Source organism: Carboxylicivirga sp. M1479 (assembly GCF_007097485.1).
Lineage (GTDB): Bacteria > Bacteroidota > Bacteroidia > Bacteroidales > Marinilabiliaceae > Carboxylicivirga.
Genome location: NZ_VKDE01000011.1, coordinates 57672 through 115342 on the forward strand (window position 1 = coordinate 57672; position 57671 = coordinate 115342).

47 protein-coding genes and 1 tRNA gene (2 of these 48 cut by a window edge) are annotated in these 57671 nt (G+C 38.5%); 15 read left to right on the plus strand and 33 right to left on the minus strand.

Features of this window, described 5'->3' with window-relative positions; translation table 11 throughout:
- From rplU to ruvC, 5 genes are all read left to right on the plus strand, one after another.
- Nucleotides 1-64, plus strand: the end of a protein-coding gene (gene rplU / locus FNN09_RS08495; protein WP_143301469.1) for a 50S ribosomal protein L21. 248 nt of this gene lie to the left of the window's left edge; 64 of the gene's 312 nt are visible here — the last part of the coding sequence; the start codon falls outside the window, past its left edge; the stop codon is at nt 62-64.
- A gap of 21 nt (nt 65-85) precedes the next feature.
- On the plus strand, nt 86-349 hold the full coding sequence (gene rpmA / locus FNN09_RS08500) for a 50S ribosomal protein L27 (RefSeq protein WP_143301471.1): 264 nt from the start codon (nt 86-88) through the stop codon (nt 347-349).
- Nucleotides 350-438: 89 nt separating this feature from the next.
- Nucleotides 439-1710: a serine--tRNA ligase gene (serS, locus tag FNN09_RS08505; RefSeq protein ID WP_143301473.1), complete on the plus strand. Its 1272-nt coding sequence runs from the start codon at nt 439-441 to the stop codon at nt 1708-1710.
- A gap of 79 nt (nt 1711-1789) precedes the next feature.
- Nucleotides 1790-2098, plus strand: coding sequence for a DUF4286 family protein (locus tag FNN09_RS08510; protein WP_143301475.1), 309 nt, complete (start codon nt 1790-1792; stop codon nt 2096-2098).
- The gene (gene ruvC, locus FNN09_RS08515) at nt 2091-2645 is read left to right on the plus strand and encodes a crossover junction endodeoxyribonuclease RuvC (RefSeq protein ID WP_143301477.1); all 555 of its coding nucleotides are present in this window, start codon (nt 2091-2093) and stop codon (nt 2643-2645) included. Before FNN09_RS08510 ends, ruvC begins: the two co-directional genes overlap by 8 nt.
- A 94-nt stretch (nt 2646-2739) precedes the next feature.
- On the opposite strand, the gene FNN09_RS08520 is transcribed toward ruvC, so the two are convergent.
- From FNN09_RS08520 to FNN09_RS08540, 5 genes are all read right to left on the minus strand, one after another.
- Nucleotides 2740-4197, minus strand: coding sequence for a TlpA disulfide reductase family protein (locus tag FNN09_RS08520; RefSeq protein ID WP_143301479.1), 1458 nt, complete (start codon nt 4195-4197; stop codon nt 2740-2742).
- A complete protein-coding gene (coaD, locus tag FNN09_RS08525; protein WP_143301481.1) occupies nt 4197-4667 on the minus strand; it encodes a pantetheine-phosphate adenylyltransferase in 471 nt (156 codons plus the stop codon). The genes FNN09_RS08520 and coaD overlap by 1 nt, the downstream gene beginning before the upstream one ends.
- A 148-nt stretch (nt 4668-4815) precedes the next feature.
- Nucleotides 4816-6243 carry a glycosyltransferase gene (locus FNN09_RS08530; RefSeq protein WP_143301483.1) on the minus strand — a complete coding sequence of 476 codons (1428 nt, stop codon included), beginning with the start codon at nt 6241-6243 and terminating at the stop codon, nt 4816-4818.
- Nucleotides 6244-6270: 27 nt separating this feature from the next.
- Entirely contained in the window at nt 6271-7887 is a 1617-nt protein-coding gene (locus FNN09_RS08535; protein WP_143301485.1) for a glycosyltransferase family 39 protein, read from the minus strand.
- A 6-nt stretch (nt 7888-7893) separates the two neighbouring features.
- On the minus strand, nt 7894-10113 hold the full coding sequence (locus FNN09_RS08540) for an amino acid permease (RefSeq protein WP_143301487.1): 2220 nt from the start codon (nt 10111-10113) through the stop codon (nt 7894-7896).
- Nucleotides 10114-10279: 166 nt separating this feature from the next.
- On the opposite strand from FNN09_RS08540, the gene FNN09_RS08545 reads away from it, so the two are divergent.
- On the plus strand, nt 10280-11497 hold the full coding sequence (locus FNN09_RS08545) for a uracil-xanthine permease family protein (RefSeq protein ID WP_143301489.1): 1218 nt from the start codon (nt 10280-10282) through the stop codon (nt 11495-11497).
- Between the two features lie 70 nt (nt 11498-11567).
- On the opposite strand, the gene FNN09_RS08550 is transcribed toward FNN09_RS08545, so the two are convergent.
- From FNN09_RS08550 to rsfS, 6 genes are all read right to left on the minus strand, one after another.
- Complete coding sequence (locus FNN09_RS08550) at nt 11568-11834, minus strand: hypothetical protein (RefSeq protein ID WP_143301491.1); 267 nt, start codon at nt 11832-11834, stop codon at nt 11568-11570.
- A gap of 26 nt (nt 11835-11860) precedes the next feature.
- Complete coding sequence (locus tag FNN09_RS08555; RefSeq protein ID WP_143301493.1) at nt 11861-12478, minus strand: cytochrome c oxidase subunit 3; 618 nt, start codon at nt 12476-12478, stop codon at nt 11861-11863.
- A 225-nt stretch (nt 12479-12703) separates the two neighbouring features.
- A complete protein-coding gene (locus FNN09_RS08560) occupies nt 12704-13357 on the minus strand; it encodes a phosphatidylserine decarboxylase family protein (RefSeq protein ID WP_143301495.1) in 654 nt (217 codons plus the stop codon).
- Nucleotides 13358-13379: 22 nt separating this feature from the next.
- The gene (locus FNN09_RS08565) at nt 13380-14189 is read right to left on the minus strand and encodes a phosphatidate cytidylyltransferase (protein ID WP_143301497.1); all 810 of its coding nucleotides are present in this window, start codon (nt 14187-14189) and stop codon (nt 13380-13382) included.
- A gap of 232 nt (nt 14190-14421) precedes the next feature.
- Entirely contained in the window at nt 14422-16488 is a 2067-nt protein-coding gene (gene ftsH / locus FNN09_RS08570) for an ATP-dependent zinc metalloprotease FtsH (RefSeq protein WP_143301499.1), read from the minus strand.
- Between the two features lie 14 nt (nt 16489-16502).
- Entirely contained in the window at nt 16503-16874 is a 372-nt protein-coding gene (gene rsfS / locus FNN09_RS08575) for a ribosome silencing factor (RefSeq protein WP_143301501.1), read from the minus strand.
- 206 nt (nt 16875-17080) lie between these two features.
- Between rsfS and FNN09_RS08580 the strand changes: the two genes are divergently transcribed.
- Complete coding sequence (locus FNN09_RS08580; RefSeq protein ID WP_143301503.1) at nt 17081-17824, plus strand: biotin--[acetyl-CoA-carboxylase] ligase; 744 nt, start codon at nt 17081-17083, stop codon at nt 17822-17824.
- Between the two features lie 234 nt (nt 17825-18058).
- On the opposite strand, the gene FNN09_RS08585 is transcribed toward FNN09_RS08580, so the two are convergent.
- A complete protein-coding gene (locus FNN09_RS08585; RefSeq protein ID WP_143301505.1) occupies nt 18059-18463 on the minus strand; it encodes an SRPBCC family protein in 405 nt (134 codons plus the stop codon).
- A gap of 193 nt (nt 18464-18656) precedes the next feature.
- Complete coding sequence (pyrE, locus tag FNN09_RS08590) at nt 18657-19289, minus strand: orotate phosphoribosyltransferase (protein WP_143301507.1); 633 nt, start codon at nt 19287-19289, stop codon at nt 18657-18659.
- A 43-nt stretch (nt 19290-19332) separates the two neighbouring features.
- On the opposite strand from pyrE, the gene FNN09_RS08595 reads away from it, so the two are divergent.
- Nucleotides 19333-19920, plus strand: coding sequence for an NUDIX hydrolase (locus FNN09_RS08595; protein WP_185968940.1), 588 nt, complete (start codon nt 19333-19335; stop codon nt 19918-19920).
- A gap of 96 nt (nt 19921-20016) precedes the next feature.
- Nucleotides 20017-20685, plus strand: coding sequence for a hypothetical protein (locus FNN09_RS08600; protein ID WP_143301511.1), 669 nt, complete (start codon nt 20017-20019; stop codon nt 20683-20685).
- A gap of 51 nt (nt 20686-20736) precedes the next feature.
- Here the strand turns inward: FNN09_RS08600 and FNN09_RS08605 are convergent, their stop codons facing one another.
- The 7 genes from FNN09_RS08605 to FNN09_RS08635 all read right to left on the minus strand — a co-directional run bounded on the left by FNN09_RS08605 (nt 20737) and on the right by FNN09_RS08635 (nt 30051).
- Nucleotides 20737-21399 (minus strand): c-type cytochrome, encoded by a 663-nt coding sequence (locus FNN09_RS08605; protein ID WP_143301513.1) that lies wholly within the window; start codon nt 21397-21399, stop codon nt 20737-20739.
- Nucleotides 21383-22549, minus strand: a complete 1167-nt coding sequence (locus tag FNN09_RS08610) for a quinol:cytochrome C oxidoreductase (protein WP_143301515.1) — start codon at nt 22547-22549, stop codon at nt 21383-21385. Before FNN09_RS08610 ends, FNN09_RS08605 begins: the two co-directional genes overlap by 17 nt.
- A gap of 41 nt (nt 22550-22590) precedes the next feature.
- Complete coding sequence (locus FNN09_RS08615) at nt 22591-23106, minus strand: DUF3341 domain-containing protein (RefSeq protein WP_143301517.1); 516 nt, start codon at nt 23104-23106, stop codon at nt 22591-22593.
- A gap of 2 nt (nt 23107-23108) precedes the next feature.
- Nucleotides 23109-24476, minus strand: a complete 1368-nt coding sequence (gene nrfD, locus FNN09_RS08620; protein WP_143301519.1) for an NrfD/PsrC family molybdoenzyme membrane anchor subunit — start codon at nt 24474-24476, stop codon at nt 23109-23111.
- Nucleotides 24476-27442, minus strand: coding sequence for a Fe-S-cluster-containing hydrogenase (locus FNN09_RS08625; protein WP_143301521.1), 2967 nt, complete (start codon nt 27440-27442; stop codon nt 24476-24478). The genes nrfD and FNN09_RS08625 overlap by 1 nt, the downstream gene beginning before the upstream one ends.
- 182 nt (nt 27443-27624) lie before the next feature.
- Nucleotides 27625-28770 carry a cytochrome c3 family protein gene (locus FNN09_RS08630; RefSeq protein WP_143301523.1) on the minus strand — a complete coding sequence of 382 codons (1146 nt, stop codon included), beginning with the start codon at nt 28768-28770 and terminating at the stop codon, nt 27625-27627.
- Between the two features lie 171 nt (nt 28771-28941).
- Entirely contained in the window at nt 28942-30051 is a 1110-nt protein-coding gene (locus FNN09_RS08635) for an AI-2E family transporter (RefSeq protein ID WP_143301525.1), read from the minus strand.
- A 210-nt stretch (nt 30052-30261) separates the two neighbouring features.
- On the opposite strand from FNN09_RS08635, the gene FNN09_RS08640 reads away from it, so the two are divergent.
- The gene (locus tag FNN09_RS08640; protein WP_143301527.1) at nt 30262-31077 is read left to right on the plus strand and encodes an ADP-ribosylglycohydrolase family protein; all 816 of its coding nucleotides are present in this window, start codon (nt 30262-30264) and stop codon (nt 31075-31077) included.
- Nucleotides 31078-31110: 33 nt separating this feature from the next.
- Here the strand turns inward: FNN09_RS08640 and lon are convergent, their stop codons facing one another.
- The 6 genes from lon to FNN09_RS08670 all read right to left on the minus strand — a co-directional run bounded on the left by lon (nt 31111) and on the right by FNN09_RS08670 (nt 39038).
- The gene (gene lon / locus FNN09_RS08645) at nt 31111-33561 is read right to left on the minus strand and encodes an endopeptidase La (protein WP_143301529.1); all 2451 of its coding nucleotides are present in this window, start codon (nt 33559-33561) and stop codon (nt 31111-31113) included.
- Nucleotides 33562-33656: 95 nt separating this feature from the next.
- Complete coding sequence (locus FNN09_RS08650; RefSeq protein WP_143301531.1) at nt 33657-34871, minus strand: putative sugar nucleotidyl transferase; 1215 nt, start codon at nt 34869-34871, stop codon at nt 33657-33659.
- Nucleotides 34872-34955: 84 nt separating this feature from the next.
- Nucleotides 34956-35216, minus strand: a complete 261-nt coding sequence (locus FNN09_RS08655; RefSeq protein WP_143301533.1) for a type B 50S ribosomal protein L31 — start codon at nt 35214-35216, stop codon at nt 34956-34958.
- A gap of 103 nt (nt 35217-35319) precedes the next feature.
- Complete coding sequence (locus tag FNN09_RS08660) at nt 35320-36519, minus strand: GNAT family N-acetyltransferase (RefSeq protein WP_143301534.1); 1200 nt, start codon at nt 36517-36519, stop codon at nt 35320-35322.
- A 216-nt stretch (nt 36520-36735) separates the two neighbouring features.
- Nucleotides 36736-38205 (minus strand): aminotransferase class V-fold PLP-dependent enzyme, encoded by a 1470-nt coding sequence (locus FNN09_RS08665; RefSeq protein ID WP_143301536.1) that lies wholly within the window; start codon nt 38203-38205, stop codon nt 36736-36738.
- Between the two features lie 155 nt (nt 38206-38360).
- Nucleotides 38361-39038: a DNA alkylation repair protein gene (locus tag FNN09_RS08670; RefSeq protein WP_143301538.1), complete on the minus strand. Its 678-nt coding sequence runs from the start codon at nt 39036-39038 to the stop codon at nt 38361-38363.
- Nucleotides 39039-39148: 110 nt separating this feature from the next.
- On the opposite strand from FNN09_RS08670, the gene FNN09_RS08675 reads away from it, so the two are divergent.
- The 3 genes from FNN09_RS08675 (at nt 39149) to FNN09_RS08685 (ending at nt 41896) form a co-directional block, all read left to right on the plus strand.
- Nucleotides 39149-39224 (plus strand) — tRNA-His (locus tag FNN09_RS08675).
- A gap of 183 nt (nt 39225-39407) precedes the next feature.
- On the plus strand, nt 39408-40325 hold the full coding sequence (locus tag FNN09_RS08680; protein ID WP_143301540.1) for a DUF362 domain-containing protein: 918 nt from the start codon (nt 39408-39410) through the stop codon (nt 40323-40325).
- 17 nt (nt 40326-40342) lie between these two features.
- On the plus strand, nt 40343-41896 hold the full coding sequence (locus FNN09_RS08685; RefSeq protein ID WP_143301542.1) for a 4Fe-4S binding protein: 1554 nt from the start codon (nt 40343-40345) through the stop codon (nt 41894-41896).
- Nucleotides 41897-41974: 78 nt separating this feature from the next.
- Here the strand turns inward: FNN09_RS08685 and FNN09_RS08690 are convergent, their stop codons facing one another.
- Together FNN09_RS08690 and FNN09_RS08695 are read right to left on the minus strand one after the other, a co-directional pair.
- Nucleotides 41975-45094, minus strand: a complete 3120-nt coding sequence (locus tag FNN09_RS08690) for an ATP-binding cassette domain-containing protein (RefSeq protein ID WP_143301544.1) — start codon at nt 45092-45094, stop codon at nt 41975-41977.
- A gap of 105 nt (nt 45095-45199) precedes the next feature.
- A complete protein-coding gene (locus tag FNN09_RS08695; protein ID WP_143301546.1) occupies nt 45200-46012 on the minus strand; it encodes a hypothetical protein in 813 nt (270 codons plus the stop codon).
- Between the two features lie 496 nt (nt 46013-46508).
- Between FNN09_RS08695 and FNN09_RS08700 the strand changes: the two genes are divergently transcribed.
- Nucleotides 46509-47408, plus strand: a complete 900-nt coding sequence (locus FNN09_RS08700; RefSeq protein WP_143301548.1) for a DMT family transporter — start codon at nt 46509-46511, stop codon at nt 47406-47408.
- 92 nt (nt 47409-47500) lie between these two features.
- Here the strand turns inward: FNN09_RS08700 and FNN09_RS08705 are convergent, their stop codons facing one another.
- Nucleotides 47501-47914, minus strand: a complete 414-nt coding sequence (locus FNN09_RS08705; protein WP_143301550.1) for a DUF6146 family protein — start codon at nt 47912-47914, stop codon at nt 47501-47503.
- A gap of 312 nt (nt 47915-48226) precedes the next feature.
- Between FNN09_RS08705 and FNN09_RS08710 the strand changes: the two genes are divergently transcribed.
- On the plus strand, nt 48227-49534 hold the full coding sequence (locus FNN09_RS08710; RefSeq protein WP_143301552.1) for an acetyl-CoA hydrolase/transferase family protein: 1308 nt from the start codon (nt 48227-48229) through the stop codon (nt 49532-49534).
- A 437-nt stretch (nt 49535-49971) separates the two neighbouring features.
- On the opposite strand, the gene FNN09_RS08715 is transcribed toward FNN09_RS08710, so the two are convergent.
- From FNN09_RS08715 to FNN09_RS08730, 4 genes are all read right to left on the minus strand, one after another.
- Nucleotides 49972-52824: a glycosyl hydrolase 115 family protein gene (locus FNN09_RS08715; protein WP_143301554.1), complete on the minus strand. Its 2853-nt coding sequence runs from the start codon at nt 52822-52824 to the stop codon at nt 49972-49974.
- Between the two features lie 205 nt (nt 52825-53029).
- A complete protein-coding gene (locus tag FNN09_RS08720) occupies nt 53030-54046 on the minus strand; it encodes a PEGA domain-containing protein (protein WP_143301556.1) in 1017 nt (338 codons plus the stop codon).
- A 696-nt stretch (nt 54047-54742) separates the two neighbouring features.
- Complete coding sequence (locus FNN09_RS08725) at nt 54743-56719, minus strand: glycoside hydrolase family 97 protein (RefSeq protein ID WP_221932460.1); 1977 nt, start codon at nt 56717-56719, stop codon at nt 54743-54745.
- Nucleotides 56720-56738: 19 nt separating this feature from the next.
- A protein-coding gene (locus tag FNN09_RS08730) for a hypothetical protein (RefSeq protein WP_143301560.1) crosses the window boundary here: on the minus strand, nt 56739-57671 show its final stretch. The gene runs 1086 nt beyond the window's last position; 933 of the gene's 2019 nt are visible here — the last part of the coding sequence; its start codon lies off the right edge, out of view; the stop codon is at nt 56739-56741.

A 57671-nucleotide genomic window follows, 5' to 3' on the forward strand; every position in this document is an offset into this window, starting at 1 on the left:
CAAAAAGAAGAACGGACATCGTCAGTGCTTCACCCAAATTCAAATTGAAGAAATCGTAGGTTAATACTCAAAAAATTAGAATAAGATGGCACATAAGAAAGGCGTCGGTAGTTCGAAGAACGGTAGAGAGTCGGAAAGTAAACGACTTGGCGTAAAAATTTATGGCGGTCAAGCTGCCAAAGCAGGAAACATCCTTGTTAGACAACGAGGAACACAGCACCATCCAGGTGAAAACGTAGGTATGGGAAAAGACCACACCTTGTTTGCCTTAATTAATGGTAAAGTTGCTTTCCGCAAGAAAAAAGACAACAGATCTTATGTTTCAGTAGAACCATTTACTGCTGAATAAGACTCTTGAAAACATTATTAAATCTCCTGTTTTTATTACTTTCGTAATAATTTCAGGAGATTTTTTTTACACGCTAACAATATGACATCATGTTGACGCTTAAATTCATTCAGGATAATAAAGAATTAGTCGTTGAACGACTGAAAATAAAGAACTTCGACGCAGCTAGCATTGTCGAAACTATTATTGAACTTGACAACCGCCGCAAGGCAACTCAGGTAGAAGCCGAATCGTTTCAAAAAGAAATGAATGGCCTATCCAAAGAGATTGGTCAATTATTTAAGGCTGGTAAAGCGCAAGAAGCAAACGAAGCTAAAGCACGCACTGGCGAGCTAAAAGATAAAATCAAAGAGCTTAATACTTCCCTGGATGAAATTACTGCTCAATTGAACGAAGAGTTGGTGTCTTTGCCAAATATTCCTAATGAAATAGTTCCTCCAGGAAAGGGTGAAGATGAAAATGTTGAGGTGGAGAGCGGTGGCAGTATGCCTCAATTGGAAGAAAAAGTACCGCACTGGGATCTAATCAAGAAGTACGACCTAATTGATTTTGAGTTAGGTACAAAAATCACAGGAGCAGGGTTTCCGGTTTACAAAGGCAAAGGTGCTCGTTTACAACGTGCCTTAATCAACTTCTTTTTAGATGAAGCTGACAAGGCTGGATATAACGAAGTAATTCCACCATTATTGGTTAACGAAGACTCGGGCTTTGGCACTGGTCAGTTACCTGATAAGGAAGGTCAGATGTATCACGCTACAGCCGATAATTTGTACCTTATTCCTACAGCTGAAGTACCTGTTACTAATATATTCCGCGATGTGATTTTAAAGGCTTCAGAAATGCCGGTTAAGCACTGTGCATACTCAGCTTGCTTCCGTCGCGAGGCTGGATCTTGGGGATCTCACGTACGCGGACTAAACCGTTTACACCAGTTCGACAAGGTTGAGATCGTACAAGTGGCCCATCCAGATGAATCATACAAAATATTAAAATCAATGGTTCAGCACGTACAGTCGATTATTGAGAAACTGGAGTTACCATGGCGCTTGCTACGTCTTTGTGGTGGCGACTTAAGCTTCACATCGGCATTAACATACGATTTTGAAGTATACTCAGCTGCTCAAGAGCGTTGGTTAGAGGTTAGTTCGGTATCTAATTTCGAAAGTTATCAGGCCAACCGTTTAAAGTTACGCTACAAAGAAGATGGTGAGAAAAAAGCACAATTAGCACACACCTTAAACGGAAGTGCATTGGCCTTGCCACGTATTGTTGCTGCTATTCTTGAAAACAATCAAACACCTGAGGGCATTAAGGTACCTGCTGCTTTAGTTCCTTATACAGGCTTCGATATTATTAAATAATATTTCAATTAAGCATCAAGGTAAACACAGAGTGTAACTATCTTGATGCTTTTTTTACACTCATCTCAATACGATTACCATGTATATATTCAACACCACCTTCATGATTGACAATTCCATTACTGACGATTGGAAGCAATGGATGAACCGTAATTACATTCCTACCATGAAAGATTTGGTAAAAGAGCTAAGGGTTGAGTTATACGAAGTGATGGCAGTGGTTCAAGAGGGTAACACCAATTACTCGTGTCAAATGCAATGTACTAAACCTGAAGACATAGACACTGTTAATAAATACAATGCCATATTGGTGGATAACATCAAAGGTAAATTTGGCGATAAATGCCTTACATTTAGTTCTATCCTAAATGAACTAAAACTTGGCTAAAGAACGGATTATATTAGGCATCGATCCTGGCACCACCGTAATGGGCTATGGTATTATTCGTGCAGTTGGAAATAAAGCCGAGATGATGACCATGGGCGTGTTAGAATTGCACAAGTACGGCGATCATTACACCAAACTTAAGAAAATATTTGAGCGCGTAGTTCAGCTGGTAGACACCTATCACCCTGATGAATTATCAATTGAAGCACCTTTTTTTGGTAAGAACGTACAATCGATGTTAAAACTAGGGCGTGCACAAGGTGTTGCCATGGCAGCAGGCCTGTCACGATCGGTACCAATTTTCGAATATGCCCCTTTAAAAATAAAACAAGCCATAACAGGCAATGGACGTGCCTCAAAAGAACAAGTAGCTTTGCTACTGCAAAACCTACTTAAGATAGGCGAAATGCCAAAATACCTGGATGCAACAGATGGACTGGCAGCCGCCTATTGTCACTTTTTGCAAAACCAACGCATCAACATTAGTGGTGGCGCCAAAAGCTGGAAAGAATTCATGAGTAAGAATCCTGGCAGAGTAAAAAAATAACTATGCACAATTGGGCATAGCTACTTCCCTATCAGTGATTTTCCCGTATACAGGAAAATACAAATAGCTACAATACTTTACGCTCGAATAACTATTATAAATCGTAAATACTTTTTGTTTTTGGTCGCTCTTTACGCAATTGTTCGTAATTGAATTGACGCTGCGACTCAATAAAAATAGGGGTAAAATTCTCCTTGGGCGATGGTGATGGAGACAGCCTTAATTTTTGAGTGGGATCAATAACAAAATACGCCGGTAAAGCTTTGATTCGGTAATCAATTGCCACAGTAGGCATGGCGCCATAATGCAGAAAGTCCCAGCGGTATTTATTATCTTTAATCAGCTTCTTGGCATTTGTAGGATCTTCATCCATAATAACCGTTACAATGGTCAGTTCCCTTCGCAGTTGCTTGGATAGCACATTGAGCAGCATTAGCTCCTCTTTACAAGTATGATTACTGGTGTGCATAAAGTTTAAGTACACAAACTTTCCTTTATAATCACTTAAGGATTTCTCTCTGCCATCGAGGCGAAACAGAGTGAATTGGGGTGCAGCACTCCCCTCTCGCAACCAGATTACTTGTCGGTACAAACCTTTTGCAACATCTTTGATTGTTAGGCTTGCTCCATACTCACTGGCTTGTTCTATCAGATCTATAATTTGACCTTGCTCGTATCGGCCTGAATAAAAGGCATCGTACAGGCCTTTAAGCAAAACCAATTGTGCCAAATCTTTATTCCAATACAAGGTATCGGTTTGCAACACGGTGGTAAGGCTATCAAAAGAGGCTATTTGTACGTAAGCATCTTTTAAATTTTCACCACGCTTTGATGAAAAGTAATTGGTGAAGAAATTATTAAATAAGGTATTAAATGACTGTTGAAAAGAGGGCAGTGCCACATTTATAGTATCAGCTCCAAAGGTTTGTTCTATCGCCTTTCGTTTATTTCGTTTATAGCCCAGGGTTAGTAACTCACCATAAGCATATTGCTTATAGGTATTAAAATAAGCGATATCACTTTGAAAAGCACTATCCAATTGAGCTATTATGCTTTTAGCTTTAACAATATCACCCGATGAAAAAATTTGAACCGCATTGGAATTATACATTCTTTTTAGCTCAGAATCGAACTGCATAAATAACATATTCAGAGACTGAGCATCGTCATTGGCAATACCTAATTCTATAAGCTCCGGCTTATAATATGGATTAAAACGTTCTGCATCGGTACGAGGCTGAAAAGGCGGCAGTATTAATTCATAAGTCTGACCAGGCTCTAAAAAAATATAGCCCTCGTATTTACCCATATCAATGCTCACATGCGTAATCTGGCTGATTTCAATACTTTGTTCAAATTCACCATTTTCTTCTACGCGGATAACCATCACATCGGTCTCTTCAAAAGAAATGGGGTTAACTACTTTACGAACCACCAGATTGTAACCCGCATATTCGGGTGCAAGGCCCTTTACCGTCGTCCATTGTGGTAACGATTGTGCTTGCAATAGCAAAGCACCGAACAAATAAACAACGAGGAAGCCTAAGCGCATTATAAGTACTTTTGAATATTAATTTTAATGGCATCGGGTAGGAATTGCCCTGCATCGCCACCGTGCTTTACAATATCGCGCACAATAGAACTGTTAACTGGCGTATGCTCAGGTGTGGTTAATAAAAACACAGAGTCAATACCACTCATGGCTTTATTTACCTGCGCAATAGCACGCTCGTATTCAAAATCGGCAGCAGTGCGTATGCCTCGTAAAATATGCGTACACTCAACTTCTTTGGCGAATTCTACGGTTAAGCCTTCGTATTTTTCTACACTTACTCTATCGTCATCAACAAAAACATCGCGAATCCATTGCATGCGATCTTCCAAAGGGAAAAAATCTCTTTTGTTGGAATTAAAGCCTACGGCTATGATTATTTTATCGAACAAGCTTAAACCTCGTCGTACAACATCTTCGTGACCAACAGTAAACGGATCAAATGATCCTGGGAATATGGCTGTATTCATGCTAACATAGGTTATCAACCCTTATTGTTTCACAGGATTGTATTAATGATTTTGATTGGCAGAGATAATTTAATAAACACCTCCATCTATCAATAAAAATGTAAAATTTGGAAAAATTAGCCGCTCAAACAAGTTATCGACTGTTTATCTACCAAAACTTAATTTTTGCCGCTGCAAAAGCAGACATACGCAAAAGAATTAAACCATGGCTAAAGCGTGAAATATTGGTATCGCCATACTTGCGCTCGCGATAACGAATAGGTAAATCCACAATTTTTAAGTTTAGTTTGTATGCACCAAACAGCAAATCGAAATCACCAAAGGGATCGAAATCACCAAAGAATGAACGATTCTTAGCCAACTTCACATAGTCGTTTTTAAACATCACTTTGGTTCCACACAGGGTATCTTTAATTGGACGTTCCAATATCCAGCTAAACAGGCGTGAGAAAAAATGATTCCCAATGGTATTAAGCGAGCGCATGGCATTTTTCTCCATGGGATAAACCAAACGAACACCATTAATAAATTCGCCTTTACCCCTTGATATAGCATTATAAAATTTAGGTAAATCTTCTGGAGGTACTGTTAGGTCGGCATCTAATATCATTAGAATATCTCCCTCGGCTGCTGCATAACCTTTGCGCACGGCATCGCCTTTACCTTTACCATCTTGCTGCATAATTTTAATGCGATGCGTGTCTTTGTACTTATCAGCCATCTCCTGGATTTTATCCCAGGTATCATCGCTTGAATTACCTTCAACAAAAATCAACTCGGTAAATTTACCCATAGCTGGCGTTCGCATTATGGCCTCTTCGATATTACCGCTTTCATTACGTGCCGGCACAACAACAGATACCGAATACCGCTTATCGACTTCTGCCTGAGGCAAGCGCGGTGGAAAAGGGCGTGCAAACACAAACTGGTTCAATCCGAATAACTGAAAAAACGGTAGGCGCGCAACAAAACGATTCATCAAACCCGAAAGCAAAGGTATGCGATAGGGCATTAGCATGCTTCGATTTGTCTTATAGGCATCGAAATCTGAGAGATAAAGCAAATTAGCAATGTCGCCATTCGACAACCAATTTTGCTCAGGCGTACGTTTTTTGATTCTTAAAAATTCGGCCATCCGGATAATAGGCTCCCACAACCTGTTGTAATAGGTTACAATGATTCGCGTCTGCTCGTGGCACACTTTCTTCAGCTCATTAAAAACGTGTTCAATATCATCTGTTACACCAATCAGGTTGGATAAAATAACCACATCAAACTTCTCTGTAAGCTGAATGTCTTCAGCAGCCATCAATTCAAAGCGAATATCAGGATATTGTTGTTTGGCCTGATTAAGGATTGGTTCGCAAAAATCAATACCTAACTTATTTTTGCCCTTAATAGCAGATAAGAGCTCACCTGAACCACAACCTATTTCGAGCACAGAATTTTCTTCCTGTATATAGTAGTTGCAATAACGTGTTATTGAGTCCCAATAATAGGCTCTTCTTTTTCGGTACTTAATCCAATTCGATGCTCTGGATTCAAAATAAGCACGTCGTTCTTGGTTCACTTTCATCACCCTTAATTATGCTGATTGATTGTTTTATTTGGCTGCCTCGTAATCGATTCGAAACAAATAGGCCGGCTCTATTTTACCAATTTGATGTTCCATTTTAATGGCTCGAGGATATTTTTTTGATATTACGTACAAGTAACGTTGCAAGGTATTTATTGTTTGGCCGTTGTTTATCCGTGGATTCTTGCGTAAGCTGGCCATTATCACATGGCTTACATTACGGTCTTTTAACCTTTTTAATAAGGCATCGGCATCATTCGACTCAAAACGGTAAATACCATAAAACTTTTTACCATTACCATAAATACGAGCCATATTTGGTTTCCGAACCGCCACATAGCTTTCCTTGGGCAATTCTTTACCTACATACTCGGCCATGGATAAATAATGACGCCAATCATCGGTATATCCCTCGTATAAATCTCCGTTTAGATTTTTTCGCAAGGTTAGTAAGTCAATTTTATCAAATGATTGTAGAGCAGATCCTGATAAACTCACGAACACTAAAGCCAACAAAACATATTGTGACCATTTGCCCGTTAATAGTTTAGTCAGTTGCCTCAAACCATAGATTAACACCATAATCATAAATGGCATGTAAGGTGTGATTAGGCGATATTGATCCCATATTTTTTGCAACACCACAAAGGTTGTTCCCAACATTACAGCTGAGTACACACCCACAAAAAACAAGTATTTATTTTTAGTAAAAGATTTATAAACACCAAATAAAAAGATGCCATACAAAAGTAAAGTAAGGCCAGATGAAAGACTTAAAACAGTAGCAGATCGTAAACCTACCATGCGCAAAAAGTGCTTTGACAAATAGAGTTTTGAATTATCAATAAAACGCATAAAAAAACCACCCAGCGTTTCTTTGCCTTGATCCATTTGATAAGGGTGCTTATACATTAAAGTGCTTGCCTGCCCATCATCGAAGAAACCATTTTGCCAAATAGCTACCTTAACCAGCAACACTACTGCCAAAAGGACAAAAAAGCCACCCAATATCCATAGCGTTTCTTTATACCGTTTATTAAGTATAAAAAACAACAACACCGACACCAATACACCAACACCAATGGTACGTGTCATTACCGTTAATAAAACTGCAGCACTAAGTAATAATAATTGCTTATAGTTAGTCCCTTTATCGTAAATGCGAAAAGTTAAAGCGAACACTGGCAATTGTAATAAAATAAATAGCCCCTCGCTGTAGGTTTGACTAGTGAAATAAACGTAGTAACTACTAACGGAAGCTAATAATAAAGTAGCAAACAAAAGGCTATAACGGATACGTTGTTTAAATACTTTGTAAAAGCCCCACATACTTGCCAGCATTACCACAAAGGACGACAACTTAAGGATGCCCAAATTAACACCAAAAACACCGATGACGAGCGATAAAAACATGGGATAAACTGGCCCTTGAAAAGATGGATAACGTCCCTCTTTTATGAAATTAACAGCCCGTATAATGTAGGTACTGTCGTCTCCACCCTCGCTCACACGCATGTTAAATAATAAAGCCGAGAACAATGTAAACACAAGTAATATGCCCATCATTATCTGAAGCTGATATAACGAACACCAGGCTTCTAGCTTATCCAGGAGGTTTGGCGCAATAGTCTTTTCCTTTTTCATAGGCTATTAAAGATCCTTTTTGTGCGATGTATTAACAAATAGAACATTACTCATATCGCCATATTCAATTAATAAATCTGGATTATCCTTAACCTGTTCTGGTTTAAAGCCAACTACCACTAAGTCAGCATCTGAGCTGTGCTCCATCATAACCTCTTGGGCTGTTTGGCTATTTGTCATGGGCAAGAACACAACATTGGACGGAGAGATTGGCAAACGCCCTTCATGAATCAACTCCAATAATCGCTTTCGTTGGTTTTCAATCTGGCTTTCTGGGAATGTTGCAAATATTTTAATCAGCGGGCTACGCCATTCAGGATGACCAGAAATAATATAAGCCAATAGAATCATCAGGTTGGCATTTCTAAAATCATGCGCACTAATCCATACATGAATCTCATGTTTATAGCCAAACCCCTTATACGAACTATTCAGTACGCACACATCAAAACCAGTGGCCTCAAAAAGCTGATAATTATCCAAAGCATGTGTTAAGGCCTCGGGATTGCTACGCGAAAATTCAAATAAAATCAAGTTATTACCCTTACCGCTAATACCCGATAATTGAATAACCTGCGCAATAGCCGACGTATAAGACGGACTAATAATTGTATCGAGGTATACGCGACTCTGACTTCCCTCTGCCTGATGAATTAAACGCTTAAGCACATTTTGAGATTCATCGTGCGTATCCTTATTTAAAAAGCCTTTAATAAAGTGTATATAGGTACCAAAGCCATGTTTATAACATACCCAACGCAACAGATCAAATGCCGCCTGTCGCTTAAAGGAATCTTCAGACACACAAATAGCAAATGGGCGCCAATGTGTTTCATTTTCATCTTTATTGGCACGCTGAACAAATATCTGAATCTGTCGACTGATCTGGAACATAACACCCTTAAACAATTTTTCTAATCCTTGACGCTCTGGATTACTTACCGTAATGAAATAATAAGTAACAGCCATTAATAGGGATGCCAAGGCCGCATAAGTCCATTTCATTTGAAACATTAACCAAAACGAAAGGATGGCACCAATCAAAGAAAAATACCACTTGTTGTATTTAAACGTTGGTCGATAAGATGGGTCAGCAGCAAAATGCTCCAAAAATGAGATGAGACAAATAAATCCATAGGTAATCATGAAAAACATGGAAATAATCTCAGCAACAAAATTAACATCTCCAATTATGATGAAGAAATAAGCAATCACGATGGTAATAATACTGCCATTAATGGGCTCATTATCTTGTTGTCGCCCTTTGGCTATCCAATTATTAAAATTATCGAATGGCATGATGCAGTCGAAACCGATTGCTTGTAACGTTCGTGGTGCCACTAATAACGAGCCAATGGCCGATGATAAACAGGCAGCTCCCAAACCGATAGGAATGATAGGGCCCCAAATAGCAATTTTTGACATAATCAGTTGGTCACTCTGCATATCTTCGGGCGTGGCAGATGCCGCCAATTTAAATGCTACAATTATGTAGATGACCATACCAACAACTGTTGCTAACAAGGTTCCTTTAGGAATCGCTTTTTTAGGATCTTTTAAATCACCAGACAAACCTAAACCAGCAGCAATTCCCGTAAAAGCAGGAAAAATTATTGTGAACACAACAAAAAAGCCATTTCCGTTTGCAATGGTATTATTTAAAGAAACTTCAATACCTGGTTCAATAGGCTTACCCATTAAAAAGAAAATGATTGATACAAATAATAGTGCAACAACGCCATACAAGGCTTGCATGCCAATATTAGCACCACGTAGAATAACCACCACCGACAAGATGGTCATCAGGAATAAGGTTACTATCTTTTTAAATATTACTGGATCAAGCTCAAATGGTAAATAGGGAATTAAAGGATCAAAGGCCTCTCCAAAAGCAATGATATAAAATGCAACACTAACTGCTTGTGATAAAAATAAAGCTAAACCAATGGCTCCACCAATATTTAATCCGAATGAACGAGATATAATATAATAAGCACCACCTCCTTGAACACGCTGATTGGTGGCTATCTCGGCTACAGCTAAAGCTGTTGGAACCGTAACAACATGACCAATTACAATAATGGCCAACAAACCACCTAAACCAACATTGGCTAAAGCATAACCAAAACGTAAAAATAAAATTGCACCCAAAATGGTTGAGATAGCTGTCATAAAAACAGCCATGGCACCAAAGCCTGCATTCGGATTTGTTAATGATTTTTGCATAAGTTATTTATCAACTAAAACAAACCTAGTATTTTTAATTGTGACACCCAAATATCTATTTTAAGTGACAATCTTATTGAGAAAGCTCCTAAATAACTTACCAATTGTTACAATTACATTGATATGCTTATTTTTACGCAGTTAAACACATAACGTTATCGTCATTATGAAGCAATCAAAACCATCGATGCACCTGAGTAAGCAGGTAGTTATCGGCGTTCAGTTTTTATTTGTGGCCTTTGGTGCCACTGTTTTAGTTCCGCTATTAGTGGGTATCGATCCCTCTATTGCCTTGTTTTCGGCTGGTGTGGGAACTTTAATTTTTCACTTAATTACCAAAGGTAAAGTACCTGTTTTCTTAGGCAGTAGTTTCGCATTTATTGCGCCAATTGTTGAAGCCACCAAATTATTTGGCTTGGCAGGAACTCTTTCGGGACTAATCGCGGTAGGTATCGTTTACATTGGTATGTCGGCACTTATAAAAGCACAAGGATTAAGGTTTATCGAGCGCTTATTCCCATCAGTGGTTGTTGGACCAGTAATTATGGTTATTGGATTATCGTTAGCATCAGTAGGTGTAGACATGGCTAAAACTGATTGGATAATAGCAGTTGTATCACTGTTAACAGCTATCATCGTTGTAATCTATACCAAAGGTTTAATTAAGCTCATCCCAATCTTTCTGGGAATTGTTGCTGGTTATAGCCTTTCATTAATTTTGGGCAAGGTTGATTTTACACCAATTCAAGAAGCAGCATGGTTTTCATTACCACCATTTGTTATGCCTGAGTGGAGTTGGAAAGCCATTGTTTATATGATTCCTGTAGCTATTGCTCCGTTAATTGAACATGTTGGAGATATGTACGCAATAGGAGCTGTTGCTGATAAGAACTATGTGAAAGATCCTGGTTTACACAGAACCATGCTTGGTGATGGTATTGCAACGTCTTTTGCTGCCTTAATTGGTAGTGTTCCTAACACCACTTATTCTGAGGTTACAGGAGCTATTTCACTTACGAAAATTACGGATCCGAAAATACTTCGTATCTCAGCCATAACAGCCATTTGCTTTTCATTAATTGGTAAAGTTAGTGGATTATTAAAATCCATTCCTCAAGCTGTACTGGGTGGCATTATGCTGCTTTTATTTGGTATGATTGCCAGCGTTGGTATTCGCACTTTAGTTGAGTCAAAAGCTGATATCACTAAAACTCGTAACCAAGTTATCATTTCCATCATTTTAACAGTTGGTATTGGAGGTGCTGTTATTGATTTTGGTAACTTCTCATTGGCTGGTATAGGTTTGGCATCCTTGGTTGGAGTTGTTCTCAACCTCGTTTTACCTGATACATCGAAACCAGTTCATATGGATGATGAACATTAAGAAACTACTTATATATAAACACAAGGGGCGATGCATTAATGCATCGCCCCTTGTGTTTATATAAATAGCATTAACCTACAAATGCAATAAAGAAAACTAATAATGCAAGAGCAAGTAATCCAGCGATTAAAAGTCTGGCAAAACTACCATCTAGCTTCATTCGCATAAATGATGTAAATACGATTGCTCCACTAACAACTGCCAAGCCAACGGTAAATACAACATTCAAATACCCTAGATTCAACTGGCTTAAACCTGTTGAAATAACTGTAAGTAGCACTAAAGCTAAAAATATTAAAGTGTAAAACTTTGAAGTACCTATATTCTGATTATCCATAATTGTATTGTTTGAAATTCAAAAAGCTATAATAAATAAAACAAAGGAAACAGTAATACCCATATTAAAGTAGCCAAGTGCCAATAGCTTGATGTTTTAGTAAGTAAGGTGTAATTATTAGCATTCAGCTCATTGTTATTAACTTTTACAGTAGCATATGTCAACATCACATAACCAGCTAATAAATGCAGTGCATGCAAGCCTGTCATAAAAAAGTACAAGCCATAGAATAACACATCACCATGCCCCAATCTAGCCAACTCTTCACTACCAGGGAACAGGCCGAAATCTATGCGTCCTTTCCATTCGAAATAGCGATTCACCAAAAACATAAAACCAATAAACAATGTTATTAGAAGCCAAAAGATGGCTGCCATCTTATTTCCTTTTCTAACAGCTATGCCTGAGTAGGCCATTGTAAGGCTTGCCCCAAGTATTATTATGGTATTTAAAACGCCAGATGTGATACTTAACTCGGAAGCGGCTAAATCAAATGCAACTGCATTGTTATAGCGATAAACAGCATAAAGCAAGAATAACCCAACAAATAATAACAGCTCAATAAAGATAAACAAGGTCACGCCACTTAGGACTGAATCTTTAGGCTTTGATATATTACCTGTCATAGAAAATGATTGACTCATAAGATGATAATTTAGTAAACGACTTTTTTCTACTATGTTAAAACGATAAAAATATATAAAAGTATTTAATTACTTCTTTTATTGATTGAATTCTTTCATTTTATATAATATGACCGTTTGAATGGTAATAACAAACTAAAGCATCCAAAGTTTTAAAGCATGAGCACAAAAAAAAGAGTCACCCAACAATTGGATGACTCTTTCTATATTTTCAAAACGTATTTCTTATTTTAACCAACCAAGAATGGTTTGACGTCCTGTTACTTTCTGATCCAGTTCAACATCAATGCGTGTATCAAGAGGTAAGTATAAATCTACACGTGAACCAAACTTAATAAAACCAGTTTGTTGCCCTTGTGTTACCGTTGTTTCTTCTTTGGCATAACAAACGATTCTGCGTGCCATTGCTCCAGCTACTTGGCGGAATAGTATTTGAGTCCCTTTATCATTTTCTACTACAACCGTTGTTCTTTCATTTTCGGTAGATGACTTTGGTAGATAAGCAGCCATAAAACGTCCATTATGATGACGAAAATACTTAACAACACCTTTAATTGGAAACCAGTTAATGTGTACATTAAATACAGACATGAAAATAGAAACTTGAATACATTTGGTTTTTAAATATTCGGTTTCTTCCACTTCTTCAATCGTTACAATCTTTCCATCGGCGGGAGCAACAATAGCACCATCTTGGATAATTGCTTCACGTTTAGGATTACGAAAGAAATTCAAAACCAAAGCAAATACTGCAAACGATGCTAATGCTGCGAAATTAGTTACTTCGATACCTGCTAAAAAATAAATTCCTGTATTAATAGCCAGTAAAACTATCAGCACTAAAAAAATTGTTCCGTATCCTTCCTTGTGAATCGTCATCTTCCTTTAATCTTTTTTTCAATTATGTAAATAAAACAAATAGCGCAAATACCATTGGTGCAGCAAATAAAACAGCATCAAAACGATCTAATATACCACCATGACCAGGTAATATGGATCCAGAATCTTTAATATCAACGTTGCGCTTTAACATTGACTCAACTAAATCCCCTATTGTTCCAAAAGTAGACACTAATATGGCCGCACCTATCCATACGCCTAATGATGCAATATCAGTAAGCCTGAAAATAAATACAGCAGCTACTATTGTAAAAAGAACGCCACCAATAAAACCTTCCCATGTTTTTTTGGGCGAAATACGTTCGTATAATTTATGCTTTCCAATGCTTACTCCAACGAGATAAGCCCCACTATCGTTACACCAAACAAGTATAAAAAATCCTAAAATTATCGAAGCCTCAAAACTACCTAAAACAAAGCCTGTTAAGTACAAGAACGACAAAGGCAATGAAATATAAATAGGTACCAATAAGGTTAATGCAATACGTTGAAACGGATGTTCTCCACCTTTAAATAACTCATAGATAAAAGGTAACCAAACAAGTGGCATCAGAACTACGAACCAACTTCGTTCAATCATGCCCTCCGAATCTAAAAAAACCAATATCTGAAAAGATAATCCCAGCAGAATGGATGCAAATATATTTAACGATCCATATTTACGTTCCAACAAGCTTCCCAACTCGATCATACCAAGTACAGCAACCAATAGGCAAACCAAAAAGAAAGCAATATGATGAAAGAAAATAGACCCGGCTACCGCTGCTACAAAAAGGGTACCCGTTAAAGTGCGCTGTATGAAATTATTCATTGATTATTTTTAGTGCTGCAAAGTTAATATATCCTATCAAAAAAGAAAATTGCACTTTTTTGTATTCTACTCATACTTACACCTACGCACAGTACGTTTTTTGAAATCTTTTTAGCAATTGGTCATCGATAAAAAGATTGGTACAAAAAAAACGGATCAACTTCTTTCAAAGTTGATCCGTGTATATCTATAAGGCACTTGAACGTATTTGTGCTTTATCTAAAATTTTAATTTACTGTTCAGGGGCATCCGAAGTCGGGCCTTTTTCAGCTGAGGCGTCCTTATCATTTGCCTCATCTTCTATAGTCACATCTTTTGCTTCTTCAGTTTCAACCTCATCTTCATCGTCCTCTTCAATCACATGCTCCGAAAGTTTTCTCTTTCCAAAAATCTTTTCAAGATCTTCACTGAAGATAACTTCCTTTTCAAGTAATAGCTCAGCTAATTTGGTATGTTTATCGTGATTCTGAACCAAAATTTCTTTGGCACGCTTGTACTGCACATCCACAATATCGCCTACTTCAGAATCCATCAATTCAGCTGTTTTTTCACTATATGGCTTACCAAAAGAGTACTCAGACTGGCCTGATGAATCGTAGTAACTAAGGTTACCCACTTTATCACTCATGCCGTAGTACGAAACCATGGCATAAGCCTGTTTTGTTACTTTTTCAAGATCGTTTAAGGCGCCGGTACTAATTTTTCCAAACATAATTTCTTCGGCAGCTCTTCCTCCTAATGTAGAACACATCTCATCTAGAATCTGCTCTGTTGTGGTTAATTGACGCTCTTCGGGCAAGTACCAAGCTGCACCCAATGCCTTTCCTCGAGGTACGATAGTTACTTTTACTAATGGATGAGCATGCTCCAATAACCAACTAATGGTGGCATGTCCAGCTTCGTGATAGGCAATCGCCGTTTTCTCACTCTTCGAAATAATCTTATTTTTCTTCTCAAGACCACCTACAATACGATCGACAGCACTTAAAAAGTCTTCTTTTTCAACAATCTTTTTATCGTTACGAGCAGCTATCAGAGCAGCCTCATTACACACATTGGCAATATCGGCACCCGAGAAACCAGGTGTTTGCTTGGCTAAAAATTTGCTTTCCACATCGTCGCTTAAACGCAAAGGACGAAGATGCACTTCAAAAATGGCTTTACGCTCTTTCAAGTCTGGTAACTCAACATGTATTTGCCTATCAAAACGACCAGCACGCATCAAGGCTCTATCTAAAATATCGGCACGGTTGGTAGCAGCCAAAATAATAACACCACTATTGGTTCCAAAACCATCCATTTCGGTTAGTAATTGGTTCAATGTGTTCTCGCGCTCATCATTGGCTCCCATATTAGGACTTTTACCACGGGCACGACCAATAGCATCAATCTCATCGATAAATACGATACACGGAGATTTCTCTTTTGCTTTCTTAAAAAGATCACGTACACGACTGGCTCCAACTCCAACAAACATTTCAACAAAGTCAGAACCTGACATACTGAAAAATGGCACGTTTGCTTCTCCTGCTACAGCTTTAGCTAGCAATGTTTTTCCGGTTCCCGGAGGTCCTACCAAAAGGGCACCTTTTGGAATTTTACCACCTAACTCGGTATATTTTTCGGGCTTTTTTAGGAACTGAACAATCTCTTCGAGCTCCGTTTTGGCTTCAACTAAGCCAGCCACATCTTTAAAATTCACATTGATGGACGATTCTTTGTCGAACATTTTAGCTTTTGACTTGCCCACATTGAAAATATTACCAGCTCCGCCAGCTCCTCCGGCACCTCCACCCATTCGGCGAAAAATAAATACCCAGATGGCTACCAATAATAACAATGGCCACATAAATGTGAAGAATTCTCCTAAAAAGTCGGTGCGCGATTCATAATCAACCGGAATACTTTCTCCCAATTCAACCTCAGCAACTGCTAAAGCCTCATCAAACTTATCAATGGTTGACAAATTAAAAGTAAAGTGAGGTCCAGCGGCTGGTGGTCCAGAGTTTGTTAAGTTCTCACTAAAAAGATGCTTATACTTATCAAGCATGTCCTCGGCAATGGTTACCTCTGCAACACCTTCGTTACGTATAACGATGATCTTGTCAATATCTCCACCAACTAGAATCTCTTTCTTAAAATCGCTGTAAGTAATCTTATGTGGTCCTTGTCCAAAATCCATCCTACTAACCATTAGCAGTGCGATGGCAATTAAACCATAGGCCCAATAAAGATTGAACTTAGGAAACTTCGATTTTTCCTTGTCGTTTCCTTGTGTATTTGGTTTTCCGTCTGACATTTTTTACGTTCTAGTTAAAATAGGTTTTCTATATTGGTTCGCACAGCATCAGCCCAAAGTCCTTCAAGGTTATAAAAATCACGCTGATCTTTATGAAAGACATGTACTACAACATCAAAATAATCCAATAAAATCCAAAGTGCATTTTCACGTCCCTCAACATGTATTGGTCTATCGTTCAGTTGTTGACGCACATAATCGCTTACTCCTTCGGCTATTGCATCAACCTGCGTGGTACTATCGCCTTCGCAGATAATAAAATACTGACAAATTGTGTTATCCAATTTAGACAGATCCAAGATAGCAATATTTGTGCCCTTCTTTTCCTGAATCCCTTCAACAATGGTATCCGCTAATTGTTTAGCAGATTCATTCACTTTATTCATTGGCAATATAATCTTAGCTTTTGCTATAATAGCAAGTTCAAATATAGAGTTTACATACGCTATAGAAGACACGCATGTAGTTTATAAGTTAACAACAGATGTCTACTTTTGCTCAAAGATACTACTTTTAAAAATTTATAAACTTATTTTTGCCAAATAGCTAAGCAGGTTAAAAGCCTGTCAGTTTTTCACAACAATCTGCAATAATGACACATTCAGCACCAGAGTTTATTGTTTACCCTCAACTTGAGTCCAGTAATTTAGAAATGAAACGCTTGGCATCAAAACAGCAACTGGCCGAATACAGTCTCGTTATTACACCCAATCAAACTGCGGGTCATGGTCAGGCAGGTAACTCATGGGAAAGTGAAAAGGATAAGAACCTTACATTTAGCATATTATTGCGCCCTGGTTTTTTAGCTCCACACCTGCAGTTTTGCATTTCTAAGGTGGTATCCTTAGCCATTATAGATACCTTAAAAACACTAGGTATTGAATCTAGCATTAAATGGCCCAACGATATTTACATTGAAGATTCAAAAGTAGCGGGCATATTAATTGAAAATTCAATTTTTGGACATCGGCTGGAATACTCCATAGTGGGTATTGGCTTAAATGTGAATCAAGAACAGTTTGTATCGGATGCTCCTAATCCCATATCGCTTATTCAGCATACCAAATTAAATCATCGACTTGATGATGTATTGGAAAGTCTGGTTGATCAGCTAGAGCATCGTTACCACCAGTTAGAAACAGACAGAACAGCCCTAATTGATACCGAGTACATGAATGCCTTGTATAGGAAAGATGGCACTCACTTATTTAGGGATGAACATGGCGAATTTGAAGCGTCGATTGATACTGTAAATGAAATGGGCTTACTGACTTTAGTTGATACTGTAGGAACTAAGAGAGAATATGCTTTTAAAGAGGTTGGTTTTGTGTTGTAATTGAGGTTGAAGTGCTAAGTGCGGAGTTCGTAGTCCGTAGTTAGAAGTGCCAAGTCAAGAGTTTAAAAGATAGTGTTTAGAGGTGAGATATGAGAAGTGAGTATTGAGAAAATAGTTTGAAATTTACCACTTACAGTGCAAGGCAGCGTTTTAACAGTTCGGCAATTCGACAAATTACCAAACGATTATTAGCATAAAGCCATCAAAACAAAACGAGTAACTAATAGCGTACTTCTAATACTTATGATTCGCTATAGCCTCGGAAAGCACCTCTAAAAACTTTTTAACGGGCTTGCTAGCCATCATTTTAATCATCGGATTCATTTCGGCCTTAATGGTCAATTTAACGGCTGTTTCGTCGGCTTGTAGCTCTTTTAACTGAATCCATAAGAAGAAATTAAAAGGTGTTTTTCCCTCGGCCGTAAATTTGATGACTTTAGGTGTTTCTTTTTCAACAATGCGCAAACCTACTTCGCCAACCGGATCGATGGAAAAACGGCAGCTATCGCCAAATGATTGCCAGTTGTTGATTTTATCTTTGGGTATTACTTCGCCAAAATGGTCAAAGTCTGCCAAGAAATTAAACATCGTTTCTGCCGAGTAAGCGGCTTTCTTTATATTGCTTTCAAAAGTTGTCATACTGATAGATTGTTAGACTGGTAGACAGTTAGATTATTAGATAACTAGACTATGCATAATAGGCTTGCATCTTGATTTACTGCTTTACTAAGCTGCAATCCTTATTCGAACAAAAAGAGCAAGTCTAAAAAGTTAAGACCTGCTCGTAATTAATATTTTAAGCCCTTAGCTAAACACTAACAGCTATTCGTTTTTACTTATTCCAGCTAGCTGGATCTTTACGCCACTCTTGAAGCGTAGCAACATCTTCGGCTGATACATAACCCGATGCACTTGCAAAAGGAATCATTTCCTCATAAGAACTCAAAGTAGTTAATTCAACACAAGCTTTTTCAAATGCTTCCGCCGCAACAGGAAATCCATAAGTAAAGATGGCTAACATGCCTAATACTTCAGCACCCGATTCACGAATTGCTTCAACAGCTTTTAAGCTACTACCGCCGGTTGAAATTAAATCTTCGATCACAACAACTTTCTGACCAGGTTTTAAGTCTCCCTCAATCAAGTTGGTTAATCCGTGTCCTTTTGCTGCCGATCGCACATAAATAAATGGCTTATTAATCGAATCAGCTACCAAAGCACCCTGCGCAATTGCACCGGTTGCAACACCAGCAACTACATCCACATCAGGATAATTTTCTAATACTAATCGAGCAAACTCTAACTTAATAAAGTCGCGCACTTCGGGGTACGAAAGCGTTTTACGATTATCACAATAGATTGGTGAGTTCCACCCTGACGCCCATGTAAACGGGTTTGCAGGTTGTAATTTTATTGCCTTAATTTGCAACAACTGTTTGGCTACAATTTCCGCTAATTTTTCCATACCGCAAATGTATAAAGTTTTTTTCAAGGATAGAATTCTTTTTTTGACAGATACACTTGAGCAGGACCTCACACCAAACTTTAATGCTCTTCATAAGTATTCGTCGCACCACGAATTACAACAATTCATACAGACTTTTGAAAGTAATTCAAATTTAGCGACTGCTTACCTCTACGGACGTAAAGAAGATTTTTTATTACAAGCTTTAAAAAAGTGTTACCAATTTATAACGGCAGCTGGCGGATTGGTTGTTAATCCACATAACGAGGTATTAATCATTCATCGACTGGGTGTATTTGACCTTCCAAAAGGAAAAACTGAAAAAGATGAGACATTTCGCCACACGGCTTTGCGCGAGGTGGAAGAGGAATGTGGACTTGATAACCTGATGATTCGTCATCCATTACTATCAACATTTCATACTTACGAGCAAAACAACATCCATTATCTGAAAGAAACAGCTTGGTTTTTTATGGATTATTTTGGTTTTGATCAACCAAAACCACAGCTTGAAGAAAATATTACAGCAGCCAGGTGGATGAAAAAAGAAGACCTAAGCGATGTTTTGAACAATACCTATCCATCTATTTTGGAGGTATTTAAAAAAGCGGACCTTTTGAATGAAGAATAGTCACATTGTTAATATCTTGTTAGTTACTATCATATCCTAAATATTTACATCGTCTTATCAATATCCTAAATTCGTACAACATTAAACACCCAAATAATGTCGATACTGGATTTTGATTTACCTGAGCACAAGTTGCAGAACCGTGTTGATGACCTTAGCAAAGAGTTATCGCGCGTAAGAGCAACAACAAAAAAGCAATCTCTAATGGTCAGTAACCTCAGGTTATGGCTTTATCTTACACTCGCTTTTTTTATTACCCTTTTAACATTCTTAGCCATGCAAGGATTCATTAGTAATCCTAAGCATGTGGCAAGCGAAAACATACTAACAGTTGTAGATACAGTATACATCGAAAAGAGCATTAACAAAGATTCATTACGAGCTATACAGTATAATACCCATAAAGGAGCCATTCGAAAAACCGATTATGATGGCATTTTATTTGCCATTCAAATTGGGGCATACAAAGATCTTGACCTTCATCAATATGAAGATAACATGCTTGGTTTGAAGCAAGACACCTACGATAGCATTAATCAGTTTACTCTTGGTGAATTTATTGACTATGAGGAAGCACTTAACTTTTTAGATATAATTCAACGAATGGGTTTCAAGAACGCCCACATGATGTCGTTTAAAAATGGATACCGTTTACGTTTAGAAAATGCACTGGCTCAGCGACAGCAAATAATTGCTACAAACAAGGAAGCCGATAGAGGTTTTATCGAAGCCAACGATGAGCGCTTTGAACTGCTCGCAAAATAAAATGCCCAACTAACAAATGGTCAGCTGGGCATTCAAATATCATATTAAATTTTAAACAGGCTCTTCAACTTTTTCAGCTTCAACTTCAGTAGCCTTAGCCGCTTCTTCCTCTTTCGCTAAGTCAGCTTTTACATGTAATTCCTCTCGTATATACGAAACGATTTTCCAACGTTCATCAGGCAATATTTGTGCTCCATGAGCGCCCATCACACCGTAACCAACCGTTATTACTTGAAAGATTTCTCCATCTGGATTGGTTCGTATTTTTTCTGAATTTAAGTCTGCAGGCAAGTACAGGTACTTTTGCGAAGTGTATAAATGTCCTTTGCCGTCTCCCATGTCGCCATGGCAATGCATACAATAAATATCATATAAACGCTTCCCCTCTTCCATTACTGTTTCATTGTTGGCATAAGGATTTTCCAACTCCTGCCCTGCCCATACGCGATTTACATCGGTCTTTTCAAAATCATACGGAATCATCTCACGAGGCACAGTCCCTTCAACAGGCAACTGATTGGTTCTTCCATTTTCCCAATTTAGATTACTGGTATATGTCTCATAAGCCTGTGATTGCTCCATGTCAGGGAAATAACTATACCCAGGTTTATTACGGTTTTTATCACAACTAGTAACAGCTACTAAAATAGCTACCCCCAATCCAATTGTTTTAAGTGTTTGCAAGTACTTCATATTGCTATCGAATATTGTCATAATCAAAACTCTCTTTAAAATATGGATGATTTTCAGGCACTACAGGAGCCTTGGCAAAATTCCTAAAGAACGCATACAAGAATACACCCAATACAAATACGGTCATGCCAATTTCTAAAATTCCAAATTCAGGATGCTTGATTGAACCTGGCATAATAGCCATGTACATATCTAGCCAGTGACCTAAAAATACGATTACTGCAGCAGCAATTAACCAATTTAATTTCCGCTTAGTACCACGAGCCATCAGAATTAGGAAAGGTGCTAAGAAGTTAATGACCACATTGGCGTAGAATAAAAAGCCAAAATCCTCAATCCTTTGTACGTAGTAAATTGTTTCTTCAGGTATATTACTGTACCAAATTAAGAGGTATTGTGATACCCAGAGATAGGCCCAGAATATACTAAAGCCAAATAAGTATTTACCTAGATCATGTAAATGCTCATCATTAACATGCTCCATATAACCCATACTTTTTAATACAAAAAGCAGAATAATGACGATGGCAACGGCTGAAACAAAGGTGCTAACAAAAATATACCACCCAAACAAAGTACTAAACCAGTGGGCGTCAATGGACATAATCCAATCCCAAGCCGAAGTAGAACTAGTAATGGCAAACAACACGATGAAAACACCTGCCACACCTCTTTGCTTGTTGAATAACTTTAAGTCGTAATTGCTATCGCTCTTCAGCGATAATTTGCGGAACCATAAAACCAATACACTCCACAATAGAATATATGCAACAGTACGAATACTAAAGAACATTGGATTTAGATAGGCACTTTTACCTTGTAATATTTCATCCAAATGCTCGGTATGACTCCAGTGGTAGATATCGTGCATTCCTGCAAGAACAAGCAACATAAATACGCCACCTATTGGCACGTATAAGGACATGGCCTCGGGAATACGCTGAACAGCGGTGTGCCAGCCCGACTCTCCCAATACATGTACAATTACAAAAAACGCGGCACTCATGGCAATAGCTGTAAAATAAAAGCCATTAAGTAACACATTTGCCCAAATCCGGTGTGTATGATCCAAATTCATCGCTATACCAGCTACGGCCAAAACCGCACCTATCACAATCATAGCGAGTAAATAGGACTTTATTTTCTTAGTAAATTCAAATGATTTATACATAATTTCATTTTTTAAATCAAGATTCTTTCCTGTCTTCATTATCAAACATCGTGATGCTGAACTCCCTCAGCACCCACTGCTTGTAATTCAGATTGAAGCTGTTCGCTGTTCCCATTACTCACTTCCAGTAAAATTTGAAAACGGTCGTTGGTCACTTCCTCATCAAAAATCACATTATCTGCTCCTGGTCCGAGCTTGCTACTCAGCAAAAACCCAAAAACCAAAGCGAAAGCCGCAAATAACACCGTTAACTCAAAAGTAACTGGTATAAATGATGGAACCGATAAATAAGGCTTACCACCAAAATTGAGTGGCCATGCTTCGGTAAAAACCCAGGCCTGAAATCCAAAGCCAATAGCTGTACCCATTGCTCCGGCAATAAAGCCAGCTCTTGGCAATCGCGAACGACGCAATTTAAGTACCTTATCTAAACCGTGTACCGGAAATGGAGTACGCACATCGGCAATTTCAATATTTTTATCTTGCAAAGCTTTGATCCCTTCAACCAAATCTTTGTCATCGAGGTAATATCCTGAAACAAAAGTTGTCTGTTGCATATCTACTTTCCTTTCTTAATAAACTTTTCGGTTGAGGTCTTCAATACACTTTTCACTTCGGCAATGGCAATTACCGGGAAGAAACGTATAAACAAGAAAAACAAGGTGAAGAACAAACCAAAGGTTCCTATATAAATGCCCACTTCAACCCATGTTGGTGAATACATACTCCAGCTCGATGGCAAGAAGTCGCGGTGAAGTGAGGTTACTATAATCACGAAACGTTCGAACCACATACCAATATTCACAAAAATGGAAATGACGAATGTGGCAGCAAAGCTCCGGCGAATCTTTTTAAACCAGAATAACTGTGGTGTAATTACATTACAGGTCATCATTATCCAGTAAGCCCACCAATAGGGTCCAAAAGCACGGTTAACAAAAGCATATTGCTCGTAAACAACACCTGAATACCACGCAATAAACAACTCAGTAATATAGGCGATACCCACAATTGAACCTGTGGCGATAATAATTTTATTCATCGACTCCAAGTGAGCCTTGGTGATGTAATCTTCCAGGTTAATGGCCTTGCGAGTAATAATCATCAGTGTAAGCACCATGGCAAAACCAGAGAATACGGCTCCCGACACAAAATAAGGTGGAAAGATAGTGGTATGCCATCCGGGAATAACAGATGTTGCAAAGTCAAAACTTACAATGGTATGCACCGATAATACAAGCGGCGCTGCCAAACCTGCTAAAATTAAACTCATTGATTCGTGACGTGCCCAATGGCGTGCAGAACCAGTCCAACCAAAACTCAAGAAGCTATATACCTTCTTCTTGATACCTGGCACTAAGCGGTCGCGTATCGTTCCAATATCAGGGATAAGCCCCATGTACCAAAACAGAACCGAAACCGTTAAGTAGGTTGAGATGGCAAATACATCCCAAAGTAGTGGTGAGTTAAAGTTAACCCATACATCGCGTGTGTTTGGATATGGGAAGATGAAAAAACCGAGTGGCAATCGCCCCATGTGAATCAGAGGAAATAAACCAGCACACATAACGGCAAAAATGGTCATTGCCTCGGCACTTCGGTTAATAGATGTACGCCATTTTTGGCGGAACAACAGCAAAATAGCAGATATAAATGTACCAGCATGACCGATACCTACCCACCATACGAAGTTGGTAATTCCCCATCCCCAACCAATGGTTCGATCAAGGCCCCATGTTCCAATTCCATCCCAAACTGTGATGAAGATAGAAAACAGACCAAAGCCTAAAGCAATTAATGCCAGTGTCAATCCGCCAAACCAAAGCTTACCCGGCTTTCCGGTCATTGGAGCGTATATATCCTCGGTAACTTTACTGTAGCTTTTTTCTCCGCTAATGAGCGGCTCTCTTACAGGTGATACGTACATTAGCTTAGTGTTTTATTTTTATCCTTATTTCTTACTTTCGATAGGTACACAACCGATGGTAATGTATGAAGCTCTTCTAATAAACCATACTGACGAGCATCCTTAAGTAACTTCGAAATTTTACTTTGAGGATCATTCATATCTCCAAATGTGATGGCATCGGCCGGACATGTTTGTTGACAAGCCGTTTTGATTTCTCCATCAGCCAATTGACGTCCATCTTTTTTAGCCGTCAGTTTTTTATCCTGTATACGCTGGATACACATCGAACATTTTTCAATAACGCCCTTGGCACGCACCGTCACATCAGGGTTTAACACCATACGTTTTAGATCCAATGTCATGCCCGCAGGGTCAACACGGTTATTCGGAATGGTGTCGGCACCAGTATAATCGTACCAGTTAAATCGACGCACTTTATACGGGCAGTTATTATTGCAATATCGTGTACCAATACAGCGGTTATACGCCATTTGGTTAATTCCTTCTGAACTGTGGTTAGTCGCAGCTACCGGACAAACATTTTCACATGGTGCATTATCGCAATGCTGACACATAACTGGCTGACGCACCACTCCCGGATTGTCAGTATCGCCAGCATAGTAACGGTCTAAACGTAACCAATGCATTTCGTGCGAGCGACGCACTTCGTTACGACCGACAACAGGCACGTTATTTTCAGCTGAACACGCAACAACACAAGCATTACATCCAATACATGAATTTAAGTCGATAGACATTCCCCAATGGTGCCCTTTGTATTCATGCTCATGATAAAGACTAGTATGTAACTTCTCCACCTTAGCATGTGTTTCATTACCAGAAGCAGGATTGGCTAAAAACTCAGCGATAGTTGTTTCGCGAACAAGCTCACGTCCTTCCATGGAATGGTGAGATTGAGTAGCTGCTAATTCGTAAGTTCCACCGGTTGCAACAACTTCAACTTTAGGAAGACTGTATGAACGATGGCCATTTTTCAACTCTACAAACGGATAAACATTTTTACCTAAATCAGATGCTACACGCCCTGCATTTGAACGCCCATAACCAACGGCTATTGCTAAAGTATTACGAGCTTGACCTGGTTGAACTAACACAGGCATTTCAAGTCCATTTACATCAACAACATCGCCCTGGCTCCAACCGCGTAAAGCCGCAAAAGCAGGCGAAACAGAAACGTAGTTATCCCAACAAACACGAGAAACAGGCTCAGGTAACTCTTGTAACCAAGGGTTATTGGCGAGTGTTCCATCGCCAACTGGCACCGTTTGGTACAAGACTAATTCTAAGTCGTTTGACGAGTTTGGTGAATTATAATTATTTGTAGAAGATGATATATTAATGTTTGAATAAGTTAAGCTTGCTCCCTTTTTGTTTTTATCAACAACAATTCCGTCGCGTAAGCTTATCTTCCAAAACGTTTCAAACTGCTTTCCTTTGGCAATGTCAGCATTGTAAATCTGATCTTTCCAATACAGTTTAATGTAGTCGTAGTACGAACCCTCAAATCCAGCCCAAGCCATTAAGTTTTCTTGTGGGGCACGGGTTTTAAACAGAGGACGAATTGCAGGCTGGGTAATGGTATAAACACCATCCACTAATTCCATATCATCCCATTTTTCAAGAAAGTGCGGTGCAGGTAATTGATAGCTGCAAACCAGAGCTGTTTCTGTTTGTTGCGATTGAACTCCAATACGTAAAGGCACTTTTTTGATCGCTTCTTTTGTTCTTCCGTTAAGAGGGGCATGATACAATGGGTTTGTTTCCCAAAACATGACAGCACCAACAGCACTACTCTCCATGCGGCTTAACAGAGCATCAAACTTTTTATCACAACCTTGATATAAATTAATGGGCTTATCAACATTTATTGTTTTACCAAAGTTTTGCAGCAGATGGTTAATCTCCAACACCAAGCTTTGAATAGAAACATCATTAGTTCCCGAAACAACGAGTGATTGACCTCTTAAAGCAACCAATTCATCGGCTACTTTATCAATCGCATCAGGGCCTTTAACGGCTGCTACCATCATACCAGATCGTTGTGCAACGGCCATGTATAAGCTCGATAGATAATAGCCTTCGTCACTTGCTGACATTGGAATGCGTTCATCGGCATTAGAACCTGTTAATGACATAATAGGCTCAAACTGAACGTGGCGCATCATTTCACGTTGCCCCTCGGTCAGTTTGCGAGCTGAGGCGTATTGACGTCCAAAAGCAGTTGGCTGTAACCAGGTACCTAAGAAATCAACATTAAAACCAACCACCATTTTAGCCTTATCAAACCTAAAACTAGGTATAACAGCACTACCAAAACCCTTGTGACAAGCCTCTTTTAATGCTGAATATGAATAGGCATCAAATGTTTCATGAACAACAAAAGGATATTTCGTTTTAAAATCATGAATTAATTGCTTGGTTGATGGACTGATAATACTGGGTGTGAGAATGACGAATTCCTTTTCTGCATCCCAGGTAGAAAGTGTTTCAAGCAGTTTAGCATCCACATCTTCCCAACGGATAGGGTTTCCATCCAAAGTTGGTTGAGCTGGGCGCGACTCGTCGTATAAATTTAGTAAGGAAGCTTGAACACGGGCCGATGCAGATCCACCTGTCATCTGGCACAAGTCATTACCTTCAATTTTAATAGGTCGACCATCCCTTACTTTTACGAGGATAGGCACCATTTCGGCACCATCGTAAAATGTAGAAGCATAGTAATTGGCTGTACCGGGTTTAACTTCTTCGGGTTGTATTAAATAAGGTATAGCTTTTTTCACAGGTCGCTCACAGCCAGCTAGCACTGCTGCCGAGGCGATGCTAAATCCGAAATACTTCAGAAAATCGCGACGTGAATTGCTTGATGAATCTGCTCCTTCAGAAAGCACCACAGAAGATTTCTTTTCTTGTGGGGCTTCTTCTGCTGGCAATAAATCTTCAAGGCTTCTCCAATATTCTTTCATCTGTATAAATTTACTTTTATTTGTCAGATGGAACTCTCAAGTAAATTTCTTCATCCCCTTGTGTGTCAATTGGGATCATCAAATTTACAAGGTTGTTTCATTTCTTTTATTTAGTATCAAGAGTTAAGTTTCAAGATGATTATCGTCTTGCGTCTTTATCTTGCATCTTAATTCACTAATTATTAATGGTGACATTTCATACAATCATTGGCACCAATATCTGCTGCTTTGATTGAATCACGAACACCTTCATCTAAATCTTTATGTAAAGCTTCGAATGTTTTATAATAGTCGTTGTCCTTGAAATTCACATTGGTTGCTTTGTGACAATCTAAACACCAACCCATGGACAAATCATGCTCTTGTTTAAGAATATGCATGTTTTCAACATCTCCATGACATTCCTGACACTCGCGTTTACCTACATTAACATGTTGTGCGTGACTAAAGAAAACATGATCAGGTAGGTTATGTATTCTTACCCACTCGATGTCTTTGTTATTTTCATAAGCATCTACCACCTTGGCAATTTCAAACTGACCAGAATTGGTGCCATTTCGTACTACCTGGTGACAGTTCATACATAAGCCAGCACTTGGTATACCCGAAGACTTGCCTTCATCGGCATTTGAGTGACAATACAAACAATCAATTTTATTGTCGCCCGCATGTACTTTATGTGAGAATTTAATCGGCTGATCGGGCATATAATCCTGGCTACGGCCTAAATCAATGGTTTCGTGCGCCACAAGCTTCAGTTGAAAGCTAAGTCCGAATACAATGATGAGTACATGAATAGCTTTATAAGGAATCTTTTTAGTAAAGATTAAATCCACCAAAGCAAAAGTCATTAAACCTCCAAGCAATAGAAAAATCAATAACTTATTTATTGAAATTGGAGCATCCTCAACTCCGTTCTCAGACAATTGCACTAAATATCCTTGCAAATGAAAAAGTTGCTCGTCATCAAGTTGGTATTTTACATGTACTTTTTCGCGCATAGCCCCTGTTGGTGTTAACAAGTGCTCTTTAAAAGTAGCCAAGTCCATCTCGGCAGCCACTTTTGCCATTTCTACCGCCGATGGATTCCAATTAATAGAATCGCCAGAATGCACCGCATGGCATGATACACAAGACGCAGAACCTTCCCCGCTAGGAATCAAACCAAAAAATAATCGCTCCCCAACCTTAATGTCAGGTTCAGGTCCTTTTTTTTCAGCAAAAACTTCTGTTTTTATTCCCGACAATGCAAGCAGGACGCATAAAACAAAAAAAGGCTTTAAGATTTTTTTCCCATAAGTAAGGGAGTCAGACAAAGTCTTTACCATAATTAATCGCTATTAGTTTCTGAAAACTAGAATACAAGCTTTTTAAAACTTCACTAATTCTCAAATTCTTTTTAGATATTATTGTTATTTTTTAACAATTCTACTTTCAACAATTCATAACGAATCAATGATAGAATTGTTTTGAGAGGCAAATATAATATTTCAGACCTTTTATTCTTTTATTTTCTCTGTCAATTTTTGCACGAGTTTGTAATTAAAAAAGAACTCCTTGGCTATCACACGAATAATGGTGTAAACAGGGATGGCTAAAAACATTCCGATGATACCGGACATATATCCTGCCATCAAAATAAGAATAAAAATTTCGAGAGGATGAGCTCGCACACTAGCCGAAAATATAAAAGGCTGAAAAACAATATTATCAAGCAACTGCACGATAACGAAAACTAAAAAAACACCAAACATATAGTGCAGAAAGTCAGGTGGGGCAGTCATTTGAACATAAACAACTAAAGAAACTAAAAAGCCAAAAAAAGCTCCAATTAAAGGCCCCATATATGGTATGACATTTATTAGTCCAGAAAACAAACCTATTATTACAGCATGTTGAAATCCAACCCCAACCATTGCTAAGCCCAAGGTGACAATTACAGTGATGAGGGTAATTTGTATGATTATTCCTATAAAATATCTTCGAAGTAAAGTTTTGATAGATGCAAGCACATGTTTAATTCCATCTTCGTGCTGGTTGGGAATAAATAACAATAGCCCCTGAATAATTAGCCACTCCTCTTTTAAAAAAAAGAACGTTATAAAACTAACACTGAAAGCAAAAATAAATAAGCCTCCTAAAAAACCTGCCAATGATGTAACAATATCCCTTAAGCGAGAAAAATCGAAGAATGTAATGGCGGTATCTTTCAATTGTGCTTCGATGACTTCTATACCCGCCTTTCCAAATTCAGACTCCTGCAATGGCTCAATTATAGAGCCAAGCAAGCGCTCAGCAGCGTCAAATACTGCATCTAAATCAACATTGGATAAAAAATGCACTTCTTCAATAATAAAAGGCACACTCACACGAAAAAAACTTACTACAAATATCCAAAGAGTTAAAATAGTTAAAAGGGCACCCATAGAATTAGATGCTTGCCACTTTCGAATCCTAATACGCTTTATCAAATCAAATATGGGACGAGCAACTAACGAAATAACAGCTGAGACAAGCAGAAATGATACCACAGCTCTAAAATACCATACGATCAATATGGATAAACAAGCTATTACAAAGCCAAGAAAATATTTTAATCGATCGCCCATGAATTTTCGTTAGTAAGTAGAAGTATAAACTCACAAAATTATCACCCAATAGCAAGTCTTAAGCGGTAAATAAAACTCATGTTAGTCAAAAAAAATAGCACATTAGTCCTACAAATAAACCCATTAGCCATATTATCTACAACCAAGCGCACTGATAGCTACATGGAAACACTACTTTTACTCCAACTACACCTAACAAATTAGAAATATATGAGAGGAGCAATTGTAGGCGATATTTTAGGTTCAGCTTTTATTAATTCGCCACAAGTAACTAACAATTTTCAATTATTAAAGCCTTTTTCGGCTTATACCGACGATACGGTTTTGACCATCTCAACAGCTGATGCAATCTTAAAAAACATCTCATACAAAGATTCAATCAAGGAGTGGACTAAGAAATATCCGAAAGCAGGTTATCAATCCGCTTTTTTAGAATGGGCTCTGGGAAATAATCCCAAGGAAGTATATAAAAGCAACGGAGATGGCGCAGCGCGTCGGGTAAGTCCAATTGGTTTTGCAGCTGATTCGATTGAATATGCTATGATAGAAGCTGAAAAGGCGACTATTATAACGCACCCCACCGAATCAAAGGTTAAAGCATCACAAGCATATTGTGGAGCAATTTATCTGGCAAAAACGGGTCATAAAAAAACTGAGATACGCGACTTTCTTTATAAGGAATTAGGCTACCAACTGCCTGAAAAATTATCTAAAGATTGCGCTATAAAATTAAATAAGCGATACGAATCGCCGGTTCCGTGTGCAATTATGGCGGTGCTAGTGGCGCATAACTTTGAGGAGGCCATACGTAATGCCATATGGTTAGACGGTCCTCGGAACACTATCAGCAGTATAGCTGGTGCAGTAGCTCAGGCTTACTACAAGCACATACCAAAATCCATCATTCGGAAATCATTATCGCGCTTAGCTCCCGATCTGGAACTAGTTTTAAGCGATTTTGAAGATAGATATTGTGATACAATAATCAACAATACGAAAGAAGAGATAAAATTTAATTTTCACTAAAAAAATAAAGGCCGGTATTACCGGCCTTTATCATTATATCTTCAATGGATTCTTAACTTTTTCATCTAAGAGCGCCAATTTAAGCACATCTGACACTTCTTTCACAAAATGAAAAGTTAATCCTTCAAGGTAAATATCATTTATTTCAGTAATATCTTTTCGGTTATCATCTGATAGAATAATTTCAGTAATACCAGCGCGCTTAGCTGCCAATATTTTTTCTTTTATTCCTCCAACCGGTAACACTTTTCCTCGAAGGGTTATTTCACCCGTCATTGCTATACGAGCTTTTACTTTACGTTGTGTAAAAGCCGATGCCAATGAGGTAACCATGGTAACACCTGCTGATGGTCCATCTTTAGGAATGGCGCCCTCAGGAACATGTACATGAACATTCCACTCGTCAAAGGATTCGCCTTTTAAACCAAATTTTTCAGCATTAGCTCTCAAATACTCCAAAGCCAAAACTGCTGATTCTTTCATTACATCTCCCAAATTACCAGTCAATGTAAGCTTACCCTTACCTTTGCTTAAGCTCGTTTCAACAAATAATATTTCTCCACCAACTGCAGTCCAAGCTAAGCCAGTAACAACACCAGCAGAATAATTATCTTGCCATTTATCCTTAGAAAAACGTTCAACACCCAAGTATTCGGCAACATCTTTAATTGCCAATGTCTTCTTTAATTCCTCTTCCTTAGCAATTTTTAAAGCTATTTTACGGAACAATTTGGCCAACACCTTATCAAGCTCACGAACACCCGATTCACGGGTATAAGATTCAACTATATATGAAAGTACCTTTTTACTTATGGATACAGTTCCTTTTGGAATACCGTGATTTTCCATTTGCTTAGGCAGTAAGTGACGCTTGGCAATTTCTGTTTTTTCTTCCAGGATATAACCACTCACATTAATCAATTCCATGCGATCAAGTAATGGTTGAGATATCCCACCCAAGGTATTAGCCGTGGCAACAAACATAGTTTTGGATAAGTCAAAATCCACTTCCAGGAAATTATCATGAAAATGCTCATTTTGCTCTGGATCCAAAACCTCAAGCAAGGCCGCGGACGGATCTCCATGAGCACTGGCATTAACTTTATCTATTTCATCAAGGATAAATACAGGATTGGCAGCACCAGACTTACGAATGCTTTGAATAATACGTCCAGGCATAGCTCCGATATAGGTCTTACGATGACCACGGATCTCAGCCTCGTCGTGTACGCCACCTAATGACATTCGCACGTACTTACGTCCTACAGACTCGGCAATTGACTTTCCTAATGATGTTTTACCTACTCCAGGAGGGCCATATAAACATATAATTGGCGACTTTAATTCACCTTTAAGCTTAAGAACAGCCAAATGCTCCAAAATTCGTTCTTTCACCTTATCCAAACCGTAATGATCGCGATCAAGAATACGTTCTGCTCTTTTCAGATCGTAATTATCTTTCGTATACTCGTTCCAAGGTAAATCAATGAGTGTTTGTAGGTAGTTGTGTTGTACTGAATATTCACCAGCTGCCGGATTCAATCGCTGAAGTTTATCTAACTCCTTTTTGAATAAATCCTTAACTTCCTTACCCCACTTTTTCTTTTTAGCCTTTGCCTTTAAGTCAATTATCTCTTGCTCAATTGGACTAGAACCCAACTCATCCTGAATGGTTTTAATTTGCTGCTGCAACATATATTCACGTTGCTGCTGATCAATATCGAGCTTTACCTTGCTCTGAATATCGCTCTTCAGCTCCTGCATTTGCACTTCACGCGCCAAATGCTCCAATAACAACATGCCTCTATCTAACAAACTAGCTTTAGCTAACAGATCTTGCTTTTCATCAACACTAATGTCTGAATTAGAGCAAACAAAATTTATCAGGAAAGCATCGTTCTCAATATTTTTAACCGCAAAAGATGCCTCTGGTGGCACATTCGATGATGCTTTAATAACACGCAGTGACAGATCTTTAATAGAACTTACAACCGCCTCAAACTCGTCTTTATCTTTTTCGCTTTTTTCGTCTTCCAATCCTTTTACCTTCGCCATATGATAAGGCTCATCGGTAATCATTTCCTCAAGCTCAAAGCGCTTTTTACCCTGTATAATTACCGAAGTAGAGTTATCAGGCATCTCCAATACCTTGATGACCTTGGCAACCGTTCCAATTTCAAACAAGTCGTCTTTTTCAGGATCCTCAACCTTCACATCTTTCTGAGCGATGGCGCCAAAAACTCCCTTTGATTTTTGAACCTCACGGATAAGCTTTAATGATTTTTCGCGACCAATGGAAATGGGGATGATAACACCCGGAAAAAGCACAGTATTACGTAAAGGTAAAATTGGCAAGATGTCAGGCACTTCATAAGAACTGACATTTTGTTCATCTTCATCAGAAACAATTGGAATAAACTCAGCGTCAGACTCAAAAACATCAGACATCAATACTTCATCTAAACCAAATTTATTATTATCCATATCTTTAATCTCTATATCAATCCTACTTATGACAAAATGTCTTTCGATAGGTTTTAAATAATCAGAAAGGCTTATAGTCAATTGGCGTGCCAAAATTACCTAAAGGACGATCTGTATTTTTTCGTTAGTTCAAAAACATCACTCAGCACACTTGTATCATCTTCCGTAAGCTCCACATTTCGACGAGCCATTGCCATTTTAGCTGTATTTTCAACCGCTTTTAAACGATTAACTTTAAACCCCTGTGGACCGCCAATTACGAATGATGGAATAAAATTTCTAGGAAATCCGCTTCCGAAAATATTACTACCAACACCTACTACTGTACCCGAGTTAAAAGAAGTATTAATGGCACATCTTGAATAATCACCCATTACTAATCCACAAAATTGCAGTCCTGTTTTTGCAAATCGCTCGCTATTGTAATCCCAAAGTTTTACAAGAGCAAAATCATTTTTCAGATTTGAGGTATTGGTATCCGCTCCAAGATTGCACCATTCGCCCAGTATTGAATCGCCTAAATAACCATCGTGTACCTTGTTGCAATAACCGGTAATTACAGAGTTACTAACTTCTCCACCAACTTTTGACCAAGGCCCAATACTTGCTCCCTGATGAATTTTAGCACCCATGCTAATTTGAGCTGATTCACAAACAGCAATAGGCCCTCGTAACATGGCACCTTCATGTACCTTAGCATTTTTTCCAATATAAATAGGGCCATCTTTAGGGTTCAGATAACAATATTCAACCTCTGCACCCTCTTCAACAAATATTTGCTTAGCTATCTGCGGATCTTTATTGGCCCCAACAATCGTCACTGTCTCATCCAAAGCATGAGTAGTTCTACCTTTGGTAAGAAGTGCATAATCTTTAGCTATTTCGTTTTTATTGTAAGATATAAGCTGATGTACTTTGCTTAGAAAGTCTAACTCGCCTGCATATTCTAAAGCCTCATCACTTGAAAAATCGTTAACAAGTAATTTATCAGCAATTGAATTATCGCCCCGAACAGCTAATACCTCACCATCCTTAATCAAAGATGAACCTATGCCTAGTTTACCAACAGCAGAAGCAAGCTCTTTTGTTGGCAATACCGAAGCATTGATAAAAATATTGTCGTCGGCTAAAACACTTTGAAACTTTATGCTTAATGTTTTTGAACACAAGTAACTGGCAGAAGCATTGAGATACTTCTCCCATTTTTCTTTTATGGTTAAGATACCGCAGCGGATATCGGCTTGCGGACGCGTAAAAGTAAGCGGCAGCATACCTTTATTGTGTTGATTATCAAAGATAACAATGTTCATAATTGTATTTTTTACTTTCAACAATTTACAATAAAAAAAAAGCTCCGGAAATTCCGAAGCTTTATATTTTGTACCAAGCGTTAATTACTTACGCTTATCGAAGTGCTTTTGGTATCTGCTCATGAACTTATCTACACGTCCTGCAGTATCAACAAGCTTCATCTTACCAGTATAGAACGGGTGCGATGTACTTGAGATTTCTAATTTAACCTGAGGATATTCAACTCCGTCAATCTCAACAGTATCTTTCGTGTTAACAGTAGAACGAGTAAGAAAGGTATCCCCATTTGACATGTCAGTAAATGCTACTAACCTATAGTTGTCTGGATGTATTCCCTGTTTCATTGTTATATAATTTAAATCTTTAATATTCTGATTCGTATCGGGCTGCAAAGGTAAATTATAAATTTAAACCAGCAAAGCATTTAATACATTTAATCTCTGAATTTTATAAATCTTTTTCACTTTTCGCATTATACTTCGTATCTAGTGGAATAGATGAGGCTCTTACCTGACTCTCATTCCCTTGATTAAATAAATATCGATAGGTAATGTGTTTTTTTCCAAACGTGGCACCCATAGACTCTTGCAAAATACGCATTTTTGGGTTAAAATCTCCCACCCAAGACAATTCAAGTTCTTTAATATGCGGATTTTTCTCCACTGCTCCGTTAAGATGCCAAAACAAGCCCGACTCAATACCAGAACGCTGAAACTTAGGTACTACACCTAAAATAACAACACGCGCCCTCGTCATGTACTTTTTATTCTTCATCCAAGCAAAACGCAACTTATTCCACAGGTTCATTTTACCATTAAAATGTTTCAATATTTGATTTACATCAGGAAATAATACAATAAAACCTATGGGTTTATTCTCGTGATATGCATACCAAATAAGTTCCTCGATCATAAAAGGCTTGGCTTTCATCAAAGTTGCTTTCAAGCTTTTTTTATCAATTGGGGTAAAATTCTCATGAAAACGCCAGGCATCATTATAAACTGCCTCAAAGTCATCTACAAACGTATCTGCCTCCTTAATTTTAAAATGCTTAAAACTAAAACCATCCTTTTTGACAACCCAACCCGCTATCTTCCAAAATCGCTCGGGAAAAGGCGTTGTTAAATCTAAATGATTTGTTATTTGCTCAAAATAGGTATTAAAACCATAGGCTTCGAAAAAAGCCTGATAGTAGGGCGGATTGTACTGCATGCCAAAACCAGGTTGCGTAAAACCATCGACAAGGCATCCCCAAAAATTATCATTCTCGCCAAAATTAATGGGGCCATCCATGGCTTCCATCCCTTGAGACTTGAGCCAATCACGAGCGGTATCAAATAACAGAAAAGCAGCTTCTTTATTGTCGATGCATTCGAAAAAACCTAAACCACCAGTGGGTTGTTCAAATCCATTTGCTTTTTTGTTATTGACAAAAGCAGCTACACGACCAATTACCTCATTTTCATCAATTAAAACAAAGCGAGTTGCGTTTCCATGATTAAAATAAGTATTGGCTTTCGGATCAAATACCTCTTGAATCATTGAATCAAGGGGTCTTACATAAGCCTCATCCTGTTGGTAAATACCATCTACAACATCTAAAAACTGCCTTTGTAATAGTTTATCTGATACCTCAATTATTTTCATCTACAATCTACTTTAGTTTAAGGGATATAAGGAACCTACAGGCTCACTACAAAAATAAACGAATAATTTATTTTTCCTAGAAATTACATCTTAGCATTCGGCACATAAAACCACATTAGAGCGATTGAAAATACTGCCTCAAAAAGTTTATTGCAGACCAAATAAAAAGAGCGAACTGTAACCAATTCGCTCATTTCAAATATTTTAAATAATTACTTAAAAGTTAAACCATGTAGCATAATCAGCTGGCACCTTTCTACCAACACTTTTGTGGAAATACTCGTTGTGAGCTGCTTCATAAACGTAATCTTTCTCCATCTCCCTCCAATTAGCTGACACATCACGCACTGCTGCAATCAAATAATTCACTTCATCATCAGTCATGGTTGGATGCACTGACATTCTAATCCATCCTGGCTTTTCAGATAAATCGCCTTTATTTATTTTACTGGTAATCTTATTTGAAGTATAATAATCAACATGTAAAAGATAGTGCCCATAGGTTCCAGCACACGAACATCCGCCGCGCACCTGAATCCCATAATGATCATTCAACAAACGCACTGCCAAGTTAAAGTGCAGGTCATCAACATAAAAAGAAATTGCACCAAGACGACTATCAATATTATTGGCCAAAATGTTCATGCCTGGTATCTGACGAAATTCCCTTAGAACCTTTTCAATTATTTCGTCCTCACGAGCATGGATCTTCTCCACTCCCATCTCTTCCTTGAGCTTTATAACCATTGCCGATTTTATCGATTGCAAAAAGCCAGGCGTACCACCATCTTCTCTCGCCTCAATATCATCAACATAGCGGTATTTCCCCCATCGATTAGTCCAATCTACTGTTCCTCCGCCCGAATTATCTGGTGCTGAATTATGATACAAAGCACGATTAAACACCATGATGCCCGAACTTCCAGGCCCTCCCAAAAATTTATGTGGAGAAAAAAAGATGGCATCTAAACTCTCCAATGGATCTCCAGGGTGCATATTTATTTCATCATAAGGTGCCGAAGCGGCAAAATCAATAAAACAAAATCCCCCATTTTCGTGCATTATACGTGCTAACTGGTGGTATTCTGTACGAACACCAGTTACGTTTGAGCAAGCACTAAACGATCCTATTTTAAGTGTTCTGTTCTTATATTTCTCAACCTCACGGCGCAAAGCATCGGGATTAACTAAAAGCTGATCATCCGGCTCAATTACTACAACATCTGCATTCGTTTCTAGCCACGATGTATGATTTGAATGATGCTCCATATGCGTAATAAAAACCACAGGGCGCTGATCAACAGGAATACTGCAAAATTGCTGAGCCTGCTCTGGAACACGCATACCCAATATTCGCTGTAACTTATTTACCACATAGGTCATTCCAAAACCAGCAGTAATTATTATATCATCAGGACCGGCATTGACGTGTTTCTTAATTATTTGATGCGATTGTTTATAGATATTCGTCATGATTAATCCCGTATCGCTCGACTCCGAATGAGTATTAGCAACCATCGGTCCTATCTTTTCCAGCATCAACTTTTCAATGGGCTCATACAATCGACCACTAGCAATCCAATCGGCATAAACCAATGGCTTGTCTCCATAAGGTGTAGTTATCTTCGCATCCCATCCTATGGTATTTTTTCTAAACTTGTCGAAATGTCCCTCTAATGCATTCATCAATCTTCTGGTTTTAAACAAAATTACCACATAAACTCACACGCACTACTCAACTCTTATTTAGTGCGTGGCCAAATATAAATAATTATATACGAAGAAAAATATGACTTTCGATACAAGTCGGTCATTTTCAAATCAGTATTCGAATGCCTAAATCAGGGATTCAAATAATCTATTTCAGTCAGAATTTCCTGTGCCATGGCTTGATCTATTAGCCGATCCGACGATTGCTGTCGCTGAATAAAGTTGCTAAGCAATGAAATTTGATCAGGATTTTTACGCATTTGCATCCGCAAAGCAAACGAAGCGGCTTGCAACACAAGTGCATTATCTTCAGAAATAAGTTCAACAAGGTCTTTAATTGAATAAGAGATGGCATGATCTAATTTTAAACGATGTCCAAGTGTGTAAAAGGCACATGCTTTCAATTCCTGACTAGTGCCAATTAACCAATCTTTTATTAGGTCATCGATATTATTCAAACGCTGCCATAGAAACATTGCCGAACGCTCAACCAAATCTTTGTTATTCACTTTATCAGCCCACTCAACACAACGTTCTAATGCCATGTCTTCATTCTCGACCAATAAAGTGGCCAACAACATGGTTTCGCGTATTTCAAGAAACCATAAGCGTTCGGCCAACTCATAGCTGTAAGGAATTTTCTTTAATAACTGCTTTAAATGTGGCATACCCACACCATAATTTTGCCTATAACGAATGCCTCTATCCTCCATTTGCGCGGTAGTGGCTCCATTCATATATAATTTTAACTGAGCAAGCACCCAATCAAGCTCTTTCTCTACTCTCTGATTTTCAATATAGAACTTCATATCTCCCCTATTTGATCAATTACAAAGGAAAAAGTTTTTTTGATTTTTTTCATTACTTATTGCAATTATTAGAACACATCTATTATCTTTGCAATCGCAAAAACAAAAATGGTGGTTGTAGCTCAGTTGGTTAGAGCGCTGGATTGTGGTTCCAGAGGTCGCCGGTTCGAAACCGGTCTTCCACCCAAAAGCCTTAGTTAGAAATAACTAAGGCTTTTTTTATTACTATACATCACTCTCTCTTCTTTATTTATACCGCGTTTAAATTACTGATATTCAGCTAACACTTACATATTTTTTCGTAATTTTCACTACTTATGAGCCCTTCATTAAGAAAACAACTTAGGTAGTAACGGAATATCACATATTATGAAACGTAGAGATTTTTTGAGAACAGGCATTGGCGCCAGTTTATTAAGCGGTGCACTTCCTCTATTTGGAGGTTTGGAAAGTATTAATGGCATGCCAACTACATCATCCTATGATATAGCAGCGGTACGAGGAGGCAATGGAGCAGACATGTTCGACAGAGCCATTGAAGCTATTGGAGGCATGAGCAAATATGTGAAACCTGGGCAAAAAGTAGTTGTTAAGCCTAATATTGGTTGGGATGCTCCTCCTGAAAGAGCCGCGAATACTAACCCTGAGGTTGTAGCTCGCATTGTTAAGCGCTGTAAAGAAGCTGGCGCATCGGAAGTTTACGTTTTTGACAACACCTGTAACAAATGGGACCGTTGCTATCGTAACAGCGGAATTGAAGATGCCGTAAAAGCTGAAGGAGGAAAAATGGTTCCTGGAAACACTGAATCGCTATACAAGGAAGTAGATATACCGAATGGCGTTAGCTTAAAAAAGGCGAAAGTACATAAGATGATATTAGAGTCGGATGTATTTATCAATGTACCTGTAATGAAACACCACAGCAGCACACGCATTTCCTTGGCCATGAAAAACCTAATGGGTGTGGTTTGGGATCGTAAATTCTATCATTCAAATGACCTACACCAATGCATTGCTGATTTCTGCACTTTTAAAAAGCCTGATTTAAACATTATTGATGGTTACAATATGATGACAAAGAATGGCCCAAGAGGTGTATCTGTTGCTGATGTTACTAATCTAAAGGCCTTGATCGCATCTACTGATATTGTAGCTGCCGATGCCGCTGCCACAAAAATGTTTGGTTTACAACCCGATGAAATTGGTCATATTAAAATAGGTCATGAAATGAAACTAGGTAACATGAACCTGGAAGAGCTAAGCATTAGCAAACAAAAGATGGCTTAACGTACAAACATTATCGAATGAATTATAAAAAATTAAAGAAAGCAAGAGTGATCATATCGCTCTTGTTTTTTGCGTTGACAGCGTCATTGTTTTTGGATATTTATGAGCGCTATGCCAATGATACAGTACACGAAATTCTATTTCTACAGTTTGTGCCATCCTTAATGAAATTCATTAGTTCATTGGCAATCGGCGCAATTGGCTTCCTCATCATCATTGCCATAAGTGCATTTGTGGGTCGTTTTTATTGCAGCGCTATTTGTCCTTTGGGAATACTTCAAGATATATTTAGTTGGATTGCCAAAAAACGATCATCTAAAAAGTTTTTTTATAAGAAAAAAAGAGCCTATCCAATACTACGCTATTCGCTCCTTGGCCTTAGTGCTGTTGCCTTGATTTTTTCTTTTTCAAGCATTATAACACTTCTTGATCCTTATAGTAATTTTGGTCGTATTATGACTTATTTACTTAGGCCCATTTTGGTTGTGGCCAATAACGGAATTGCTGCCTTGTTGCAACAGGTAGAAGTATACAGTCTGCATCCTGTAAAATTGGTTATGGCGCCATGGTTCATATTTTTATTAACCCTTGCTACATTCATTACCATTGGGTATATGTCGTACAAACGAGGACGTTTATTTTGTAATACCATTTGCCCCGTGGGAACATTCCTGGGTCTATTCTCGAAAATATCGTTCCTCAAAATCCAATTCGATGTGGATAATTGCACCAAATGCGGCAAGTGCATTGGAGAATGCAAGAGCGAATGCATTGATTTAAAAAACTTTTCCGTGGACCACTCACGTTGTGTTGACTGTTTTAACTGTTTAGCAGTATGTGAAGATTCAGCTCTTAAGCTTAGCACGCCAGGTAGTAAAACAACAACACAAGGCGATAAAAGCAGGAGAAATGCCATTGCAACAGGAGCAGCACTACTAATTGGGCAAAAAGTTTTAGCAGATATAAAACCAAGCAAAGATACCTCCAAGCTAATTGAGGAAAAGCGAGATCATCCAGTTGCACCTCCTGGGGCATTGAGCATAGAAAGGTTTAACGACATTTGCACAGGATGCGGCTTGTGCGTGGCAGCATGCCCTACCCAAGTTCTACAGCCTGCAGTAATGCAATACGGTCTAAAAGGCATGATGCAGCCCCACATGGATTATATTTCATCGGGCTATTGCAACTTCGATTGCAGAGGATGTGGCCAGATATGTCCTACAGGTGCCATTTTACCGATTTCAATTGAAGAAAAGCAGATTACACAACTAGGCAAAGCGGTGTTTGTTAAAGAAAACTGTGTAGTTTATACCGATGGTACAGATTGTGGTGCTTGCTCAGAACATTGCCCTACCAAGGCCGTTAATATGGTGCCATACGAAGGCAATTTACTAATTCCTGAAGTTGATCAATCTATTTGTATTGGTTGTGGGGCTTGTGAGCATCCTTGTCCTTTAGACGCTCCTTATAAGGCTATTTATGTGAATGGAAATGCTGTTCATCAGGCAGCAGAAAAACCAAAAGAAGAAGAGCAGACCACCGCGCCTGTAGAAGAAGACTTTCCGTTTTAAGGATGATAAAAAAGGGATAAAATTTATTTTTCAATAAGTAACAAAGGCAGCTTTCATTCGAAGGCTGCCTTTTATTTATTATGGTCTTATCTTTTGTAGTCGCCTGTTAAGTCGACGTAATTTGAATGTTTCGAAGTAGCGTATTGCTCTTTTGAGAATATCGAAATACAAAGTGATATAAAAGAATACGACACCCAACCAAATCACCAGCATATTAAATATTGGTGTTGGAATCTTCATATTAATGTAGCGTTTTTCAGGAGCATATAAATGCGCGCGCCCCAGAGCCGAAATAGGCTTTTGAAAAATTGGATGTTTCTTTTGGATAATGGCCGTTCCGGTAACAAGCATCTGCCTTAGCTCACGTTTGTTCAGCACCACCTCCTCCAAAGCTTCATTCTGGTAGGTATCCTTAAACTCTAAAAACGCTTCCTTGGAACCATATTGCGCAATAAGCTTATCAAATAGTTGATCTTTTCGGGCTTTCCCCTCTTCATACAACTTTTTACTTTCACTATCTTCATTTTTTAGAAACTCCGACACATGCGTATAAGTATCATCATCGTAAACAGTTGCATCACTTACAGCAAAAGCAATGGCAGGGTATTGAGCCATTTTATGACCAGCCAATTCTAATATCTCAGACCAAAGTAATTGAGACACATCATTCAAGTCTTCCACGTCATCTTCATGCAAATGAAACTTACACGTTTCATTTAAGTCTTCTAACATCGGAATCAACAGGTTGCGATTATAAGAAGCTGTACTAATTTGCCTATCTGTTTCGAAAAATAACTCTTCATAGCTGTTATTCTTAAACTGATTAACAGCCAATGCTTCATAAGACCAGCGCGATGTCATTAAATCGCCTATCCGCGGCACATATTGCTCCGATGCAATGGTTTTATGTAATTTATCGAAATTGACAATTACACCACTAAAAAGTAGTTGAGGCACCAGAATAAGTGGAATGAGCACGTAAATAGCCACTACTGAATTTAAACCACTACTAATATTAAGTCCAACCATATTGGCAAAACAAGCCGTACTAAAAAGGATTAACCAATAACTTAATGTCAGATCTTTAATCTCCAATATATAATTACCAATTAACACAAAACTGAGGGTTTGAATGGCTGAAATTCCAAACAACACCACAATCTTACTATTGAGATAACTAAAGCGACTTAAGTTCAGAAATGATTCTCGTTGCAAGAGTCGACGATCCTTAAAAATTTCCTCAGCACTAACAATGAGCCCTAAAAACAGTGCCACCACAACTGCCATAAACAAATAGGCGGGTATATTCACATTTTTGGCAAACACATAGGCATTATCATCAATACCATTGCCACTAATGTACTTGGTGAAAAAACCTAAAATAAGCGCCAAAATAGGGGCCTGCATCATATTTATCATCAAATATTGCTTATCCTTAAGCTTTGATAGCATATCACGTAAAAAGTAGATGATAAATTGCTGCGAACGACCAGGGATATTATATAAGTTAGCAGGCAACTTTTCCCGCTTACTATTGTGCTTGGGATCTTTCCATTCGAATTTTGTCTCAAAATTCTCAAGATAATGCTCGTACCATTCTTCGGGCGATACCTTACGCTGACGAATAAATTTACCATTTGGATTTACCATACGAGCTTCAATTATCTGCAGTGGCTGTTCGGTTTGAACATTACCACACACATAACACTCTTTCTCTTCTGGATTTACATACGAGGCCTTTTGCTTAAAATAGGTGATGGCATCCATGGGATTGCCATTGTAAATAATACGCCCACCTTTATCAATTAATAAAAGTTTATCAATGAGCTTGTATAAATCACTACTTGGCTGATGGATGTTGATAAATACCAACTTACCTTTTAATGTTTGTCGTTTCAACAACAGCATTACCTTTTCCGAGTCCATGGATGAAAGACCTGAAGTAGGTTCATCTACAAACAGTACTGATGGCTCACGAATTAGCTCCAAGGCAATGTTCAAACGCTTGCGCTGTCCACCACTCAATATTTTATTCAAAGGCGAGCCCACTACCAAGTCGCGTGCTTCTACCAAATCAAAATCATTAAGGGCCTGCTCAACCTTTGAAGTTAACTCTTCCTTATCAAAATGGCTAAAACATAGGCGCGCATTGAAGTAGAGGTTTTCAAAAACTGTTAATTCTTCTTTCAACAGGTCATCCTGTGGCACATAACCGATCACACCTTGCAGTGCTTCAGCATCCTCGTGCAAATCAAAGCCATTGATATGAATACGGCCTGAATCATTCTTCAGATTACCGTTAAGCACATTGAGCAAAGTTGACTTACCCGTTCCGCTACCTCCCATAACAGCCACTAACTGACCTGAGCGGCCTGAGAAACTAAAGGGATGTACACCTAACTGGTTATTCGAAAACTTGTAAGATATATCTAAGGCACGGTATAATATACGAGCACGCCCTGCACGTGTAATAAAATTCTCGGCTACCCTGCCATAATAAACAGGAGGCATACGCGAAGTTTTTATCACCGCTCCAGGACGAAGCGCCATTATCCTATTCTGCTGAATGATGTGACCATTCAGGTATAAATTTCGATTACCAGAATATTTAAAAAACAGGAAGTTTATGGCTTTTATATGTAACACCCACACATATACCTCTTGCTTTAGGTTAAAGATGTGCTTAATATCTTCGTGTGGTTTTTCTTTTTGTCCACTAATGAGTAATATTTGCTCCTTGTTCTCAACCTCCAATGGATGCATCAAAGCAAAGGTTCGTAGATTAGCGTAATCCTCCTCTTCCAAATGCAGTTCTTTGGCTAAGGTATCAGTAAACAACTGCTCCTCATCCGAAACTTGTTCATCTCTAATGATGAAGTTAAGCATCAGTCCAACCAAAGCATATTTGGTAATCTGCTCAAGCTCAAGGTTTAACTCATTACAAATTTTCTTCAGTTGATCAAGATTATGAATCGTTTGCTGATCTCGTTCATCCTGATCCTGACTATATGAAAGTTTGTGATATTCTGCCACATAATGCTCGTATCGCTCAATCGCATCCTCCACAAAATCCTTACTTAAATTTCGCAGCAGGAAGTTCTTGACCTCAATAGAGCCATCACCCGTCTTTTGCTCCTCCTGTTGGTCGGTAAGAAGAGCAAATATTTGCATCAGAGCATCCAGAAATAGTTCACTCATCGTTTTTTAAAATAGGTTGGTTTGAAAGATAGTAAATTTTATGGCCACATATAAAAAAAGGGAAACCATAATGGCTTCCCTTATATGATGTTTTGAAAAATATACTTACGAAACGTACTTATCGCGAAGAACAGCAACGTTTTTCTCGATAGCATCTAACTGCTCAATTGTGATACTACCTGTATCAATGCTGTTATAAATTTCCTGAAGAATTTTTAAATCATCAATAGTTGATTTAACATCTTCCTTGCTGGCGTGTACTTCCAACATGGTCATTAAAGTATTCAATGGATCTTTCTGATTCATGATGATTGCCACCATCTCTTTGTTACTGAATGTTTGATCAGAAATATGACAAGCAATGTAAAGAGCTTCAACCCAGCTACCTGCAATTACTAACAAAGAAACAGAACTTCTGTCATTCTTATTTAAATACTCATACGTGTTGTAGAAAGTATTAGAAATAACTTTTACTAATTCATCTTTATTATCAAGGTTATTTTCAATCGCTTGCAACAACTCTTTATCCAAGGCAGGAGAAATATCCAATTTGTCGATTAAGGATTTTGAAGCATTCATAAAATCCAAAGTCTCTTGCTGCTGACGATAAGTACTGGCATAACTTAAGTCAGCACTATAAATACCAAGGTTAATAGCTTGTGCTTTTTCGCTTAAGTATTTATCAACGTTTGTTGCAGGATTAGATAAAGAAAGAATATAAGCAGCTTCGATGCGGTTAAGCATTTCTGTTACCTCAAATGATGTTGGAAGCGGGTAAACAAACTCTCTTACTTCCTTTTCAACATTTTCTTTTTTGATTTCAGGCGCTTTGTCCTTTTTTGATTTTTTACTGTTACAAGCCGTTAACAACATTACAGCGGCAACAACAAAAGATGCTATTCGAATAGTGCTTTTCATCTGATTATAGTTTTACGTTTTTGACAAACAAAACTCTCATAGAATTTTATGTGTCTAAAATTTTGGTTTCTCTTGGCATTTAATAATCCTGAACCAACCAGGATGGAACTAATAGAATCATTTACATGACAAATATTTAGTTCTTTTGTTTCTTCAGGTCAAAAATAATTGAAACAAATATAATTGATTTTAAAAATAAATTATTGAGCCTCGCCTATAATTTAACGGATAAATTGCTTTTTGAGTGATATTTGATGATTGCATGATGGTTTTCATCCATTATCAACAACAATTGACGAAATAAAAGCCAATACACGCCAAGCAATCAAATTAACAAAAAGATCAACTACTTTTGAACCTTATACAACCATTATCGTTTATGTTTGACTTGATACTGTTTTGGACAGATGGCAGAATCAGAATGTTGTATTAAATTAATTGATTTTGAGTCTTTTTCATAGAAGATTCGGATGTTACCAACTTTAAAAAATTACCAATGAAAGGTATTTTATTGGCAACAACAACTGCCGTGCTCTGGGGCATGCTTGCCATTGCATTAAAAGTAGCCCTTAATTACTTTGATTCATACACCATTGTGTGGTTTCGATTTTTATTGGCCACTCTGATTTTAATTGGCTATTATGCCTTTAAAAAACCCCAATTATTAAAGGTGTATAAAAAACCACCTTTATTAATGATGTTAGGTGCTGTACTTTTAGCAGGCAACTACATTGGCTATATGCAAGGGATTCATTACGCAGGACCTGCCGCCACACAAATTATTATACAAACAGGACCAGTGATGCTGGGTATACTCGGCTTTACCATTTTTAAAGAAAAGCTAACTTTGGGTAGGGCTATTGGTTTTGGCGTGGCTACCATTGGTTTTTTAGTGTTTTACTATAACCAAATTAATGAGTTGATGGCACAAAAAGACGCTATCAATAGTGGTATTCTTTGGACATTAGGAGCTGCTTCGAGCTGGGCAGGCTACGCCTTTGTTAATAAAAAACTGGTACAGAAATACCATCCTCAGCAAATCAACCTGATTATTTTTGGTTTGCCCATACTACTGTTTTTACCCACCGTTAGTTTCGAAAGCTTTACCTATTCATACGATTGGTGGGTATGGTTACTCATGTTTGCTTTGGGTTTGAATACTGTAGTAGCCTATGGTACTTTATCGGCGGCTTTTAAGCATACTGAAGCTATTAAAATTAGCATTGTCATCATCATGAATCCAATTATTACCTTTGTTTTGCTCGAAGTTTTATTGGCTCTTAATGTGAATTGGTTTCCGATTAATAAAGTATCAACTATGGCTTACATAGGTGCCTTATTAGTTTTGATTGGCACAGTACTGGCAATAGGCCTTGCACAGAAAAAGAAAGCATAAGTATCAATTACAGAAACATTGCAGTATTTAAAGCTTGGGTATAAATTATCCAAGCTTTTCTTTATAGAAATTGCACGCTAGCGCAAGCTATTTTATCGCCCTCGACGCCGAATTAATACAATACCATATTCCTTATCAATAAACTGAAAATATTGATAAAGAGTGAAGTTAAAATCAAGCCCATAATCAACAGTTTGATCATAGGGTATGTTAGTCTCATAGAAGTCACCATAACGTAAAGGGTCTGAATGACGAATGTTCCATTCGACACAATAACGGTAATTCCAATTGGCATAGTAATCGTTGGAATAGTAACTTTTAGGATAGGGCTGCGAGACAAGAAAGGACTCAAAACGAGCATCAAATACGACTAATTCGTACTCTGTAGAGTCAATACTTTCAACATTCACTTTTTGGGAGGGCTCAGGATCACTTACTGTCGCTTTTTGCGAACTACAGGCAAAAAGCAAGCAGGATAAAACGAATATGATTAGAAAACTCTTCATAATAAGGAGGATTAATTACTACTCTACAAGTTACACAATTTTCGAGCCATAAGATGATGTATTTTTCCACTCATTCATCCAATGGTTAAAAATACTTAAGAGCCTGATAACATAGATACAAAGCAAGTCTGGAAGACTGGGGTGACTTTCAGTTTTACTTTCAAATCCAATCGTTAAAAAGTGTTTTATTTCAGATTTGTTTTAAATACGAACAATCTTCTTAATAATCATTAATAAACGCTTGTATCCATCCATATTTTTCTATTTTTGCAGCCATTCAATAAAGAAAAATATCTATAAATATATAATGTCATGAGTTATAAAGCGATATCGGCAGAAGAGGCTGTAAAAGTGATTAAAACGGGCGACCGTATTCACCTTAGTAGTGTGGCTGTAACACCACATAAATTAATTAAGGCAATGGTTGACCGTGGCCGTAACAAAGAATTTTATGATGTAAAAATTCAGCATATTCACATTGAGGATAAAGTAGATTTCGCTGATCCTGAGTTTGAAGGTGTATTTGTATCGGAGCAATTCTTCGTTGGTGGAAACTTACGTAAGCAAACTCAAGCTGGTTATGCCGACTACATTCCTGTGTTTTTGAGCGAAACTCAGAAGCTAATGCGAGAAGGTGTATTAAAGGTAAATGTAGCCATGATTATGTGTTCTACTCCTGACAAACACGGTTATGTTTCTTTAGGTACATCAGTTGACGCTACGCGTGCTGCTGTTGAATGTGCCGATATTGTGATTGCTGCTGTTAACCCTAACGTACCACGTGCATGGGGTGATGCTATCTTCCACATGGATGAGATAGATTACTTTGTTGAGGACAACAGCCCGCTTTACACACACGACATGGGAGCTTTAACAGAGATTGATACAGCTATTGGTAAGAACGTAGCTGAATTAATCGAAGATGGTGCATGTTTACAAATGGGTATTGGCGGTATTCCTAACGCTGTATTAGCACAGTTAGGTAACCACAAAGACTTAGGTGTACACACTGAGATGTTTGCCGATGGTATTCTTCCTTTGGTTGAAAAAGGAATTGTAAACGGTAAACGTAAGCAGATTGACCAAGGTAAAATGGTGGCTTCATTCTTAATGGGATCACAGAAACTTTACGACTTTATTGATGATAACCCAATGGTTGCGATGATGGATGTGCGTCACACTAACAGTGTAAACGTTATTCGTCAAAACGACAAAGTAACTGCTATCAACTCAGCCTTAGCCATTGATATCACTGGTCAGGTTTGTGCCGATTCAATTGGTACAACTCACTATTCAGGTGTAGGTGGTCAGATTGACTTCATCCGTGGTGCTGGTTATTCAAATGGTGGTTTACCTATTATTGCTATGCCATCGGTAACAGCTAAGGGATTATCTAAAATTGCTCCTACCTTAATGGAAGGATCAGGCGTTGTAACAACACGTGCTAACATGCACTGGTTTGTAACAGAGCATGGAGCAGTTAACTTGTATGGTAAAACAATGCAAGAGCGTGCTAAGCTAATTATGTCAGTTGCTCATCCTGATCACCAGGAACTGCTTGACAAAGCAGCATTCGAACGTTTTGGCTCTCACTTCCACTATGTGAATCCAAACATTTAATAGACCAGACTATTAAATATATATACAAGGGGTCATCCGTTATGGATGACTCTTTTTTTGTGCTTAAATAACGTGGTTGTCTTGGCATTTGGGTCAGGTGATGACTTATAAAAACAGAAAGAGGCCGACCTAACACTAAAACCGACCTCTCCCACTTATCACACACTACTTAATAACCTGAGTTCGGTGAAAATTTAAGAGCTCAGATTTCATTAAATGATTGATATACAATCTAAATTTTTGAGGCATAGTAAACTATGGCGATTAAATTTAGGGCAGTAGATCGATTATTTAATGAAAAGATTAATGTATCCACTTATAAACATCGGTTTTCTGCGTCATATTCGTTCGACATAGCCCGCTATGCCTTCACAAATAGTCCTTAAAACTCAATATTTATAAGCGATCTGAGCAATAAATTTTACGTCGAACTCAGGTTAATAAATTACTATATCCCTTACGATCACACCTGGGTCGAGTAGATAAAGGCGCAAAGTCACTTTATCATCATCCTTTGACTGGTAATTGATTTTTCTTTTTGTAAAACCACGTATCACATTATCCTGCCATTCAGCCGTAAATTCATCAGCTTGTACATCGTAAAAAATCGACTCTTCGTTGTTCACTGATACGGCATAGCGTACACCTCTCCCCTCATGAATGCGTTGGGTAGGTAAAGTGCGTATTTCAATGTGAGATGATCCTTTGGGCCAATTCATCTCATATTCTACCCAAGCAGCATCACTCAATTGCTTATTGGTCAAAGATGGTGCAGTAAAGGGCAGGGTAGATACTCCTACACCCATTCCTAATCCTTTCACCTTGCTAATATGACTATGCGCGCCTTTGCCTTTTCGAACGAAGTTCTGTGCAGGTATCTGCTGCTTATAAACTTGGCGGATTGGCGGATAATAACCTATGTGAATACCTGCAATATTCAACAAGGAATCGGGCAAACTCAGTTGTAATGTATTTTGCCCCTTAACGATGTTAAAATTGCCCATCTCATACCATATGGGAGCAGCAACTTGTGTGTGCCATATATTTCCGATGTGCTTTAAAGGTAGCCTTAGCATTTGCTCATTAATTGCAAGCGAGTAGGATGGTTCATAGGTCGTTGGAATCGTCGCAAAAATCCAAATTGGTAATTGCCCCGCTTTTTCCGATTGCCATTGATAGGTGCCATGTATTTCTTCGTTGCCCAGCTTGTGAGTATTCATCAGAACCTCATCCTTTATCGTAAGAGGTGCTTCCAAACGAATGGCCTTTAAATCTATCGTATGGGCATTTGGCGAAGCTTCAACTTTCTCTAACAACTCTTCTGTTGCTATGGATGGCATTTTAGCTGTCATCCATGGATTCCATTTCATGATATGTTTCCATTTACCACCCGCATTCACATGGTTGTAGTAGTTTGTAATGCTATCGAGCTGATCATGACAAACAAGTGCTTTTTCGCCATCAAGCAATGCACTCCGATCCTTTTGTGATGCTTTAATCAAGCTACGTCGCGCTAACAGGTTGCGTTCATTCATCCAACGACAACCTAAAATAGGGTATTCGACTAATTGATAGTAAGCACTCATTAATGACTCGGGCAATTGAGCTTTTAACTCTATCGCCTTTTGAGATAATATGCGGTAGCGTTCAATACGCTCATTCAACTCCTGCATCGAATAATCCAATCGGTAGCTATGCTCAGGTTTTCCTGCTGCAGCTAATACATAATATTCTTCCATTAGCTCTGCAATACCTTTAGCTGCAGGGCTTCCAAATGTTCGTTCAGCCCATTCTAAAGTAAACAAATGAGCATTATCCGGCGTCCACTTGTTAATGTCCCAAGCCATCTCCAGTGCCATGGTCATTTCTTTTTCGTGTGGTTTGATATCCCCGATGTTGAACATCCAAATACGATCAGCCCCATATTCGTATGCTTTGGTCATTTCATAAGCTATAAGACTGGGTGATATAGTATTGAGCCACAAATAAGCTTCGGGCGTACCAAGCAATGATAAGTGATAATACACGCCTGAGCCACCACTTCGCTGCTGCTCCTCTGGCGTGCACAACTGGCGGGTATAGCCATGGTTATCATCAGCCCACAGCAAAGTAACATCATCGGGCACTTCTAAGCCATTTTGATAGGTAACCAGCACCTCTTTATAGGTACACAATACTTGAGGAATATCTTCAATTTCTTCGTCAATACTAATTGCCAATAACTGACGCTGTTTATCGATGGCTTGCTGGGTGATCTCCACCATTTCCTCCACACTTTCGGCTCCCTCCATTTCAATATCTTCGGTGCCGCGCATGCCCAATGTAAAGGTGTTTTCATAATTTTTGGTGAGCTCTATTCGGTCGGTCCAGAAAGCATTAATGGTATCGGCATTAATTTTATAATTCCAAGGCCCCTTTTTCTTTACATCCCACTCGGTCATGGTGTTACAATGCATTTGCTCGCAGTGCGAAGTCCCAATCACAATGCCATAGTTATCGGCTACAACAGGGTTCTCTGGGTAATAATAAAAAGGCTTGGTGCAGGCATGCATCGCTGGCCAACAGTAATTGGCTTTTAATCGCAGTAAAAGTTCAAAAACACGGGCATATGTTTTCGGGCCGATGTCTTTAATATCTGTCTCATAAGTTTTGCGGGCCCACACATTTAATCCACCAAAGCCTTCATCGTTAATAAAAATGCCACGATACTTAACCGATGGTGACTTTTGGATGTAGTTTTTAGCAATTACATGTATTTCATCTTTTTTATTGGGCACAACATCCGCCCACCAATACCAAGGCGAAACTCCCATTGTTTCGGAAATTGTAAACACACCATAGGCGGTACCTCTTCGATCACTGCCAGCAATAACCATCGCTTTTTTAATCCCTGGCAATGGCTGGTCAAGCACATCAATGAGGTACGATTCCCATTGCCCTTCAATTGCTTCGACATTAAGCTTCTTCTTTTCAATCAGCTCATCAATCAAAGCACTTTTTCCAATTGTACCAATTATAAGTACATACTCAGATGAGGGTGTATTAGTAAAATGAATATCGGGCTCTTGACCAGTTAATAATTTAACATCATCAGAAAAATGACGAACTGCTGTTTTCACAACAGCATAATCGGAAGAATCTATAATAAGCGAAGCTTCCTGACGCTCCCCTACTAATGGGAAAGTACTGCTTGATGCTTTTTCTAGAACACTTAATTGAGATGCTGGCTGACTGCAGCTTATCAGCATGGTAAGTAAACTAACAATAATAGAAAAAATGAACTTGCTCATGGTTTGATTAGTTATATGAAAACTTCGTTAACAGATGAGATGCAGGTTTTAATATGCGTGAAAAAGGTGTCGAATATATTGTGCTACTACGCTAAGCTAATTTGATTGTTAATATTCATATCGACTGTAACGAGAGAGCCCACTTACACTACGAACACCCTCTTCAACACTTCTTAAAAAAACTGCAATAAAACCTAAACCTTATTTATTCCATGGCCGACTCGCGCAATGACTTCTGCAGCAAGGCCTCAGGACCGATTCCACAAAAGGTATTGGCCGAACCCAAATCTTTAACACGCCCACTCATAAAGTCGCTGTACCAATCCATCCATGGGTAGGTATAATGGTATTTTTCAGCGGCATGCAATACCAGGCCATCGTCGCCTTTTTCTGGCAAGCGCTCACCTCTGTTTTGATAATATGTTTCGCCCACTGTGTGCAGCCATTCATGCACCCACACACCTGGATCATTCTCTTTGTACCAATTGATGTTCTCATTCAAATCATCACCAGCATTAAACTTTATGGTGATATAGCCTGTCTTAATCGGATCGTTCAAAGGGTCGGTCCATGCCAAACCAAAGTAGGAACTTTGAAAGCTACAGTCACCCTCTGATTCGCGCCAAAAAACAAATACGGCATCGTAATTACCAGCTTTTACTTCGGGCAATAACTCAACAATTGACTCGGGTTCTAAGGTAAACCAGGTATTGCTTGCCTTGTGCAGTTCAATAGGCGTTTGAATATCTTTTCGCTCTACTTCCCATTTCATGGTATTGTAGGACATGGGGTGAAATTGATTATCGATACTCCATTGGAAAAAGTCGAATCCTGCATCCAATTCATCCTTACTAAAGCGTGAACTACAACGTCCTTTAGCACTCATTCCCGTTACCTCGTGAACACCAAGCCAAAGCGCTTTCCAAACTTTTGGTTCTGGTGCATCGTTTGGTGTAAACTCAATATCTGTATCCTCAGTAACATTGACTTCTCTACGCAAGTATTGGCGTGATTCATCGGTAGCTACAGCAAACACATGATCCCCTTTGCTCACCTTTAGCTCAGCGGGAGTTGTGTAACCTGTGTATTGTCCATTGAGATAGACATGCCCCTTTTCGGTCGCCGTAATGGTGATGCTTGGTAGCGTGTCTTTTTTATTGCTGCCTGAATCACAAGCTTGTAAAGCAATTGTCAGTAGTAAAATTCCTAGTATCTGTTTCATATGTTTAAAAACTAGTATCAAGATTCAAGTATCAAGACACAAGACTGACTTGCAGAACATTTACAAGGGTTCTTTAGTCATAGCCCTGCGTGTTTAAAGCTTAATCATGATGGATTCATGTGTTTAAATTTATTTTCATTTGTCAGTTGCAACTCGCCAAAGTTAGATTTGCTCCTGTGTGAGAAACTATCTTCATGGCTCGGTTCTATTCTCTACATTTGTATTACATATTGGCGTAACAACATCAATATGGCTTTATAAATAGTATGCACTATAGGCATTTTGATTAGTATGGTATGACAAGCCTGTCTGTCGACGGGCATTATTATTACCGATAAGTATTTCGCGACCCAATTGGGTCACACAATGCGACCCAACTGGGTTATGATGTATGACCCAACTGGGTTATGGTACCTGACCCAACTGGGTCGGATTAAGTGCGTGGTAACACCAACCATATTTCATAAGGCGCTGATATAACGCAATACGATCCCACTTCCGACATAAGCAGTAGCACAATGCTACTACCCTGTCGAAATATGATTTACTTTAAACTTTAGTTATGATATTATACCGATTTAATATCGAAATGAGTCTTTGCTTCGCATACTCCCAAAGACTTTTTCGTTTATTAGCGGCATTAACGATTGCAATTTCAAAGTTTCACTTAAAGCTCACTTTGAAATGCAATTGCTATTATTTAATCGGACGTAAAATAGCGGCAAAACCACCACCTTTGGCCAACTGTAGCGTTAGCTTATCCGTTTGATTAACTTTTATGGTTTCAGCCTTGTAATCCTGTGCATATTTATTGGCATTTACTCCATCCTTAAACAGCTCCAGCTCAAAGGTTCCTTCGGGTAAAAATGAGAAATCTAATTCCATGGTTCTCTCTTCCCAATTGGTCATGCCACCAACATACCAATTTTCACCATTTTGCCTGGCCATAGCAACATACTCTCCAACACGCGCTTCTAAAGCAATAGTCTTATCCCAAACACTTGGCATTTGAGAAATAAATCGTGTACACTCTTCTTCTTGGTAGTAATTTGATGGATTATCACACATCATTTGCAGACCACTTTCAAATATTACATACATCGCCATTTGATGACAGCGTGTTCCCATACTCATTGGACGACTAAACGCTATGTTAAAATGCTCTTCTTGCGTATTAATCATGGCTCCTGGTGTGTAATCCATTGGTCCTACTGCCATGCGAATAAATGGCAGCGTAGTATTATGACCAGGTGTTATTTCCTCACTCCATTTATTATTCTCGTTACCTTTAACTCCTTCGTAACTGATAACATTTGGATAAGCCCTACGAAGACCGTTTGGTTTATACGAACCATGGTAATCAACCAGTAACTGACGCTCGGCACATTCAAGGGCAATTTGCTCGTATGAGTTAACCATGTATTGATCGGCACGCTGCATAAAATCAACCTTAATTCCCTTGGCACCCCAATTGGCATAAGTATCTAATATCTGGTCCATGTTTTCATCTAAGGGTTTCCATAAACACCACAAAATGATACCAACACCTTTCTCTTCGCCATAACGTATCAGTTCTTTCACATCCATATCGGGATTAAAATCAAGAATTTCAGTGGTTGATTTAGTCCATCCTTCATCGAGTATGACATATTCAACATCATACTCGGAAGCAAAATCAATAAAATATTTATAGGTCGCGGTATTAAGTCCAGATTCAAAATCAACGCCATAGATGTTATTGTCATTCCACCAATCCCAGGCTACTTTACCTGGTTTAATCCAATCCGTATCCTTCAATTTAAGTGGGTCTGAAAGTTGCATCACCATATCTTGCTCCAGCAATGTTTTATCATCATTGGTAATTACAAATAGTCGCCACGGAAAGGTTCTTTTTCCTTTGGTTTTAGCAATATAATCGTGCTCTTGCGTGATGATGACATTACGGTCGACCCTTGCCCCTGGTTGAGGTATGGTTTCTTTAACCGCTTTAGGAAACTTGGAAACAAACTGTCTTTTTCCTGCAGACTCTAAAAACAGGTTTGGATAATCATAAACATTAGCCTCTGAGAAAAGTACACGAACTTTTTCACTATCCTGATTAAACAAAACAGGTAAGGAGCAAAAATCACCTGTAGGAATAGAGTCGGCATTTAAATGCAAGTAGTTACGTTCGTAATGCGAGTAAGTGGAAACTTCTTTGGGGAAGTATGAGCTGGAACCATCGGGTAAAACAATATCCAATACCTCATTATCTACTTCGACATCACCTCGCATTGACGTATGGAATCGATATGCCACACCTTCGTTATACAACCTGAAATGAAGTCCAAAGCCACTTTTAAAAGATAATTGCAACTCTTTATAACGATTAGCTACCTCTCGATTTTTTAATGGCACAACAACAGTAAACTGCTCATTTTTTTCAACGATCTTATTTGATTTAAGTTGAGACGACTGAGCCAATTGCTTACCATTAATCGACATATCTATAATAACCTCTGGCAAAACTATTTGATTATTCTTTTCTACCGACCAGCTAATGTGATTTCCCACATTGACAGTCAATACTGTATTACCATCTAATGAGGTCACTTTTATTTCCTCTGCAGCAGACAGGTGCAGCAGGCTATTACAAAACAGCAGTGCTAAAAGATACTTTGTTATTCTCTTCATCATCATATTATTACTGATATTATAATTTAACCGAAAGTTCACCACCGTTTAATACTGACTTCTTGAATAAGGTTTTTCCGCTGGCATTGCGAATAATTACCTGTACTTTCTTATTCTTTTTAATTATTTCAAGGTCAAAATCCTCACCAAAGCCATGTACACTTTTCATGTTCATATAATCCCAATCTTCTGGCAATTGTGGGGTGATGGTAAATGAATTAAATCCTGTTGGACGAATGCCAAATAAGCCTTCAATAAATACACGACAGTACAAGGCACTCTCGGCCGATAAATGACGCTGGTCATTCTCGGGATATGCTTCCACTGGATAGGGAACGCGATCTCCAAGCAAACGACGGTTTGAATAATACTTTAAAAATTCTAGTCCGCGTTTAGTTTCTCCCGCAGCAAATACTCCTCTTAAACCATACAAGGTAGAGCGATCCCAGAATGTTTTATCACCAGCCTCAGTTGCTAAACCATCAGCGGTCCATAAATCAGGTGAAAACAAGGCGTTGGTCGTTGCTTCTTTACGGTCATAAATACCTACTGTTAATGGGATACAGATCCAAGCTCTTAAAACATCATTCCCCTCGTAATACCTGTAAGTATCAAATCCCATTACATTGGCACCAAAATGTTGCTCTATGTTAAGCTTTAGCTCTTTCGCCTGTGAGCTATAATCGTCCGCCTTTTCGTTGCCCATGCCTAATTCATGACATAAATACGAAGCAGAAACCAAGGCATCGTAATAAAGAGACGATGTACATAAGTTAGCATCACCAGCTGGGAAGCGCCCCTCCAACTCATCAGAATCAGAATTTACCACACCATTATCATTGATTTTACGGCGGCTAAACTCAAGGCACCACTCTATCAAAGGCCACAACTCCTGCGCTACAGCCTTATCGCTATAAGTTAAAGCGAAACGTGCTGCTCCATAGGCAATCAT

What these genes read in the sequence shown, in the direction of transcription:
- rpmA (WP_143301471.1), top strand. Translation starts at nt 86, where the DNA reads ATGGCACATAAGAAAGGCGTCGGTAGTTCGAAGAACGGTAGAGAGTCG.
- serS (WP_143301473.1), top strand. Translation starts at nt 439, where the DNA reads ATGTTGACGCTTAAATTCATTCAGGATAATAAAGAATTAGTCGTTGAA.
- FNN09_RS08510 (WP_143301475.1), top strand. Translation starts at nt 1,790, where the DNA reads ATGTATATATTCAACACCACCTTCATGATTGACAATTCCATTACTGAC.
- FNN09_RS08520 (WP_143301479.1), bottom strand. Translation starts at nt 4,197, where the DNA reads ATGCGCTTAGGCTTCCTCGTTGTTTATTTGTTCGGTGCTTTGCTATTG.
- coaD (WP_143301481.1), bottom strand. Translation starts at nt 4,667, where the DNA reads ATGAATACAGCCATATTCCCAGGATCATTTGATCCGTTTACTGTTGGT.
- FNN09_RS08530 (WP_143301483.1), bottom strand. Translation starts at nt 6,243, where the DNA reads ATGAAAGTGAACCAAGAACGACGTGCTTATTTTGAATCCAGAGCATCG.
- FNN09_RS08535 (WP_143301485.1), bottom strand. Translation starts at nt 7,887, where the DNA reads ATGAAAAAGGAAAAGACTATTGCGCCAAACCTCCTGGATAAGCTAGAA.
- FNN09_RS08540 (WP_143301487.1), bottom strand. Translation starts at nt 10,113, where the DNA reads ATGCAAAAATCATTAACAAATCCGAATGCAGGCTTTGGTGCCATGGCT.
- FNN09_RS08545 (WP_143301489.1), top strand. Translation starts at nt 10,280, where the DNA reads ATGAAGCAATCAAAACCATCGATGCACCTGAGTAAGCAGGTAGTTATC.
- FNN09_RS08550 (WP_143301491.1), bottom strand. Translation starts at nt 11,834, where the DNA reads ATGGATAATCAGAATATAGGTACTTCAAAGTTTTACACTTTAATATTT.
- FNN09_RS08555 (WP_143301493.1), bottom strand. Translation starts at nt 12,478, where the DNA reads ATGAGTCAATCATTTTCTATGACAGGTAATATATCAAAGCCTAAAGAT.
- FNN09_RS08560 (WP_143301495.1), bottom strand. Translation starts at nt 13,357, where the DNA reads ATGACGATTCACAAGGAAGGATACGGAACAATTTTTTTAGTGCTGATA.
- FNN09_RS08565 (WP_143301497.1), bottom strand. Translation starts at nt 14,189, where the DNA reads ATGAATAATTTCATACAGCGCACTTTAACGGGTACCCTTTTTGTAGCA.
- ftsH (WP_143301499.1), bottom strand. Translation starts at nt 16,488, where the DNA reads ATGTCAGACGGAAAACCAAATACACAAGGAAACGACAAGGAAAAATCG.
- rsfS (WP_143301501.1), bottom strand. Translation starts at nt 16,874, where the DNA reads ATGAATAAAGTGAATGAATCTGCTAAACAATTAGCGGATACCATTGTT.
- FNN09_RS08580 (WP_143301503.1), top strand. Translation starts at nt 17,081, where the DNA reads ATGACACATTCAGCACCAGAGTTTATTGTTTACCCTCAACTTGAGTCC.
- FNN09_RS08585 (WP_143301505.1), bottom strand. Translation starts at nt 18,463, where the DNA reads ATGACAACTTTTGAAAGCAATATAAAGAAAGCCGCTTACTCGGCAGAA.
- pyrE (WP_143301507.1), bottom strand. Translation starts at nt 19,289, where the DNA reads ATGGAAAAATTAGCGGAAATTGTAGCCAAACAGTTGTTGCAAATTAAG.
- FNN09_RS08600 (WP_143301511.1), top strand. Translation starts at nt 20,017, where the DNA reads ATGTCGATACTGGATTTTGATTTACCTGAGCACAAGTTGCAGAACCGT.
- FNN09_RS08605 (WP_143301513.1), bottom strand. Translation starts at nt 21,399, where the DNA reads ATGACAATATTCGATAGCAATATGAAGTACTTGCAAACACTTAAAACA.
- FNN09_RS08610 (WP_143301515.1), bottom strand. Translation starts at nt 22,549, where the DNA reads ATGTATAAATCATTTGAATTTACTAAGAAAATAAAGTCCTATTTACTC.
- FNN09_RS08615 (WP_143301517.1), bottom strand. Translation starts at nt 23,106, where the DNA reads ATGCAACAGACAACTTTTGTTTCAGGATATTACCTCGATGACAAAGAT.
- nrfD (WP_143301519.1), bottom strand. Translation starts at nt 24,476, where the DNA reads ATGTACGTATCACCTGTAAGAGAGCCGCTCATTAGCGGAGAAAAAAGC.
- FNN09_RS08625 (WP_143301521.1), bottom strand. Translation starts at nt 27,442, where the DNA reads ATGAAAGAATATTGGAGAAGCCTTGAAGATTTATTGCCAGCAGAAGAA.
- FNN09_RS08630 (WP_143301523.1), bottom strand. Translation starts at nt 28,770, where the DNA reads ATGGTAAAGACTTTGTCTGACTCCCTTACTTATGGGAAAAAAATCTTA.
- FNN09_RS08635 (WP_143301525.1), bottom strand. Translation starts at nt 30,051, where the DNA reads ATGGGCGATCGATTAAAATATTTTCTTGGCTTTGTAATAGCTTGTTTA.
- FNN09_RS08640 (WP_143301527.1), top strand. Translation starts at nt 30,262, where the DNA reads ATGAGAGGAGCAATTGTAGGCGATATTTTAGGTTCAGCTTTTATTAAT.
- lon (WP_143301529.1), bottom strand. Translation starts at nt 33,561, where the DNA reads ATGGATAATAATAAATTTGGTTTAGATGAAGTATTGATGTCTGATGTT.
- FNN09_RS08650 (WP_143301531.1), bottom strand. Translation starts at nt 34,871, where the DNA reads ATGAACATTGTTATCTTTGATAATCAACACAATAAAGGTATGCTGCCG.
- FNN09_RS08655 (WP_143301533.1), bottom strand. Translation starts at nt 35,216, where the DNA reads ATGAAACAGGGAATACATCCAGACAACTATAGGTTAGTAGCATTTACT.
- FNN09_RS08660 (WP_143301534.1), bottom strand. Translation starts at nt 36,519, where the DNA reads ATGAAAATAATTGAGGTATCAGATAAACTATTACAAAGGCAGTTTTTA.
- FNN09_RS08665 (WP_143301536.1), bottom strand. Translation starts at nt 38,205, where the DNA reads ATGAATGCATTAGAGGGACATTTCGACAAGTTTAGAAAAAATACCATA.
- FNN09_RS08670 (WP_143301538.1), bottom strand. Translation starts at nt 39,038, where the DNA reads ATGAAGTTCTATATTGAAAATCAGAGAGTAGAGAAAGAGCTTGATTGG.
- FNN09_RS08680 (WP_143301540.1), top strand. Translation starts at nt 39,408, where the DNA reads ATGAAACGTAGAGATTTTTTGAGAACAGGCATTGGCGCCAGTTTATTA.
- FNN09_RS08685 (WP_143301542.1), top strand. Translation starts at nt 40,343, where the DNA reads ATGAATTATAAAAAATTAAAGAAAGCAAGAGTGATCATATCGCTCTTG.
- FNN09_RS08690 (WP_143301544.1), bottom strand. Translation starts at nt 45,094, where the DNA reads ATGAGTGAACTATTTCTGGATGCTCTGATGCAAATATTTGCTCTTCTT.
- FNN09_RS08695 (WP_143301546.1), bottom strand. Translation starts at nt 46,012, where the DNA reads ATGAAAAGCACTATTCGAATAGCATCTTTTGTTGTTGCCGCTGTAATG.
- FNN09_RS08700 (WP_143301548.1), top strand. Translation starts at nt 46,509, where the DNA reads ATGAAAGGTATTTTATTGGCAACAACAACTGCCGTGCTCTGGGGCATG.
- FNN09_RS08705 (WP_143301550.1), bottom strand. Translation starts at nt 47,914, where the DNA reads ATGAAGAGTTTTCTAATCATATTCGTTTTATCCTGCTTGCTTTTTGCC.
- FNN09_RS08710 (WP_143301552.1), top strand. Translation starts at nt 48,227, where the DNA reads ATGAGTTATAAAGCGATATCGGCAGAAGAGGCTGTAAAAGTGATTAAA.
- FNN09_RS08715 (WP_143301554.1), bottom strand. Translation starts at nt 52,824, where the DNA reads ATGAGCAAGTTCATTTTTTCTATTATTGTTAGTTTACTTACCATGCTG.
- FNN09_RS08720 (WP_143301556.1), bottom strand. Translation starts at nt 54,046, where the DNA reads ATGAAACAGATACTAGGAATTTTACTACTGACAATTGCTTTACAAGCT.
- FNN09_RS08725 (WP_221932460.1), bottom strand. Translation starts at nt 56,719, where the DNA reads ATGAAGAGAATAACAAAGTATCTTTTAGCACTGCTGTTTTGTAATAGC.